This is a genomic window from Vibrio sp. D401a (genome assembly GCF_030248515.1).
GTDB classification, from domain to species: Bacteria; Pseudomonadota; Gammaproteobacteria; order Enterobacterales; family Vibrionaceae; genus Vibrio; species Vibrio rotiferianus.
Genome location: NZ_JAHGAI010000047.1, coordinates 1 through 57,671 on the forward strand (window position 1 = coordinate 1; position 57,671 = coordinate 57,671).

The window sequence follows — 57,671 nt, forward strand, 5'->3', positions numbered from 1 at the left end:
GAACTCAGAAGTGAAACGAAGTAGCGTCGATGGTAGTGTGGGGCTTCCCCATGTGAGAGTAGAACATCGCCAGGTTCTTATTTAGACTTCAAAGTCTGACCAATGCGGAGCGGTAGTTCAGTTGGTTAGAATACCGGCCTGTCACGCCGGGGGTCGCGGGTTCGAGTCCCGTCCGCTCCGCCATTTATTCAGATGAAGCCCTAGCAGAAATGCTGGGGCTTTTTCGTATATGCACAAACTTGGTCTTCGACCAACGAGCCCCTTTTGTGTGCGGTCTAATTGAGTGGAAGCCAAGTTCTCCACCATTTATCTAAAAAGTCAGTCTTCGAACTGGCTTTCTTCGTTTTAAAGCAAAGCGAGGAGATGAGTCCTGCAAAAGTTTTGCCCGTTAACCGCAATCTCGGTCGTCTGCCACTTATTTAGGCAAAGCCTTAAGTTGTCTCTCGAAGTTATCCCTGTACACGTAAAGCTTCTCATCAACTGGGCAGACTTAGTTAGTGAGGCTATTTGTGTAAATCTAGCCGCTTCCTTCACTTCATCAGCTTAGCTTTGAATCGCTACCTTCGATAGGTAATGTACGATGTCTTTGATAACTTGTAATAAAAGTAGATACTCTTGTATTAATCTTATTGATTCTAATTAACCGCTACTGCACGTTTTTGGCTCAACTTGATATTTTCAAGTGGTGTTTAAAGCTCATATGTAATAAATCGAATTAAGCATAGGTTTTTCTTATGTAGACATAAAAAAGGCAGCCTATTGGCTGCCATAAAATCTGATGGGACAAGTGGTCACTCTTTAGATATTTCAGAATCTTTTGTTTTATTCGATTCTTCTTCAAGTAGTCGCTCTGCCGCCTTTGCTTTCTCTATCATAGGCGTGATTGTCGAACCTTGGACGAGAATAGAGAATACAACAACCGAGTAGGTCATAACTAATATGATCTCTTTTACATCAATTAGCTTGTCCGGAATCACCCAAAAACCAGATGGTATAGACAATGCCATTGCGAGTGCCAATCCACCCCTTAAGCCTCCCCAAGTAAGAATCTTGATAGACCAAGGATTATATTTTCGGTATCGCTTAAATCCGATATAGGAGATAAATACACTTAGGTATCGAGCTGCAAGTACTAATGGTACGGATATCGCCATCATGATCCAGTCTTCTTTATGGAACTCAAATAGCAGCATTGACATACCTATTAGTAGGAATAACACTCCATTTAAGAATTCATCGACAAGTTCCCAGAAGTGGTCTAGGTGATCTTCACTCTCTTTAGAAAAACCAATAAAGCGAGTCCAGTTACCAATCATGATGCCCGATACAACCATCGCAAGTGGACCTGATACATGTAGGTACTCTGCAAAAGCGTATCCAGCAGTTGGGATGCCAATGGTCAACAATAGCTCCATTGAATGATCATCAGTTGCACTGATCAAGTAGTGGAATAGTAGTCCTAGCGCAAAGCCGTAGACGATTCCTCCAATGGCTTCTTGGATAAATAGAAGAGTTACACTTCCTACGGTAGGAGCTTCCGTTCCAAAAGCAATAGTAAATAGAGTTACAAATATGACGAGGCCAAAGCCATCGTTGAATAGTGATTCCCCTTCAATTTGAGTTGAAATTCGTCTTGGAGCATCAAGTTTCTTAACAATCGCGAGCACGGCGATTGGGTCAGTAGGTGAAATAAGTGCGCCAAACAATAAACAATAAATCAGATCAAATTGGATACCGATCAGGCTGCAAAAGCCATAGAGAACAAAACCTATGAAAAAGGTCGAGAAGAGCGTTGCACCCAAGGCAAGAACCGTAATCTCCCATTTTTGATCTTTGAGATTTGGTAGCTTAATCCCCAAGCCTCCTGCAAAGAGGAGGAACCCCAATATCCCCTTGAGTAAAAAGTCTTCGAAGTTGATTTTCGTAACAGTCTCAGTAGCTATCTCTGTGAGATGAAACCAGTCATTTTGACCTGCTATCAAAATAAGGAGAGAAAGTACCATTGAACCGGCGGTAATAGCGATGGTAGTTTGCATTTTTCCTATCTTGCTGTTTACAAAGGCAATAATCATTGCTGCAGCAGATAAGAAGCATAAGGTATGGTAAACCGACATAGAGCTCTCTATTTGTAACAATTTATGAATGGAATTTTCGGACGATGTTGAGCAAATAGCAAACATTTTTTCGTGATATTACGGTAAGCAAGAATGGAGACAAAATAATCAGCAATTCGTATTTTAGACGTCTAGACTCCTTTAATTTGTGTGATAGGATGGAGAGATAACTAAAGGAATGAGGCTGTACTGTGGGAAGTAATGTAAGACAACAGATTGAAGCTCAATTAAAGCAACGTATCTTGCTGATCGATGGTGGTATGGGCACCATGATTCAGGGATATAAACTTGAAGAGCAAGACTATCGAGGAGAGCGCTTTGCGGATTGGCATTGTGATCTAAAAGGCAACAACGATGTGTTGGTGCTCACTCAGCCTCAATTGATTAAGGAAATTCACAGCGCTTACTTAGAAGCTGGCGCTGACATTCTTGAGACCAACACCTTTAACGCGACGACGATTGCGATGGCTGACTATGAGATGGAAAGCCTGAGTGAGGAAATCAACTTTGCCGCTGCAAAGCTTGCGCGTGAAGCCGCTGATGAGTGGACGGCAAAAACGCCAGAGCGCCCACGTTATGTTGCGGGTGTGCTTGGTCCAACAAACCGTACTTGTTCTATCTCCCCTGATGTAAACGATCCGGGCTATCGTAACGTCAGCTTCGATGAGCTTGTTGAAGCTTATTCAGAATCAACTCGAGCGCTGATAAAAGGTGGCTCTGATCTTGTTCTGATCGAGACTATCTTCGATACACTTAATGCTAAAGCTTGTGCCTTCGCGGTTGATAGCGTCTTCGAAGAACTAGGTATCGAGTTGCCAGTTATGATCTCTGGTACCATTACCGATGCTTCTGGACGCACCCTCTCAGGTCAAACTACGGAAGCCTTCTATAACTCTCTTCGTCATGTTAACCCGATTTCATTTGGTTTGAACTGTGCGCTTGGTCCTGACGAACTGCGCCCGTACGTAGAAGAGCTTTCTCGTATTTCTGAATCTTTTGTTTCTACTCACCCAAACGCGGGTCTACCGAACGCTTTTGGCGAGTATGACCTTTCGCCAGAAGATATGGCGGAACACGTTAAAGAGTGGGCAGAGAGCGGTTTCCTCAACCTAATTGGTGGTTGTTGTGGTACCACGCCAGAGCATATTCGCCATATGGCAATGGCAGTTGAAGGTGTGAAACCTCGTGATTTGCCTGAGCTTACGGTTGCATGTCGTTTATCCGGTCTTGAGCCTCTTACGATTGAAAAAGAGACGTTGTTTATCAACGTGGGTGAGCGTACTAACGTAACTGGTTCTGCTCGATTTAAACGTCTGATCAAAGAAGAACTCTATGATGAAGCGTTAGAGGTCGCCCGACAACAAGTTGAGAACGGCGCTCAGATCATCGACATCAACATGGATGAAGGCATGTTGGATGCAGAAGCCTGTATGGTTCGCTTCCTAAACCTATGCGCATCTGAGCCTGAGATCTCCAAAGTGCCTATCATGGTCGACTCTTCTAAATGGGAGGTTATCGAGGCGGGTCTGAAGTGTATTCAGGGCAAGGGCATCGTAAACTCCATCTCTTTGAAAGAAGGTAAAGAGAAGTTTGTTGAGCAAGCAAAACTGATTCGTCGATACGGTGCCGCAGTTATCGTTATGGCGTTTGACGAAGTTGGTCAGGCAGAAACACGTGAACGTAAGCTAGAAATCTGTACTAACGCTTACCGTATCTTGGTTGATGAAGTCGGCTTCCCACCAGAAGACATCATCTTTGACCCGAACATCTTTGCAGTTGCGACGGGTATCGAAGAGCACAACAACTACGCCGTGGATTTCATCGAAGCGGTTGCAGACATCAAGCGCGACTTACCTCACGCGATGATCTCTGGTGGTGTGTCTAACGTTTCCTTCTCATTCCGCGGTAATAACTACGTTCGTGAAGCGATTCATGCGGTGTTCCTATACCACTGTTTTAAAAACGGTATGGACATGGGCATCGTGAACGCGGGTCAGTTAGAAATTTACGATAACGTTCCTGATAAGTTACGTGAAGCAGTAGAAGATGTGGTTCTTAACCGCCGTGATGATTCGACCGAGCGACTACTTGATATCGCGGCAGAATACGCCGGCAAGGGGGTCGGCAAAGAAGAAGATGCTTCTGCACTAGAGTGGCGTACTTGGGCGGTAGAAAAACGTCTAGAGCATGCGCTGGTTAAAGGCATTACTGAGTTCATCGTTGAAGATACCGAAGAAGCTCGCCTTAATGCCTCTAAGCCACTTGAAGTCATTGAAGGTCCATTGATGGACGGCATGAACGTGGTTGGTGACTTATTTGGTGAAGGTAAGATGTTCCTTCCGCAGGTAGTGAAATCAGCGCGTGTTATGAAGCAGGCGGTAGCGCACTTAGAGCCTTTCATTAATAAAGAGAAGGAAGCCGGTTCTTCCAACGGTAAGATTTTGTTGGCTACGGTAAAAGGTGACGTTCACGATATCGGTAAAAACATTGTTGGCGTGGTTCTACAATGTAACAACTATGAGATCATCGATCTTGGCGTAATGGTGCCATGTGAGAAGATCCTCAAGGTAGCCAAAGAAGAAAACGTCGACATCATTGGTCTTTCTGGTTTGATTACTCCGTCTCTCGATGAAATGGTCCATGTCGCCAAAGAAATGGAGCGTCTTGATTTCGATCTTCCGCTTCTGATTGGTGGTGCAACAACATCCAAAGCGCATACGGCGGTTAAGATTGAGCAGAACTACAAACACCCAGTGGTATACGTCAATAACGCTTCTCGTGCAGTTGGTGTATGTACATCACTGTTATCAGACGAGCTTCGTCCTGGCTTTGTTGAAAAACTGGATGCGGACTATGAGCGCGTGCGTGATCAGCACAATCGTAAGAAGCCGCGCACTAAGCCTGTTACTTTAGAAGAAGCACGAGCGAACAAAGTCGCGATTGATTGGGATAAGTATACGCCTCCTGCACCTGTAAAGCCGGGCATCCATATTTTTGATGACTTTGAAGTGTCTACTTTGCGTAAGTACATCGACTGGACACCTTTCTTTATGACTTGGTCACTGGTCGGTAAGTACCCAACAATCTTTGACCATGAAGAAGTGGGTGAAGAGGCGCAGCGCCTGTACAAAGACGCTAATGAGTTATTGGATCGTGTTGAGCGTGAAGGCTTACTCAAAGCGCGCGGTATGTGTGGCTTGTTCCCTGCTGCAAGCGTGGGTGATGATATTGAAGTTTACACCGACGAGTCGCGAACTGAAGTGGCGAAAGTGCTGCACAATTTGCGTCAGCAAACGGAGAAACCGAAAGGCTTCAACTACTGTCTGTCTGATTATGTTGCACCGAAAGAATCTGGTAAGCGCGATTGGGTTGGTGCTTTTGCAGTAACTGGTGGTATCGGTGAGCGTGAACTTGCTGACGAATACAAAGCACAGGGTGATGATTACAATGCCATCATGATTCAAGCGGTAGCGGACCGTCTGGCGGAGGCATTTGCTGAGTATCTACATGAGCGTGTGCGTAAAGAGATTTGGGGTTACGCTGCGGATGAAGCTCTGTCGAATGAAGAACTGATTCGTGAGAAATACCAAGGTATTCGTCCTGCTCCTGGCTATCCAGCATGTCCAGAGCATACTGAGAAAGGACCGCTTTGGGAGCTTATGAATGTTGAAGAAAACATTGGAATGTCACTGACATCGAGCTATGCGATGTACCCAGGAGCATCCGTATCGGGTTGGTACTTCTCGCACCCTGACTCTCGTTACTTTGCGATCGCTCAAATCCAAGAGGATCAGTTGCAAAGCTATGCTGATCGCAAAGGCTGGGATAGGATCGAAGCGGAAAAATGGTTAGGTCCCAACATTAACGGTTAACCAAACCATATCGAAACTAAAAAGGGCTGCTATGTGCAGCCCTTGTTTGTTAGTGAATCAAAGTGTCTTATTGCTCAAACAACTCGGTGTGCAGTTTTTGGATCGCTTGGCGAGATACGGACTCGTGAACAAGGAAGCACAAGTTATGTGGGCTTGCTCCGTAACAGATCATACGTAGGTTGAAGTCTTCTAGCGTGCCAAATACTTGTTTAGCGTAGCCTTTGCTTTCACTCATGTTATTACCAATCAGAGCGACGAGACATAGGTCGTGTTCCACCTCTACCTTACATAGCTCTTCAAGCTCTTCACGCGCGGCTTGTGGCAATTGAGGAGCGCCGCCAGATGTGTCTGTTTGATCAAGAGTGAGTGACACACTGATTTCAGATGTGGTGATCAGATCAACAGAGATTTTGTGCTTCGCTAGGATCTCAAATACTTTCGCTAAGAAGCCGTACGCGTGGAACATGTTAGCACTGCGTAATGTCACCATGGTTTGGTTGCAGCGCAGAGCAAGTGCTCGGAATAAAGGTGAGCTCTCTACTTGGTGGCGAATCCATGTACCGCCTTTTTCTGGCTCTTTAGATGACCCAACAAATACCGGAATGTTGTGACGAAGAGCTGGAACCAATGTTGAAGGGTGCAGGATTTTTGCGCCAAAGTTTGCCATCTCTGATGCTTCGCTAAAGCTAATCTCTGGGATTGGCGCTGCTTTTGAGGCGATACGTGGATCAGTGGTGTAGATGCCCGGAACGTCAGTCCAAATCTCTAGACCTGCTGCTTTCACACCTTCTGCAATGAGTGCTGCACTGTAGTCACTGCCGCCACGGCCAAGCGTAGTGGTATTACCTTCTTCATCTGAACCAATAAAACCTTGGGTGATAACCACGTATTCTTGGCAAAGTGGGACTAACTTTTCTTGTGCTAATTGTGAAATGGACTCGACATTAGGTTCAGCTCGACCAAAGTTTCCATCGGTTTTTAGCACGTCGCGAATATCAAAACGAACTGCGTTCACACCACGCTCTCGCATTAGTTGCGCAAGGATATGAGTCGACATTAATTCTCCACAAGCGACTAAATGATCGGTCAGTTTAGTGCTTGCTTGGATTGAAGCGGCCTCTGCCAAACTGGTGACGGTATCAAGAATCGAATAAACCTCTGCCGCAGCTTCGGTTGCGTCCTCAAGTTGCGACAGAATCGATTCGTGGATGCCTGCTAGTTTCTGAAGTACTTCCGCACGATGTTCTTGGTCTTGAACACCATTTGCCAGTTCGACCAATAAGTTAGTGACTCCTGAGCAAGCGCTGCTGACGACAAGACGAGTATTTGGGTTGTTTTCTATGATAGTGGAGCAACGGCTCATTGCCTCAAAGTTGGCAACACTGGTTCCACCGAATTTTGCTACGTTAAATGCGCTCACTGCGTTCTCCCACGACTTCCTGAAAAAATAACAACAATTAATTGGTTGCCCAATACATCCAATGTTTGGTGAGGAAAGGAACAGAGCAAATAGAGAGGTAGTTAGAATGTAATTTGAAAATTTACCCTCAGAAGCTCTTCATCATACGGCGCTGATGACAGTTGATGGGACTCAACCCAAGTCAACCGACAAGTCAAATCCTGCAACTTTGACTTACCTCGGCACTACTCCCCCTGAGTGATTGGTATTGGAATTGCGGCTCCACAAATCACCTGCCTGGGCAGTGCTCCTCTTCTGCATAAAGCTTAAACATTGAACGGTTTTGCTGTCACATTGTCAACCAATATCTCAACCATTATGAAAGTTTTTATTAACGAATTTGTGACAGTGGTTTGACCTCTATACTTAGGGCTAATTGCCGATAGAGGAAAAATCTATTAGGGTGAAAACTCCGATGCCTGAGCCAGCATTTTACATAGAACTTTTATAACGCTCAGGATGAATGACTGCAATCAAGGAGCTGACATGCCGATCCAAAGCTTTATTCCCCCACATCGTATTTTAATGGGACCTGGTCCATCTGATATTTCACCTCAAGTTTTACAAGCGCTTAGCCGTCCAACGGTTGGTCACCTAGACCCACTTTTCATTGCCATGATGGACGAGCTAAAACAACTGCTTAAATACGCTTTCCAAACGGAAAATGAATTTACCATTGCAGTCTCTGCGCCGGGCAGTGCAGGCATGGAAACGTGCTTTGTCAACTTGATTGAAAAGGGCGACAAAGTCATCGTCTGCCGCAATGGTGTTTTCGGTGAGCGTATGCGTGAAAACGTGGTTCGTGCTGGTGGGGAAGCGGTTGTCGTCGATGATGAGTGGGGAACGCCCGTATCGGTCGATAAAGTTGAAGAAGCGTTAAAGCAGCACCCTGATGCTAAGATTCTTGCTTTTGTTCATGCAGAAACATCGACGGGCGCGGTAAGTGACGCCCAAGCTCTGGGTCTACTCGCGAAGCAATACGGTTTGCTATCGATTGTCGATGCTGTAACCTCACTTGGTGGTGTGCCCCTTAAAGTTGATGAGTGGCAGTTAGATGCTGTGTATTCGGGCAGCCAAAAATGTTTGTCGTGTGTTCCAGGCTTATCACCAGTCACCCTTTCTCCAGCTGCTATTGAGAAGATTCAATCCAGGACGACACCGGTTCAAAGCTGGTTCTTGGATCAAAGCTTAGTGCTGGGTTACTGGAGCGGAGAAGGCAAGCGCAGTTATCACCACACAGCGCCGGTGAACAGTTTGTATGCTCTGCATGAAGCTCTACTTATCCTTAAAAATGAAGGCTTAGAAAATGCATGGGCGCGTCACCAGTTAATGCATGAGAAGCTTAAAGCGGGTCTGCAAAAACTAGGTTTTGAATTCGTGGTAGAAGAAGAACATCGTCTACCACAGCTTAATGCGATTTATGTCCCGGAAGGAATTGATGAAGCAAAAGTGCGGAATCACTTACTTGAAACCTACAACCTAGAGATTGGTGCAGGTCTTGGTGCATTGGCGGGTAAAGCATGGCGAATTGGACTTATGGGCTATGGTGCTCGACCTGAAAATATTGCTTTGTGTTTGCGAGCGTTAGAAGAGTCTCTGACTGAATAAACCGCCTCAGTCATGAGCTAAAGAAAAGCGAAGGTCATTCCTTCGCTTTTTTTGCATTTATTGCTCAGCACCGGAAGCCGGTGTTGGTGAAGCAGAGATGGCTTGAGAAGGTGGCTGATAGTTGACGCCACTGAAATCAATTTTAGGGAACAGGAACTGTGCCTCTGCACGAATTTGTTCTGCCTTGCTTGTGTCATCCAACCCTTGATATGCCAGTATCAAGTTGTTGTAAAACGCTGGGCGTGGCTTGTCTTTAATGATTTCCAAAGACCAATCAATGTAAGGCTGAATCAAGGTTGGATCTTGCTTGTATAAACCGATGTTTAAGAAAGTGCTGTATACATCCCAATCGAAACGATCTTTCCAAACCACGGGGTTCGTCACCTGATTTAAGATATCCGGATTGGTCGGGCGAGTGGTTTCAAACTTGGTTAATACATAGTTGGTATGCAGCGCACTTAACATATAAAAGCTGATAGCAGCGGGTATAACTATACTACAGACTCTCAGCAGGCTTTTTGTAACTTTACTAAAATGAACTTTTCTATATCGAGAGACTCTCTGATCAACCCAATAAAGTAAAATAACAAAGATTATCCAATGGATGAAGGAATGATAAAACGGATACTCTAGCTGTGAGTGCATCAAAATAGGGATAAACAAAGCAAGAATAGCCAGGCGAGTTCCCCTTTTTGCATGGTAAATACGAAAAAGCACCAAGCCAGCAGCCAGTGTAATGCCAATAATTGGCAGCAATCCCCCTTCTACCCCCCAATATAGCAACTCATTATGTGGGTGATCCAAAGCTGGTAAACCGCTAGGGTAGTTTTCATTTAATGCATGCTGTCTAGCTGTATACAGAATGTATGAGGATTCAAAGTTACCGTAACCATAGCCAGTAAACGGCTTCTCGATCAGCATATCCAGCCCTTGTTTATAGAGCGTACTTCTTATGTCATCGGAAGCTGTTGCTTTTTGACTGAGGCTGTTACTACTCTCATTTTTAACGATGGCTAATGTGGTGCCAATCATAAGGCCAATCAGGATTGAAAATAGCCAGCAAACTAGTCGTTTTTTAGTGGTAAAACGGAATAGATATGGAATTAGCAAGAGCAAAACAAAAATGCAACTCAGCCACCCTGTTCTAGATGCGAGTACGATAACTAACGGTATAGTCAAAATAGGGACTAAGTACAAAATAATAATATCACTGAGCTTACGTTCATACTTATAAGGTTGTCTTGCTAAAAGGTAACCTGCAATCGCTAACCCTGTTACTAGGAAGCTAGCCATTACATTTGGTTGTTGGAAAATACCATATGGTCTATTGGCAACTGTGTCATATCCAAAGATATTACCGGGTTGCAATACTACAAACTGGATGAAACCAAACAGTGACTCAATGATCACCGCGAGTACGACGAACCACAAGAGTCTCTGCTTGTGCTTGTTGCTGAATTTAAATTGTTGTAGCAAAACGAACAATATCAACCCAGTCCATAGACCGATAAGCTGATTGGCAGAGTGTTCAATATTCGCATTGGGGAAAAGCACAGGTATGGAAATGATCACACCGCTAAATAGCAGGCCAATGGTTAATTTTGAGTATCTTACTTCTCTATTTGTTGCTAAATGATATAAGCCTATTCCAAGGCTGATACTCAAACCAATCCAAGTTGTGGCGTTAAAAGAGAGGGCAAGCCCTGATCCGCCAGGGTTTGGCATAAATATATGCATCGCAAGTAGAAAAACAACAGTGAGAGAAATAAGAAACTTGCGATTTAGAGGCGCTTTCACTCTATTTGGAGAAAGTTTTGTGCCACTTACATGTATTGTTGCCATGAAATTACGCCATTACTATTAAAAAAGACCAGCGAAGGCTGGTCTTTTACTTTACCTGTTTTTTTTACTTCAACATAGGCTTAAGGAAGCGAGCGGTGTGTGAACCTTCGATCTGAGACACATCTTCAGGCGTTCCTTGTGCGATGATCTCACCACCACCCTGTCCTCCTTCGGGACCTAAGTCGATAATCCAGTCTGCCGTCTTAATAACATCGAGGTTATGTTCGATGACGACAACAGTATTTCCGTGGTCTCGCAGACGGTGCAGTACAGTTAGTAGCTGCTGGATATCGTGGAAGTGCAGACCGGTTGTCGGTTCATCCAAAATGTATAAGGTTTTGCCTGTGTCACGCTTAGACAGCTCTCGAGCCAGTTTCACACGCTGAGCTTCACCGCCTGACAGCGTAGTTGCTGCTTGACCTAAGCGAATGTAAGACAGTCCAACATCCATCAGAGTTTGCAGCTTACGAGCAATCGCTGGTACTGGGTCGAAGAAAGTACGCGCATCTTCTACCGTCATTTCCAGTACTTCATCAATGGTCTTGCCTTTGTAACGTACTTCAAGTGTTTCGCGGTTGTAGCGTTTACCTTTACATACATCACAAGAAACGTAGACGTCAGGTAGGAAGTGCATTTCTACTTTGATTACGCCATCACCCTGACAGGCTTCACAGCGACCACCGCGTACGTTAAAGCTAAAGCGCCCCGGTTTGTAACCACGAGATCGCGACTCTTGCGTGCCCGCAAACAGTTCACGGATCGGAGTAAAGATTCCAGTGTAAGTGGCTGGGTTTGAACGTGGTGTACGACCGATAGGGCTTTGGTCAATGTCGATAACTTTATCGAAGTGCTCTAACCCTTTGATTGCTTTATATGGTGAAGGGTGCGCTGTTGTTGCACCATTCAACTGGGTATGAGCAATCTTAAAGAAGGTATCGTTAATCAGCGTTGATTTACCTGAGCCGGATACACCGGTAATACAACTGAACAAGCCAACAGGAACGGAAAGGTCAACATTCTTTAAGTTGTTACCTGTCGCGCCAAGTAGTTCAACGGTTTTCTTCGGATCGCGTGGCGTACGTTCTTTTGGTACTGCAATCTCTTTCGCGCCACTGAGGTACTGACCAGTCAGTGAGTTTGGATTGGCGATGATCTCGTCCATCGTACCTTCAGCGACCACGTTACCACCGTGTACACCTGCACCTGGACCGATATCGATCACGTGATCAGCACAACGAATCGCATCTTCATCGTGCTCAACCACTAACACTGTGTTACCCAAATCTCTTAGGTGGGTCAGGGTTTTCAATAGGCGTTCGTTATCACGCTGGTGGAGACCAATCGATGGTTCATCTAGAACGTACATGACACCCACTAAACCAGCACCAATTTGGCTCGCTAAACGAATACGTTGAGCTTCACCACCCGATAGGGTTTCTGCGCTGCGTGATAAGTTGAGGTAGTTTAATCCTACGTTAACCAAGAATTGCAGGCGATCGTTGATCTCTTTCATCACTTTTTCAGCGATTTGGGCACGTTGACCTTCTAGCTTCAAAGAATGGAAGAATTCCAATGCGTCGGCGATGCTGAGTTCTACAATCTCCGGTAGTGTCGTATCGGCAATAAAGACGTTACGAGCTTCTAGGCGCAGACGAGTACCGCCACAGCTAGAGCAAGACTTCGTAGAGATGTATTTCGCAAGCTCTTCACGTACCGAATTAGATTCGGTATCGCGGTAACGGCGTTCAAGTGTATTCAGGATCCCTTCAAAAGGATGGCGCTTAACGCGAATGTCACCACGATCGTTAATGTACTTGAACTCAACTTCAGTACGCCCCGATCCTTTAAGAATGATGTCTTGGGTTTTCTTTGGTAGAGAATTAAACGGTGCGTGAAGATCGAAGCCGTAATGATCCGCCAGCGCTGTCAGCATTTGAAAGTAGTAATAGTTCTTTTGATCCCAGCCACGAATTGCCCCTTGCGCCAAGCTAAGCGTTTCATCTTGAATGACTCGGCTTGGATCAAAATACTGCTGCACACCCAAACCATCACAAGTACCACACGCGCCAGCAGGGTTGTTGAACGAGAACAAACGAGGTTCAAGTTCTTGCATGCTGTAGCCACAAATAGGGCAAGCAAAGTTAGCTGAGAAGATCACCTCTTCGCCGTCGCCGTCCATTGGAGCAACAACTGCAATACCACCAGACAGCTCTAGTGTGGTTTCGAATGATTCAGCCAAACGTTGCTGCAAATCTGGGCGAACTTTAAAGCGGTCCACAACGACTTCAATAGTGTGTTTCTTATGCAGTTCTAGCGGTGGTGGATCAGAAAGATCACAAGTTTCACCATCGATACGTGCGCGGATGAAACCTTGAGCTGCTAGGTTCTCTAGCGTTTTAACATGCTCACCTTTACGCTCTTTCACGATAGGAGCAAGTAGCATCATTTTGCTGCCTTCTGGCAACTCTAAAACTTTATCGACCATTTGGCTGACGGTTTGTGCTGCTAGAGGTGTGTGGTGTGTTGGACAACGAGGTTCACCAACGCGTGCGTAAAGCAGACGTAGGTAGTCGTACACCTCAGTAATGGTACCAACGGTAGAGCGTGGGTTGTGTGATGTTGATTTCTGCTCAATCGAGATCGCAGGAGACAAACCCTCGATGTGGTCAACATCCGGTTTTTCCATGAGAGACAAAAATTGGCGTGCGTAAGCTGATAGCGACTCTACGTAACGTCTCTGACCTTCAGCGTATAAAGTATCGAATGCGAGAGAGGATTTACCAGAACCGCTCAAACCAGTAATGACAATCAGTTTATCACGGGGGATAGTGAGGTTGATGTCTTTGAGGTTATGGGTGCGGGCACCACGAACTTCTATTTTATCCATCGTTTTTGCTCTATGTATAACCAAGTGACGCAAGTATTACATAGTGTGAGAAATGTGCAAAGAAAATACTGGACAAAAAAACAGTAAAAGAAAGCCCAGCATTTTTGCTGGGCTTTAGAATCAGTAAGTTTGAGCTGTTTATACTTCTTTCTTCGTTGCGTGTTTACCTAGCTCAGACTTCTTTTCGTCTTTTAGGTACAGGTTTTCGAAGCAGTAGTTTGTGGCTTCGATGTAACCTTCTACGCTACCACAGTCGAAACGTTGACCTTTAAATTTGTACGCCAATACACAACCTGCTTTCGCTTGCTTAAGCAATGCATCAGTGATTTGGATCTCGCCACCTTTACCAGGTTCAGTATTTTCAATCAGTTCGAAAATATCTGGAGTCAGGATATAGCGACCGATGATTGCTAGGTTGCTTGGCGCTGTACCTTGCTCTGGCTTTTCTACCATGTCGTTTACGCGATAGATATCGTCTTTAATCATCTCACCAGAGATAACACCGTATTTGTGAGTTTCTTCTTCGGGAACCTCTTGAACAGCAACGATTGAGCAACGGAATTGCTTAAACAGTGCGACCATTTGAGCTAAAACGCCTTCTTTTTCGTTTACACAAAGATCATCAGCTAGAACTACTGCAAATGGGTTGTCTCCAACTAGTTCGCGGCCTGTTAGGATTGCATGGCCTAAACCTTTCATTTCACGTTGGCGGATGTAGGTAAAGTTAGCTGAATCAATGATTTCACGGATATCAACCAATAGCTCTTCTTTGTTGGTTCCACTGATCTGATGTTCCAGTTCGTAGTTTTTATCAAAGTGGTCCATGATAGAGTGCTTGCCACGACCTGTTACAATACACATGCCGTTCATACCCGCTTGGATCGCCTCTTCTACACCGTATTCAATCAGTGGCTTGTTCACGACAGGCATCATTTCTTTTGGCATAGACTTAGTTGCGGGAAGAAAGCGGGTCCCATAACCCGCTGCTGGGAACAAGCATTTTTTTATCATATATGATCCTTTGTTATTCGATTATCTAGCCTGTAGATATTGGAGTACTTTACCATGCTCGATGTGTAATTATTATGAATAAAGTACGAAAACAGGGATTTATGACAGCAAATTCTGATCTGCCCATGCTATCGCTTGAACCCGATTTTTGACGGATAACTTTTTAAAAATTTGGTATAGGTGCGACTTTATTGTGAATTCACTGACAAATAACTCTTCTGCCATCTGGCAATTGGAGGCTCCTGCTTGCAAACAGCGTAAAACTTGTAACTCGCGAATGGTGAGGTCAACGGTTGCTGGAGTGGTATGGGAGCTGACGACATTGCGATAGTAGTGCAAAAGTTGGCTCGTGACATTCCTAGGCAACCAGTTTTGGCCGTTTATGATTTCTTTGAATCCGTCTGCGATATTTTCAGCACTATCTTCTTTATAGAACAGTCCTTTTAGCTGGCCGAACGAGAGTAACTCGTCCGTTGTTAGGCGTTTTGGGACGTTAAATATGATTGTTTCAAAGTTCTTCCATACTAATGGAAGATTCTTAATCGAAAGAATCAAGTCTTTGTGTTCTTCAAAATCAATGAGTAAGATCTTATTGCGGTGCTTAGGGTTGGCTTCCATAAGGTCATCAATACCAATGAGAGGAATATCCATATCAGCATATTTCTTCAGCTGTGTTAGCTGAGAACTTTCATCTTGTTTTAAGCTGATAAGAAAGAGTTTTCTCGCATAAGCAGATTTTCTCATGAGCAGGTTACTCCAGTTAATGTGATTGGAATAACGGTGACATCAAATCTGCAAATGAACTAGTGGCTTTGAAGAGAATTGCGTTTAGTTTCAAAGCCTAAAGAAACGAATGATGTAATGTGATTCACATTTGCTACTCCTTAATCAAGAAAAGAGATTTTAGTTCCAGATATTTGGTGAATGACTGACAATCTAATTGGGCTTTAATCAAGTCAGCAAAGCGTGTTATTCTAATGCGCTTAATTTTTAATACATCCAGAGTGAAACGGAGCACATCATGGCCAGCCGTGGAATTAACAAAGTTATTTTGGTGGGGAATCTTGGTAACGACCCTGAAATTCGTTACATGCCTAACGGTGGTGCGGTAGCAAACATCACGATTGCAACTTCAGAGTCATGGCGTGACAAAGCGACTGGTGAACAGCGTGAAAAAACAGAGTGGCATCGTGTGGCTTTGTTTGGGAAATTGGCTGAAGTAGCTGGTGAGTACCTGCGCAAAGGCTCTCAGGTTTACGTTGAAGGTCAACTTCAAACACGTAAATGGCAAGACCAAAATGGTCAAGACCGCTACACGACAGAAGTTGTTGTTCAAGGATTCAACGGCGTTATGCAAATGCTTGGCGGCCGTGCTCAAGGTGGCGCACCGATGGGTGGTGGTCAGCAACAGCAGCAACAACAAGGTGGTTGGGGTCAACCTCAGCAACCTGCTCAGCAGCAGTACAATGCTCCACAGCAGCAACCTCAACAACAGGCTCCGCAGCAACCACAGCAGCAGTACAATGAGCCGCCTATGGATTTTGATGACGATATTCCGTTCTAAGCAATACGTCTAGTAAAGAGCCGCGAATATCGCGGCTTTTTTATTGCTTGGAAGAGCGTCTGCATCAGATCGCATTTTTAGCTCTTCAATGCGTAGTAAAATGGTGATTTTGCTATAGCGTCTCACAATCAGATTAATCCGATTGTTTAGTGTTTTGTTATCAAGTATAAGTAATTCAATAAGGTATATGGTGAATAGAAAAGGAATTTGGTATTCATGAGGTATACCCCTACTCTAAAGCTAAGCACACGACTGGTGGCTTTTGTCACTATGATCGTAATATGCGCAATGTTTATCTTGTTTGTTGGAGGCACCCTCTCTTTCAAACGACTCGGACAAGAGTATCTCAATCACTATTTAGAAGGGATTGTCGAGGTCGTTGACAAAGAGATGGAAGATCCTGATGCGGCTTATTCTATGCAGCGCTGGATGCCGAAGATGCTGCAGGCAAGTAACATCGTTGAAATGACTCTATTCGCGAATGATGCAGTTGTGTATCGTTTCAAAGACACATCACATCATGTCGACCCTTCGATCTTGTTTGAACAAGATTATCGATTAGCTCATAACCAAAACTACGTCATTCATTTTAAAGTGGTTCCTCCTTATTTAGGTTATGGCTACTCCATGCAAGCGCTATGGTCTATCACTTTAGCTGTCGTATTGATCATCTTTTGCTTGCTGCGTGGTGTAGCATGGCTGAAAGAGCAGCTAGCTGGTTCAGAGATGCTGGAAGAGCGTGGTCGTATGATCCTAGCAGGACGAGTGGAGCAATATGCTAAAGGTGATGAACGAGAGTGGCCGTATACTGCTAGCGAAGCCTTAGATGTCTTGATTGAGGAACTACAAGATGCTCGCCAAGAAAGAAGTCGATTCGATACCTTCATTCGTACGCAGACGTTTCTTGATAAGTTAACAGGTACTGCAAACCGTGTCCTTTTTGACAGCAAACTTGAATCGGCATTGCTTGAAAGTGGTTCAAGAGGGGCCGTCCTATTGCTGCGTATTCAAGATTGGAAATCGGTTCAAGAAGAGCTAGATAAGCAGTCTAGCGATGACTTCATTGTTGAAGTAGGGAGTTTAATCTCTAATCTGGTTCAGCGTTTTCCTGATGTGGTTTTTTCTCGTTATTATGAGGCTGACTTTGCTTTGTTTTTGCCGCATCAGTCTGCCAAAGATGTCGCCAATCTTGCATCTCAATGTATTCGTCAACTCGAAAAGTTAGTACCTCCAGCGCCTTTAGACATTGATAACTGGTGCCATATTGGCATCACGATGTACAAGGAAGGTGAGCGTCATAGCCAAATTATCGATGAAGCGGAGACAGCTTTACGTAGCGCTCAATTACAAAATAACAATAACTGGAGTCGGTTCAAGAAATTGAGTCATTATGAGGACGTTCGAGGTAGTGTCAGGTGGCGTACTCTTTTTGATGCAGCATTAACGCCTGAAAATGTGATACTCTACGCACAATCTGCTTTTTCAATAAGTGATTCGTCGCATAAAAAAGTGCTTCACGAAGAGGTAACATGCCGTATTCAGGATCCAGAGAATGGGATTGTGAAGGCCTCTCGATTTATCTCTGCTGTCCGGCAGGTTGGTTACGAGGCACAAATGGACCGTGCTGTCGTGACTCAGTTTTTGCAGCATTATAAGCAACAAAGCCACGGTGATACCCATTTTACCATCAATTTAAATGTTCCCCCTTTTGGGCAGCGAGAACACTTTAAGTGGTTACGGGATGAACTACTACAGTTGTCAACAGAGAGCCGAAAGTGTCTCATTTTTGAGTTTGTTGAGGCGCAATTTGTAAGACACTTAGATTTTATGCGGCCAGTCGCTAAAATGCTGTCTGGTTTGGGGTGTCGCCTAATCGTTGGGCAAGCGGGGCGTACGATTGTGAGCACGCATTACCTAAAAGAGGTGGACATCCATTATCTCAAGCTGCACCGCAGTTTGGTGACAAAAATAGACCAAAGACATGAAAACCAACTGTTTATTCGTAGCATGCTAGGAGCCGCTGAAAATAGTCGTACGAGGATTATTGCAGTTGGAGTTGAAAGCAAACAAGAGCTAGATGCTCTAGTTGAACTAGGTATATATGGAGTTCAAGGACGTTATTTCGCATCTGAAGTTCGTTTATTTCCAATAATTGATGCCAAGAAAGAAGTTCAATCTGATGCTCAGATTAAGCCTGGGCGCAGAAATCGCTGGCGAAAAAATAATAGATAAGAATGAAAAGACTACACGGATTACTCAATAGAATTACTGGTTCTTCTGCTGGTGGAAGAGCCTGCTTTATGGTGATACAGCCTGATGCTGTTTATTTATCCGCGTCAGCAAAAAGTGCTAGCCCAGCCAGATTTGATATCTCTGATGGAAATTGGGAGAAATCGTGCGAACAGGCTTTAAGTGTTGCTGCTAGCTCTTATGACTCACTGACAGTTGTCTTGTCACACAATTTCTATCAGATCTATCAGATTGATAAGCCATCTATGCCTCGCCAAGAGTGGCCGTCAGCCTTGCCATTCTTATTAAAGGAGTTGATATCAGAACGAGCGATTGACATCGTTGCCGACGCTGTGGAGTTACCCAACTCGACGAAAGTTCAAACTTATGTGTTGCCAAGAAAGATATTAGATAAATTGATGTTGCTTTCTGAACGTTATCAGTTGTCACTTAACACCATCGTTCCTGAAGATGAAGTGTGGGGAAGAGCGTCAGGGGAATTGGGTAATTTTCTACTGCTGCAACGTTCATGTAAGGGGCACTTTAGAATCAGCGCCTTTGTTGAACATACAATGATGTTTAACCGTACCATAAGAAGTGTAACATCACCGTTGACAGGGGTGCCATCGACTGATTTACAGATGGATAGTTTGTCACTAGAGCTTCAACGCTCCATTGACTATTTATCTTCACAGGTTCGCAATGTGCAGCTACATCAGCTCAAAGTATGTTGTGATGAAGAGGATGAAAACGAACTATCGCAGTCTCTAAATTACCGAATTAGCACCAAAGTATCAGCCTTAATTGGAGAAGCGCATGAGCTATCAGGCCATGTATTAGCGGATACGGCATCACTTGTCTCTGAGTGGCGAGTTAACTTATTTCCTAGCTACCTGAAGCCTAAAAAGAGGCTGCTTACTCTTAAAAATGTTGCGATATCTTGGGCAGCAGCGGCGTTAGTTATTGTGCTGTCATATGGCTATGTCAGTTGGCAATATCAAGGAGTTGATGACCAAATAAATATCGCCAAAAGTAAGGGTGACATTCTTAAATCAGAACTAGACCGTTATAACGCTCAATTGAGAAAGCTTAAGCCTGATGCTAACAAGTTAGCTGCGCAAGCTCGTCTCGAAAAAGAGGTTCAAGCTAAGCGAGATTCACTAACTGCTGTAGGCAAGTATGATGATTCACAGCGCATTGGCTATTCAGGTGTTATGACTTCTCTTGCGAAGTTAAGTAATAACAACATCTCTATTTCAGGTATTCATATTGCCCAAGAGCAACTTGATATAAAAGGTCTCGCAAGGACACCTCGAGCTGTACCTGATTGGGTGGGGCAATTCAAGAATGAGATTAGCTTGGTAGGGCGTACCTTTGATGATGTTGCGATTGGTCGTACCGAGAAAGGGGTAGTGACATTTGAGTTGAGTACTCGCAAGGAGACACAAGAATGAATGATGTTTGGTCTTCATTAGAAGAGCGCTTTGACGAATTAAGCGCACGAGAGAAAGGGCTAATTGCTGCTTGTGGATTCGTGACGATAGTTATGTTGCTGTTTACTATGGTATTAGAGCCGAAGTTAGATAGTGTAAATAGCAGCAATAGGCAACTAAATACCCAAAAGCAGAGTAATCAACAGATTGAAATTGAAACGTTACGTGTTCAAGCTCAATTGAAGAAAGATCCCAATGCTGAAGTTGATCAAGCTATTGCACAATTACTATCAGAGAGTCAGCACTTATCAATGCAACTGTCGCAAATCATTGAGCACTTGATTACACCTTCTCAAATGGCAGAGCTGCTACAAAGTGTTTTAGAGCAGCAATCAGGGGTGCATTTGATCAGCTTGAATACATTGAAAGCAGAGCCAATTACGCCTGATAAAGAGGCGTCGCAGTACTCGGGGTATTACGTGCACCCTGTACGCCTAGAGTTGAGCGGTGACTACTTTTCTATTGCCAGTTATCTAAAGAAACTTGAACAACTTCCGGTGAGTTATTATTGGCGCAACTTCACTTACCAAGTGGAGGATTACCCAAAGGCTAATTTGGTGTTGGAAGTATACACTTTGGGCTCTCAAGAGGAGTTTATCGGTGGATAAAAAAATAGTTCTAGCGATGATTATCGGTTCTATTAGTGCGCCGAGCATTTGTGCCGTTGAACAAGATCCTACGGCTCCTCTAGGTTGGGAGAAGCCAACTCAAGCTAATTCAACAGTAAAACGGAAGTATCGATTACCAACACTAAACAGTATTGTGTGTAAGCCAGATATGCCATGTATTGCCATTATTAATAATAAGATAGTAGAGCAAGGGCATTCTTTAAATGGTTATCGTGTTGCCAGTATTAATAGTGAATATGTGACTTTAAAGCGTGGTGACCGAGATTGGAAACTCGAGCTTTTTCGTTTAAATGTAAAACAATAAAAATCAGAGCCTAAACAGATATGCGTAAATTAGTGATAGCAGTTGTGGTTGCTTCGTTGGCAGGATGCTCTATGGGCCATAGAGACCCGGTAGAAGTAAAGCAAGCTCTTAACGAGTCAATCAACGAGTCAAATAGCAGACAGCTTGATGAAATCCCTTCTTCCGTTGAAGCTGATTTGATGCCAGATCTTGAATCGAGTGCTTCTGGTTCTGAAGGCATGGTAAAACGCTTTCGAATTCAAGCTAATGCAGTGGAAGCCAGAAGCTTCTTTGCTTCTCTCGTAAAGGGGACGGAGTATAGCGTAGCTATTCACCCGGCAGTAAGAGGAAAAATTACTGTTAACTTAACGGATGTGACGCTTGATGAAGTGCTGAATGTCGTGCAAAACATGTATGGCTATGATGTGGTCAAATCTGGCAAGGTTTTACAGGTGTATCCCGCGGGTATGCGAACGGTGACGATTCCTGTCGACTATTTGCAGTTTAAGCGCTCAGGCCGCTCATTGACGAGTATAGTTACTGGTTCTGTAGCATCTGCAGGGACATCTAGCTCTGGTAGCAATTCCGACGAATCTAGTTCCAATTCTGATTCAAGCAGTGATAGCTCGACTGTTGCGAATGGCGGTACGCGCATTGAAACGTTGACGGAAAGTGATTTCTGGCCGGCATTACAGCAAGCTGTTGCAAGTCTCATAGGTTCCGGAAATGGTCAGAGTGTCGTTGTTACGCCTCAAGCGAGTGTCATTACAGTACGAGCTTTTCCTGATGATATCCGAGAAGTGAGAGAGTTCCTCGGTGTTTCTCAACAACGCATGCAGCGCCAAGTTATTCTAGAAGCAAAGATTCTAGAAGTGACTTTGAGTGACGGTTATCAACAAGGTATCAACTGGTCAAATATATCAGCTTCGATTGGAGGATCTGGCAGCATTTCTGTTGGACGCCCATATCCTGATGGAACCCTTCCTGGAACTGGTGTTCCAATCCCAACTTTACCTGGGTTAGATGCTATTGGCACGCTTCTCGGTGGTCAAACAAATATCACCATCTCAGATGGTAATTTCGATGCAGTTCTGAGCTTTATGTCTACACAAGGGGATTTGAATGTACTTTCTAGTCCGAGAATTACAGCCGCTAACAACCAGAAGTCGGTGATAAAAGTAGGTTCAGATGAGTACTTTGTGACTCAATTATCAAGCAATGCAGGAAACGGTGAGAACTCTAATGCGGTTCCTGAAGTGGAGTTAACGCCTTTTTTCTCTGGTATTTCTTTAGACGTAACGCCTCAAATTGATGATAAAGGAAGTGTATTCCTGCATGTTCACCCAGCGGTTATCGAAGTTCAGGAAGAATTGAAAACGCTCAATTTAGGTGGTGAGTTCCAAAATGTGCAACTGCCGTTGGCGAAAAGTTCAGTCCGTGAGTCTGATTCCGTCATCAGAGCGAAAAGTGGTGATGTCGTGGTAATTGGCGGTTTGATGAAGCAACAAAACGTGAATCAAACATCAAAGGTCCCATTCTTGGGTGATATACCAGCACTGGGACACTTATTTAGAAATACGTCAGACGTTACCCAAAAAACGGAGCTCGTTATTCTGCTAAAACCAACGGTTGTTGGCGTTAACTCATGGCAGAAAGAACTAGAGCGCTCGCGTGACTTGCTGCAAGAGTGGTTCCCTGATTCGCAGTAATGCAGTCAACACTTAAACTAGTGGGTTGATAAGTGTATGTATCTATCGCATTTTGGTTTTCGCTTACAACCATTTTCACTAACCCCTAATACAGAACTGTTTTTGGGGTTAGCTCCTCATTATGAATCCATTCAAACCATCATCGCAGCGATTGATATGGGAGAAGGGGTCATAAAAGTGGTTGGGGAAGTGGGAACAGGCAAAACCATGGTTTGTCGAAAGCTGATTGAGCAAATTGAAGATGATGTCGAGCTGATTTACTTGCCAAACCCTGCGCTTACAGGGGCTCAATTGCAACTAGCGGTGGCTAGAGAGCTTGGAATTAAAAATGCTGATCCGCTAAATGTTGTGGAGCTTATTCAAGAACGATTGATCTGTATTCGCTCAGTAGGAAAAAGAACCGTTTTAATTGTTGATGAAGCTCAAGCACTGTCTTTTGAAGCATTAGAAACTCTGCGCCTATTTGGGAATCTAGAGACCGAGAAAGACAAACTACTCCAGTTGGTTTTGTTTGGTCAGCCTGAGCTTGAGGAGCGCCTGTTAAGTCACAATTTGCGGCAGTTCCGACAACGCATCACATTCAATTGTGAATTACGTACTCTCAACTTAGATGAAGGCGTGGCCTATATGGACAACCGACTTAATAAAGCGGGAAATGGGGCGCACATTTTTAGTATTGAGCAGAAAAAAGCAATATGGCGTTCTGCTTCTGGGGTTCCTAGGCTAATTAATCAGATTTGCCATAAATCATTACTCACGGCGTTTAATGACCGCTGTACATTAATTAAGAATCAACACGTTTACGCGGCAATGCATGACACCCTTGATGCCTGTAAACCAAAGTTTAAGACCCCGATATTCTGGGGATGGAGCCGATCTTGAGTGCAATTAACAAAGCTTTATCTGAACTCGCAGAGAAGGAGCATAAACCTGAGCTATCAAGAGCGGAAGTTCCGGTTGTTGCTAACAGAAAGCCCTGGCTATGGTTAATCGCGGGCTTTTCCATGAGTTTGGCTATCGGAGGGTGGGCCGTCTCTCAAGCGCCTACGCCGGACAACGTTAATGAAGTGGCATTAGCAGGAGCAGATATTGCAGCTAAAAAGGTGTCAAATGTAGAGGCCAGCTCTCCAACAACCAAAACAACGCCCCAATTCCAGCATGTTGTAGCTACAAAAAACATTGAAGTGGCTCATGTTCGTTCTAATCAATCAGAGCAGATAGCGACCGAAGAAATTTATTCTCCTCAACCTCTTGCTTCTACGCCTAAAAAAGTGGTGGCAGAAGATAATCAATCAATAGCAGAACCAGCGACGCTGCACAGTGAGCCGCTAGAAGTCGTTGATGAAGCGAGCTCGATGCATATTGAGCAGGTGGAACTAAGCCATCAACAACTCGCTACTAAAGCTATGAATCGTGCTGGTAAAGCGATGGATTCAAATGATATGCAAGAAGCCATGGCCGCTTATGCAGAAGCGCTGCGGTATGAGCCATCGAATATTGAAGCGAGACAAAAACTAGCGGCATTATATTTTGGTAAAAGTGATACCAGAAAGGCGTACGAGATCCTTCAGGCTGGTATTAAGTTAGACAACGATAACCAGCCACTAAGGCTTGCATTATCCAAGTTGTTAGTGAAAGCAAACCAGCCTGAAGCGGCATTGAGTCCATTAGTGTTTATGCCAGATAACCCAACTCGAGATTATTTGGCAATGCGAGCTGCTTTGGCTCAAAAGCAGAAGCAAACGGAATTCGCGTTAGAAAGTTATCAGCTTTTAACGCAAAGAGAGCCTGAGAATGCCCGTTGGTGGCTTGGGTTAGCCATTCAGCAAGAACGTAAAGTCCAAATCAAAGCAGCGGTCTACTCCTACCAGCAAGCATTAGGAAAAGTGGGCGTATCTAATCAATCACAAGCATTTATTAGAGATAGACTGAGTATCTTGAAGCAGCTGGAGGGAGCAGAATGAAAATTCAATTAAGGAAGCGTCTTGGTGACCTGCTTGTTGAAGAAGGCATTGTAACAGAAGAGCAAGTACAGCAAGCTCTTGCCAGCCAACATGATACAGGGCAAAAGTTAGGTGATGCCCTGATTGCTTTGGGGTTTATTTCTGAAAAGCAAATGTTGAACTTCCTTTCCCAGCAGCTGGGTTTACCGCTCATTGATTTAAGTCGTGCACCTATTGATGCCGATGCGGTGCAACTTTTACCGGAAGTTCATGCTCGTCGTCTACGTGCCATGGTGGTTGCACAAAACGGTGATACGTTAAGAGTTGCCATGAGCGATCCTGCGGATCTGTTCACTCAAGAATCGTTAATGAACTTGCTCGGTGAATACGCTTTAGAGTTTATTATTGCTTCTGAGCGACAATTGGTGGAAAGCTTTGACCGCTATTATCGCCGAACTAAGGAAATCGCCTCTTTCGCCGAACAGCTTCAAGCCGAGCATCAGGATGTTGATGTGTTTGATTATGGTATTGAAGAGACGGAAAGTGAAGAAGTTACGGTTGTTAAGTTGGTTAACTCAATGTTTGAAGATGCCGTGCAGGTGGGTGCATCTGATATTCATATTGAGCCAGATGATAAAGTGCTTCGTCTCCGTCAGCGTGTTGATGGTGTTTTGCATGAAACCATCCTAAATGAAGTCAATGTCGCATCAGCCTTAGTTTTACGCCTTAAATTGATGGCACACCTAGATATTTCTGAAAAGCGTTTGCCGCAAGATGGTCGCTTTAACATTAAGGTTCGAGGTCAATCCATCGATATTCGTATGTCGACGCTGCCAACGCAATATGGCGAATCTGTGGTAATGCGTTTGCTTAACCAGTCTTCAGGTCTACGAAAACTAGAAGATTCGGGCTTACCTGCTGATTTACTTGCTCGTTTGCGCCGTCAGTTGTCTCGCCCGCATGGCATGATCTTAGTGACTGGCCCAACGGGTTCGGGTAAAACGACAACGCTATACGGTGCATTAAGTGAGTTAAACGAACCGGGTAAGAAGATCATTACTGCAGAAGACCCTGTGGAATACCGCTTACCACGTATTACACAAGTACAGATCAATAGTAAAATTGATCTTACTTTCTCACGAGTACTACGTACTTTCCTTCGTCAAGATCCAGACATCATCTTAGTTGGTGAGATGCGAGACCAAGAAACGGTAGAGATTGGTTTGCGTGCAGCGTTAACAGGCCACTTAGTTTTGAGCACGCTGCATACCAATGATGCAGTAGACAGTGCTTTACGAATGATAGATATGGGGGCACCTGGCTATCTTGTTGCAAGTGCAGTTCGTGCGGTTGTTGCTCAACGATTGGTTCGCCGAGTCTGCCCTGATTGTAAGACTGAAGATGTTGTCGACGAGTCTCGGCAACAGTGGTTGTCAGGACGTTTCCCTAATCAGTTAAATGCTGTTTTTCATAAAGGAAAAGGCTGTCAGAACTGTAACTTAACCGGCTATCGAGGTCGAATCGGCGTGTTTGAAATGTTGGAATTAGAACACGAGATGATGGATAAGTTACGTGCGAATGATGCGGTAGGTTTTGCACAAGCGGCGCGTCAATCCGCATCCTATAAGCCCCTATTAGCTTCCGCTATGGAGCTGGCTTTGAAAGGTATTGTTAGCCTTGATGAAGTGATGGCGCTTGGTGAAGGCGATTCATCTGGTAAAGCAGATGCAATCTTAATGTAGGTGATTAGATGCCAACATTCAGTTATCAAGGTCGAACACTGACCGGATCCGCGACCAAAGGTAAGATTGATGCCGTTAATGAAGAGGCAGCTGCGGAAGCATTAATGAATAAAGGGGTTATTCCTCTAAATATTCAGTTAAGAAAGGCATCTAATGCTAGTAGCTTTAGTTTATCTAAATTGCTTGTACCTGCGATCCCTCTTGAAGTCATTATTCTGTTCTGTCGCCAGTTATTCAGTTTAACTAAAGCTGGGGTTCCACTGCTTCGCTCTATGCGTGGTCTATTACAAAACTGTGAAAATCAACAATTAAAAGATGCGCTTGAAGATGTTGTCTCTGAGCTTAGTAATGGTCGCGGATTATCAGCCGCAATGCAGCCGCACAGCAAAGTGTTCAGCCCTTTGTTTGTCTCCATGATCAATGTGGGTGAAAACACCGGTCGTTTAGACCAAGCCTTATTGCAGCTCGCCAATTACTACGAACAAGAGTTAGAGACTCGTAAGCGTATTAAAGCGGCAATGCGCTACCCGACGTTTGTCATTGTCTTCATTACTATTGCGATGTTTATTTTGAACATTTTTGTTATCCCGGAGTTTGCGGGCATGTTCACTCGCTTCGGTGTTGAGCTGCCACTCCCAACTCGTGTACTGATCGCAACGTCTAATTTCTTTGTTCACTATTGGGGACTGCTGCTCGTTCTGATGATAGGAGCTTTCTTGCTCTTTCGTGCTTGGATCGCTACCGCAGATGGGCGAGAAAAATTTGATAAGTTTCGACTGAGAGTCCCAATTGTCGGTGATATCGTCAATCGTGCTCAGCTTTCTCGTTTTTCTCGAACTTTTTCACTGATGCTTAAGTCAGGTGTGCCGCTGAACCAATCATTGGCTTTGGCCGGTGAGGCGCTGGGCAATAAGTTCCTAGAGAATCGAATTATTGAGATGAAATCCTCCATTGAAGCGGGGAGCACCATTTCTGTGACGGCAGTGAATAGTAAAATCTTTACACCGCTGGTTATTCAGATGATTGCTGTCGGTGAAGAAACGGGTCGAATTGATGAATTATTGCTCGAAGTCGCAGACTTTTATGATCGAGAAGTAGATTATGACCTCAAGACCTTAACAGCACGAATAGAACCACTACTTTTGGTTATTGTGGCGGGTATGGTTATGGTTTTAGCTCTAGGTATCTTCTTGCCTATGTGGGGCATGTTAGACATTATTAAAGGTTAAGGTGTGATTGAAAACCAATCCGGTGCAAGGCTTATTCTTTGGGGAGTATTTGTCGTTGTCGTATTGGTAACATTACCTGCAAGCATCGCTCCTTTGCAGAAAGAATTAGATGGTACTGGGGCGAGTCTAGCCAAAAATTGGATGCTAAATAGTGTTAATCGTTATCGAAGCATTTGGTTAATGAAAGGAGAGCCTGACTCCATTGAGGTTGATGGTGCAATGCTGCGAATGACGGAAGCGGGATTAGTGTTACCGCTGGATGATAATGAACAACTGGATTGTGACGGTTGGCTGACGGTGCATTACCCTCAACGTAAGATAATGACTGCCAATTTGTTGGAGATTAGTAGGATAGCCAAAGGTGATGGGTATGTTTGCTTGTATAGGTATTCAAATAATCAATTAGTATTAGTGACCTTCAATACAAATAGCTTGCAAATTGATGTCGAAAACTCGGCAAAGTGATTTTTTTGACACTTTAGTGCTATAAATGAGACGCTAATTCGGTATAATAACTTCGTATTAAAAATTGGAAATTTGTAAACTAATTATCCAGTTAGACAGTGCAAGTTTATTATTTCAGATTTCGCTTAACTAGTGAGTAATTTTCTAATCTTCTGCACTAACTAGGCAATAACACAAATGGTCGCGTGACCTTAACGTTGCAGTCACTCTGCATGTTTACATAAAAGAGAGAGAAACAATGAAAAGACAAGGTGGTTTTACCCTTATCGAACTTGTGGTGGTAATTGTGATCCTAGGTATCCTAGCGGTAACGGCTGCTCCACGCTTCCTAAACTTACAAGATGATGCTCGTAAAGCTTCGCTTCAAGGCCTTAAAGGAGCGATTGATGGTGCAGCAGGGATCACTTATGGCAAAGCGGCTGTTGATGGCAAGGAAACTATCGATGCAGCTTCGGCATCTCCTAAGCCAGATGTTGAAGGGATTAAAATAACTTTTGGCTACCCAACGGCTGAGGGCCTAAAAACAGCGGTAGTTGGTTTGGCTGATGACTGGAAAGAGTTCTCACTTACGAACGCAAGCACTGCATTTACATTCTCTGGCCGAGATACTACGGGATGGAAACTGGATGTAGATGCTCCAACAGATACCTCTAAAACATCTGGTTGTTATGTTGCGTATATTGAAGCAACAGATAAAACAGCAGCTACAGCAGCTAAAACGGTAATTGCTGACGATAAGTGCTAGTTTTGTTGAAAGGGCCAGCTAGGCTGGCCTTTATCTCTTTATTGTGATTAATCTTGGAATGGTACATATGCATAAATCATCAGGTCTTAGTGCAATAGAGTCTTTAGTTGTACTGATTATCTTAGGTGTGGTTGGTTATGTGGTATTGCCAAGATTTATCAGCTTTGAGCCAGAAACCTACGAAGCGAAGTGGGAGCAAACCAAGCAAACAGCAGAGCATGTATCTGAAACGCTGAGTAATAAACAGACTTATGATCGTATTGAAGAAGAAATGGGCAGAAGTAAAAACTAATTCTCACAATTAACAATGTGCTCACAAATTAATATAAAAGTGTGATCTTTACCCAATATCCCTCCCTTTTTTTGCTTATAATTTAATCGCTTGTCGTGAAGTAAGGTTGCCCCTATGAAAGCTCGCCATATTTCATCGGGATTCACTCTTATTGAGTTGGTCATGGTGATCGTTATTCTATCTGTTGTATCGTTGTATGCGGCCAGTCGCTATCTAAGCGCGGGTATTCCTGCTGCAGCGGTACAGGATCAGGCAATTGCGGTTATTCGTCAGGTACAAGTCAATCGCATGCAATCCAACCTTAGCGATACTACTATCGTTGACAAAAATGACTTTATCTTAAACGTAACGAATAAGTGCATTGGTTCAAAAGCATCATGTTCGTCTCAAACTGCATCAAGAAGTGACTGGTTTATGCCAGATGGGGTTTCATTCTCTCCTAATCTAGAGCTTGAATTTAATTTATTGGGAAATCCAAGTGGTGCGACACCTACGATTCAAATTACAGAGAATGGTAGTGGTAAAACATGTTCGATACATATTAATTCGCAAGGTTATGTAGAAAAGAGAACTTGCTCATGAAAAGATTTCCAAAAGAGCAATTGGGTATGACTCTGATTGAGATGATCATCGCGATTGTTTTGTTGGGGATCGCTATGACCATTTTTTCTTCTGCCCTCATCCCTCCAATAAAAGAGGCTTCTAGCTCACATTATCAATCTCGCGCGGTCGCTCTGGGGCAAAGTATGATGTCTCAAATACTATCGCGTAATTTTGACCACAATAGTGATATCAATGGCGGTTGGCTACGCTGTGGTGAAGAAGGTGCGCCGGATTGCTCAGAACTCAAAGCTGACACAGATGATGGTGAATCAACCCCTGCCACATTTAATGATGTCGATGATTATATCGGTTGTTGGTTTACTAGCGAAACAAAAGTAGATTGCCCAGCCGGCATGCCTCAATACGCTTTGCAAGATGTAATCGGTTTGAGTGCCAATGACACATACAAAAACTTTCGTGTACAGGTTTCTGTGACTGAAAAAACAAAGGATGTGAACGGCGAAGCTATCCCGAAAATGAGGCGTGTTGAATTACAAATCTTTGCGAGTAACGCACAAGTTATGTCTCTATTTGGCTACAGAGGTAATTACTAATGCGAGCTGAGAGTAAAGGTTTTACGCTTATTGAAATGGTGGTCACTATCGTTATCGGTAGTATTATCATGCTAGGGATTGCAGGGTATGTGCAAGTCGGTGTCAAAGGTTTTGTCGATGCAAACTCACGGCAACGCATTCAAACCCAAGCTCAATTTGTCTTGGAAAAACTCTCGCGCGAAATTCGACATGCAGTTCCAAATAGTTTCCGTATCACTAATTCTGGTGGTTCGGAGTGTTTGGAGTTTGTTCCGACTTATAACTCGGGGTATTACTTTGAGAAGCCTGGAACTTCAAATTTGCTATTTGTTACTGGCGAGCAAGTTGCGGGTGGAACGATAAAAAGCGCTGAAAATTTAAGGTTCGTTATTAATCCAACGCGCTATGAAGACTTGTTTAATCCCCCCACTGGTACCGTATCTTGGAACAGTTTTTCTATTGATAGTGATCTATCAATACACAGCGACGATGATGACGGTAACGCGCAGTTTTATAGTTTCGCTCTGCCTTTGCCATTAGCGAGTCAATCCATTGCTGCTCGTATTTATTTGTATAAACCAGATTCTGCGATTCGGTACTGTATTGTACAGCCTGTCTTACCGAATGACAGTGGCCTGCTAACAAGAAATGGTGTGCCAGTTGAAGATATTGATGCTTCGAAGAGTGCCTTTAATTATACCAACACTAGCCTACAGATTGGCGGCATTGTTTATCTAAAATTTGCCTTTGAACAAAATGGAGAGGAGAGTGTTTATCAACAAGATGTGCAGGTACTCAATGTCCCATAAAAATAAACACCAAAAGGGCAACGTTTTTATTGTTAGCTTATTCGTTATTGTTGTTATGGGTTATATGGCGACGTCGATCACCAAGATAAATTGGTCAAATCAAACCCTCGTTACGAAAGAGTTCCTTGGTACGCAGGCATGGTTTCTTGCTCAATCGGCAACAGAGTGGGCTTTAACAGAAATATATCCTTTGGGGGAAGCCGATCCCTCAGTAGGGAGTAACTGCCGCGATGACGTTGATGGCCAGTTCACTGAAATTGTAAAAGAAATCAATTTTGGAAAATGTACTTTGGTTCGTCTTGAATGCAACGGGGGCGATAAAAAACTTGATAATCAAGTGTTCTATCGAGTTGAGGCGGCAGTGCGATGTGGTAATGGAATTAACTTAGTTGAACGCAGACAAGAGATATGGATTAAGGATTAACGCAATGAAAAAAAGAATAATACTTGGTGCTGTAGCCTACTCTTTGTTATGTGCTCAAGGGCTTGCTGCTGTAACGTATGATCTAACCCCTACCATTGATTGGGTCAGGGAAAAAGGGAGGTGGCAACGTCAATGGGTACCTGTTTATAGTCCATGCCCAACAAATGGTTATTATTCCAATGGCCTCTCTGTTTACGTGTGTCCTAGCAATGTAAATCTCTATTACGGTGATAATATTGTTACTGGGGGAAGCACCTCGCAATTAGTGTTAAGTCGATACGCTTCTTTAGGTGGTAGAAACACTATCGGTAGCCCTAGCCACAACTTATCGTTAAATCTGAATCGTAATTCTTTTAGCGCTCACAACCTGTATGTGTATGGCCATGTTGATAATGGTGGTTATATCCAACTAACAGATTCAACAATATTTGGTTCACTGAGAAGTGTTAACAATGGTCTCCAGTTAAGCAATGTCGATATTCGACAAAATGCTTTAGCTTACAGCCAACTTACAATTAATCACGGTAACGTTGATGGTTACGTCGATAGTGATAATGGTGGAATCTCGCTTTACAACGTAAATGTGGGCGCACATATCGAAGCCAAGAACCAAATTCAAATAACGAACACTTCCGTTGGAGGTCACATATCTTCGTCTCACGGTGGGGCGGAACTTTCAGCATCAGGTCCAACTAAACTTGTCGATGGCTACATCAACGCTAAGAATGCAGTGAAAGTCACAAACTATAAGGTTAACCAGTCTGTTTCCGCGAATGGCTACATTGAGCTCAATAGAACTGATGTGACAGGAAATGTGACTTCCCAAAGTAATGGAAATCCAGCCATTGCTATTTCCAATAGTTCATCGATTTCAGGTGATGTGTTTACTAAAGGCTACGTCAGCGTTTCTCATTCTAGTGTAGATGGAAATATTGATAATACGCAGGGTAGCAACCAAAGTATGGCCATTGTCAGCAGTCAAGTTGGAGGCAACGTTACCGCGAAAGGCTATGTAGATATTCAGTATTCTCAAGTTTCTGGCGTTGTATCGAGCTCCAACGAAGGTGGTCAGGTCAAGAACTCAAAAATCAAAGGTAATGTTGATGTTAAGAAATATCTTCATGTGATTGAAAGTTCTTATGTGTGTGGTGTCGCTTCCAGTAGGAACGAAGGTGCAAACATTAGTAATTCATATGTTGGCGATGACGTCTCTACCAAGAAATACTTACACGTGACTAACTCTTCTGTCTTTGGTACCGCGAGTGTAAAGAATGAGGGAATGGCGTTATCGTCGGCTAAAATTCTTGCGGACGCCAAAGCGATTGGTTTCCCTACTAACAAATACGTAAGTATTGCTAGTAACTCAACGCTTTGCGGAACCGCAAACTCTTCATACTCTTATAACGGTAAATTGGTTGGTTATTGCGGTCTAAATGATACGAGTTGTGATGCATCTCAAACTCGAGGTACATGTCCGGTTGACGTAGGTGAGAGCTCTCAATACAAAGATTTCTACGACTATTGTGGAATTACGCCTCCAGGCCCTGACCCAGAGCCTGTTCAATGTGAATTGTTGCCACCTGAAAACTTTGACTCAGGCTCTCTTACAAACTGGTCTGTGATGGGCTTTAAGAATAGTACTAAACCGAGCATTACTGGTGGTAAGTTTAGATTATCAAGTAACCAATACAATCAAGCAACAGCATCAGCCTACAACTACATTTTTCCATCTGATGACAACATCATGCAGGTGGAGTTTAATCATTATGCTCACTCAAATACCACACGACCTGGTGCAGATGGGGTTGGTATCGTTTTTTCTGACGCAAATGTCCCTCCAGCGACAGGTGCATTTGGTGGACCTTTAGGTTTTGGTGTTAAACCCGGTATAGAAGGTTTTGCCGGCGGTTGGTTAGCATTTGGTATCGATGAGTACGGTAACTTCTCGAATGAAGGCAGTTATTATGAAAATGACTATGGCCGTCCAGGTCGTCGCCAACAATCTATTGCTATTCGCGGTGCTGGTTATAAGAAGACAATTCAGTACAACAGTCAGTCCCTAGAAGGCTGGTTTGGTGGCTATAAATTTATTAAAAACAATACAGATGTCGGTGCACTTGATGTCTTCGGAACAAATTACAATGGTCGAGATAGAGATGAGATCCACCGTTATAGAATGACTGTAGACTCTCGCAACACCGTTAAAAACCGAGCGAGCGGAGTTTGGGTTTCTATTGAGCGTCAAATTGATGGTGGTCGCTGGGAAACGTTAATCAAATCATTCAATGTTATGAATGGTTATGGGCAGTCTATTGCTCCAGAAAACTTCCGTATTTCTGTGACTGCATCGACGGGATCATATACCAATATCCATGAAATTGATGACTTCCAGGTTTGTGCAGATAAATACAAGAAGTTAACGGATGGTATCCATCACTTTGAATTTGACTATTCAGGATCCGGTAGTACGTGCCAGCCTTCGAAAGTCACGCTAAAAGCATGTATGAATGAAAGGTGTACTCAAACCTATCCAGAAGATGCTGCCGCAAGTGAAGGCGAGTTAGAGCCATTGACAGTTACTTTACTGCCATCATCCACCAATAGCGTCGCTAATTGGGTAAATGGAGAGCAAGAAAAGCTCACGAACATCACTTTCAACAATTCAGTTGATCTTCTATTACAGGGATATAAAGCCGGTACGGTTACGATGGGAGTTGCGAATAGTTCGGTACCTCAGTTTGGTTTTGAAGGAGCGCGCTGTCGTATCAATAACGGTGATGAACTGTCCGTCGAGAACTGTAATGTGTTGTTTTCTCAAAACGTACTCGGAGTAAACATAGGGGATGTGGTTTCAGCTAGACAATCTGCCGGTACGGATCATCTTTCATTCTGCTCATCACATGTAAAAACTGGGGGTGAAAGCCGAGATGTTACTATGAAAGTGACGCACGAGATTGCACCAGTCGATAAAACGAAATCTGTTGAGGTATGGTACAAAAAGGCGGGTGACAGCAATGCTAAATGGAGTGGTCATGTCACATTGCAACCTCAAGTTCCTAAGCCTTTGTCCGATGTCTACTTTGATTCAAATGGTAAAGCTTACCTCAAAGTTAACTATAAAGAGGTTGGTAAAGTCCGTATCGATGCGAAAGTTAACGATGTGAAGGATTCTGCAGGGTTTGCATCATTTGTAAGTTTCCCTGCTAAGTTAGGTTTGAGCGTAAGCGATAATGGCGCATGTTCCCCAAATTGCACAAGCTACATTCCAGCAGGTCAAGAGTTCACAATGCAGGTAACAGCATATCAATCAAACGGAGACGTTGCCCGAAATTACCAAGAGTCGAATATTAGTATTGACCACGTAGTGACTTATCCAGACCCGACAACGAGTGTGAACAAGGGGAATGTTGTGAATGGTACGCTGCTAACAGAAAAGCTACCCGAAGACGCTAAATGGGTTAGTGGCTCAGTGTCTTTCAAGCAGGCTGTTGATGAAGTAGGTTCATTTGACTTTACCGCTACCGCACCTGTGGGCGGGGAAGGCGAAGCATTCTCTACCTATCTGGGAAGTAGCACGTATAAGATTGCTGATGCAACGCTCAATGTTGGACGTTTCTATCCTGGTAAATTCAATGTTTACAGTAATGATCAAACGCCTTCGTACAATAACGTATGGGATTATCCAAATGGCCAAGCATTTGCTTATATGGGACAGCCTTTTGGGTTAAAACAGTTCTACGTTGAGGCATTGTCGAAAGGAGGCGGCGCTTTACGTAACTATGCGTATTTTGGTGAAGGTTACCACGCGAAATTCAACTTGTACGAAAATAACTCGGCAAATGTTAGTAGGTTTAGTGCGCCGGCCGCGTACACTGGTAGCTGGTTGAATGGCAGTAAAGGTCCCTATATTTCAGGGCAAAGTGTCGGGAAATATAGCGCGAGTGGGCTTGTGTGGAGCAAGGTGGTATCTAAACCGGATGGCCCTTTTAACTACTTAGAGAACTCGTCAGATACCTCTACCTCTACCTCTATTTCTATTGACCTTTCCTCATCATCAGTAGATAAGGCTGGTGTGACTATTGGTACTAAGGAGCTATTTGTCCAGCCGGATTTACGCTTTGGCCGAGTTAATTTGGCTGATGTTGGCGGTAAGCAGGGTGACAACAGCAAACCAGATTCACTTAAATTGCAGGTACCTCTAACCGTAGAATATTGGAAAGGTGGTCGATTTGTGACGAACAGTTCTGATAGTCAAACCACTATTTATGGTGCGAGAGAGAAATTCGAGCATAAATGGAAGGGTAATGAGCCTGACTCTAAGTATGTAGATGTGAACTTGGCCGATGGCGGTGTAGTTACCAATGGTACTTCTAGAAGTATTACTGCAGTTGAAAGTGAGTCGAATCGTCAACAGACGGAACTGTGGTTAGATCTTACTGCTGGTTCGAATAATTTCCCTTGGCTCAAATATGACTGGGATAATGATGGTTCTGAAGAAAATCCATCTACCATTGTTACTTTTGGTATCAACCGAGGTAACGACAGGGTGATTTATCGAGGAGAACCGGGTCTGACCGGAGGGAATTAAGGCTCGTTTATTTGCTCTAGGTAAGGAATCTGCAAGAAATTGAGGGTTTCAGCCCATGTTTGTACTCCAATGCCTTGCTGTGTCAGCGAGGCATTGGTACATTTAGGACAATTTTTGTCTTCTAAATTTTTGCAGGATGAGCGAAGAGTATGTTTAAAAAACTTCGTGGCATGTTTTCTAACGACCTATCTATCGATTTAGGTACTGCCAACACTCTAATTTACGTAAAAGGACAGGGTATTGTCCTAGATGAACCTTCTGTAGTTGCTATTCGTCAAGATCGTGTAGGTTCTGCAAAAAGCGTTGCTGCTGTCGGTCATGCAGCAAAACAAATGCTTGGTCGTACGCCGGGTAATATCTCAGCTATCCGTCCAATGAAAGACGGCGTAATCGCTGATTTCTACGTAACAGAAAAAATGCTTCAGCACTTCATCAAGCAAGTGCATGATAACAGCATCCTTAAACCAAGCCCACGCGTACTGGTTTGTGTTCCTTGTGGTTCTACGCAAGTTGAGCGTCGTGCTATCCGTGAGTCAGCGCTAGGTGCAGGCGCGCGTGAAGTTTACCTAATTGACGAGCCAATGGCAGCGGCAATTGGTGCTGGCCTGCGCGTATCTGAGCCAACAGGCTCAATGGTGGTCGATATCGGTGGTGGTACAACTGAAGTTGCAGTTATTTCGTTAAACGGTGTGGTTTACTCTTCTTCTGTGCGTATCGGTGGTGACCGCTTTGATGAGGCTGTGATCAACTACGTGCGTCGTAACTACGGTAGCTTGATCGGTGAAGCAACGGCCGAAAAGATCAAACACGAAATCGGTTCTGCATACCCTGGTGATGAAGTTCAAGAGATTGAAGTGCGCGGTCGTAACCTTGCAGAAGGTGTGCCACGCAGCTTTAGCCTGAACTCAAACGAAATCCTAGAAGCGCTACAAGAACCACTATCTGGCATCGTATCAGCAGTGATGGTTGCACTAGAACAGTGTCCACCAGAACTAGCATCGGACATCTCAGAGAACGGTATGGTTCTTACGGGTGGTGGTGCATTACTGAAAGATCTTGATCGTCTCCTAATGGAAGAAACGGGTATCCCAGTGGTTATCGCCGAAGATCCACTAACGTGTGTTGCTCGTGGTGGCGGTAAAGCACTAGAAATGATCGACATGCACGGTGGCGATCTTTTCTCTGAAGAATAAGTAAGAGTGTGAAGCCCTTCTATACAGGGCTTCATTTTCTTGTTCACGGCTCTTATTAATCCACTCATACTACAAGCTTATTTTCTGACTGGAATCAAACGATTATTCACCTACTCTGCTCAGCAATAAGGTTGCCAAACAAAGGCCAATGATGATAGTAGCGATCAGGTCAAAGACAAGATGAAACCGATTTTTGGCAGAGGCCCCTCTCTGCAGTCCCGTCTTTTTTTTGCTGTCATAGTTTCTGCTAGTTTAATGCTTGCTGACAGTCGTCTAGACACATTCTCAAATGTCCGTTACTTACTTAATAGTATGGTGGCGCCTATTCAATATGCTGCTAACTTGCCTCGTACCATGTTTGATGGGGCGTTTGAGCGCATGAATACCCGCCAAACGTTGCTTGAAAACAGCCGCAGTCTTAAGCGCGAGGTGCTACGTCTTAAGAGTGAGCTTATCTTGCTTGACCAATACAAAGAAGAAAACCAACGTTTGCGTAAGTTGCTAGGGTCTTCATTTGTCCGTGACGAGAAGAAAATGGTTACCGAAGTTATGGCGGTAGATACTTCACCATATCGTCATCAAGTGGTGATTGATAAAGGCAAGATCGACGGCGTATATGTTGGCCAACCAGTGATCAATGAAAAAGGTATTGTCGGTCAAGTGACGTTTGTTGCTGCGCACAATGCTCGCGTGCTATTACTCACTGATGCAAAGAACGCCATCCCAGTACAGGTGATTCGTAACGATATACGAGTCATTGCGTCAGGAAATGGTGAGATTGATGAAATTCAACTAGAGCATATTCCTACTAGTACCGATATCCAAGTGGGCGACTTATTGGTTACTTCTGGCCTAGGCGGTATTTACCCTGAAGGTTACCCCGTTGCGAATGTGACAGTCGTCGATCACGATACTCGACAAGAGTTCGCTTCTATTAAAGCGGAGCCTGTGGTTGAGTTTGACCGCTTAAGATACTTGCTGCTGATTTGGCCGAATGAAGACAGACAACACAAAGTTTTGCAGTCTAATGCAGAAGAAGACACAGAACATGAGGTAAGCAATGGCCAATAGTGCATTTCGAAGCCGTCTCGTCATTGGTGTTAGCTTTTTTGTCGCTTTAACATTGCAGACGATCCCTTGGCCGGGGGTATTAGACTTACTAAGACCTTCTTGGCTGTTTCTCGTGACCTGTTATTGGGTACTGGCACTACCTAACCGTGTCAATGTCGGCTCAGCTTTGGTGTTGGGTTTATTGTGGGATATTTTGATAGGCTCTACGCTTGGTATTCGCGGCATGATGATGTCGATAGTGATATACCTAGTTGCGCTGAACTTTCTCGTTATTCGCAATATGGCACTGTGGCAGCAGTCAATATTAATTGCTGCTTTGACTGTGCTTTTAGAAGTATTGATATTCTGCGGGGAATATTTGAATCAAGACGTAGTATTTAATCCATTATCTCTGTGGACGGCTGCAATTAACTGTATACTCTGGCCATGGATGTTTTTATTGATGCGACGGATTCGTCGTTTATGGCACGTAAGGTAGCGTTTTGATTAAAGGCTTGTCTCTGGTTCTCGCTTCGGGATCCCCGAGGAGAAAAGAACTGCTTGCTCAGTTAGGTTATGAATTTGATATTGTACTTCCTGATATAGAGGAAGCAAAACAAGACCATGAGCAGGCAAAAGACTACGTGTTGCGTCTCTCTACGGAAAAGGCCCAAGCAGGCTTAGCATTAGCTAAGCCTGATTCGATTGTATTGGGTTCAGATACTGTGGTGGTGTGCGATAACCAAGTGTTAGAGAAGCCCAAGAGTTATGCTGATTCTAAGCGAATGCTAGATCTCCTATCTGGACGCCAACATCAAGTCATGACAGCAGTCAGTGTCGTGTCTTCCGAACAACAACGTTCAGTGGTTGTCATCACTGATGTATGGTTTAAGAACCTGACCGAAGAAGAAATACAACAATATTGGCAGTCAGGGGAACCATGCGATAAAGCTGGCAGTTACGGTATTCAAGGCCTCGGGGGACGATTTGTCACTCGTATAGAAGGAAGTTATCACGCCGTAGTGGGCTTACCTCTTTTTGAAACTGACCAGCTACTCCAAGAATTTTTATAATTGTTTTTGAGGTGTGCACATGAGTGCAGAGTTGCTGCTTAACGTGACCCCGAGTGAAACTCGCGTGGCCATGATTGAAGGTGGAGTGCTACAAGAAGTTCATATAGAACGAGAATCCCGTCGTGGTATCGTTGGCAATATCTATAAAGGCAAAGTAAGCCGAGTATTACCTGGTATGCAAGCGGCGTTTGTTGATATTGGCTTAGATAAGGCGGCATTCCTACACGCGTCAGATATCGTTCCTCATACTGAATGTGTGGCTGAGAACGAAAAACAACAATTTCAGGTTCGAGATATTTCTGAATTGGTTCGCCAGGGACAGGATATTGTTGTTCAGGTAGTGAAAGATCCACTTGGTACCAAAGGTGCCCGCCTGACAACGGATATTACCCTTCCTTCTCGTTACTTAGTCTTTATGCCTGGTGCCAGCCATGTTGGCGTTTCTCAACGCATTGAAAGCGAAAGTGAGCGTGAGCGTTTAAAGAAAGTCGTGAATCATTACTGTGATGAGCACGGCGGCTTTATCATTCGTACTGCAGCAGAAGGTGCTGATGAGAAGGAGCTGTCGCAAGACGCTGCATTCTTGAAGCGCTTGTGGCAAAAAGTGATGGAGCGTCGTTCAAAATACAAAACTCGTTCTACCTTGTACGGTGAGCTAGGTTTAGCGCAACGTATCCTGCGTGATTTTGTCGGCACTGAGCTTGATAAAGTCATGGTCGATTCTCGCCTTGAGTACGAGAATCTAAAAGAGTTTACCTCGGAGTATGTGCCGGAGTTAACGGATAAGCTTGAGCTTTACGAAGGTGATAAGCCTATCTTCGATATGTATGATACCGAGAACGAAATCCAACGTTCTTTGGAGCGCAAAGTTGAACTCAAGTCTGGTGGTTACCTGATTATTGACCAAACGGAAGCCATGACCACGGTCGACATCAATACCGGTGCATTTGTTGGCCGTCGTAACCTTGAAGAAACAATCTTTAATACTAACGTTGAAGCGACTCAAGCTATCGCCCGTCAACTGCGTCTGCGTAACCTAGGCGGTATTATCATTATCGATTTTATCGATATGGCATCAGAAGAGCACCGTAAGCGAGTACTAACCTCGCTTGAAACTGCGTTATCGAAAGACCGAGTGAAAACCAACATTAATGGCTTTACTCAGCTTGGTTTGGTTGAGATGACGCGTAAGCGCACGCGTGAAAGTATTGAACATATCCTTTGTTCAGGTTGTCCTACTTGTGAAGGGCGTGGCAGCGTTAAAACTGTCGAAACAGTTTGCTACGAGATCCTACGTGAAATCACACGAGTTAATCGTGCTTACGACGCCGATAACTTTGTTGTGTATGCTTCACCATCAGTTGCAGAAACGCTACTTGGTGATGAGTCTCATGCCTTAGCTGAGTTAGAAGTCTTTATTGGTAAGCAAGTGCGCATTCAAGCTGAGCCTCTTTATATTCAAGAGCAGTTTGATGTTGTGATGATGTAATTGGAATATTTGTGAATTCTGGTTTTAACCGTTTCGGACGCGTTATTGCGTGGGGTGTAGTGACAATTTTGGTATCGTTGGCCATTCTTGTCACCACGTTACGTATAGCGCTGCCACAACTTAATCACTTTCAAGATGAAATCAAAACCTGGGTCAAGCAAGGCACAGGTTTTGACTTTTCTATCGCTAGCGTGAGTGGCGCATGGCGAAACAGCCACCCTTCAATCGCCCTGCAAGGTCTTCAGGCGAATCTACCAAACAACCAAGATGCAAGCTTCGCTGTTGATGAGATTCAAATTGAGTTTGACCTTATCCAGTCACTCTTGTCACTTAAGCCAGTTGTCGCTGACTTAACTATTCGAGATTTAGCGTTAGATATCCGAAATATTGACTTTCTATCAATAGAAGAGCGTCCAACGGCACCCGCAAAACCTGAGTTAAGAAGTAATGAGTCGACTCTTATTGATAAGTTAGATTCGTTACTATTACGCCAATTTGAAGATTTTACTATTACCAAATCTCAAGTTTGGTATAAGTCCATTTCAGGTGAAACCCGTCGTTTAGATATCGAACAACTCCGCTGGAGTAACCAAGGTAAGCATCACCTAGCCGAAGGTACAGTGAGCATTGCCGATGCGAGTCTCAATTCATTGTTAGTGCGCGCTAACTTCACAGATCACGGGTCGTTGCGTGATGTCTCCGGCGAGTTTTATGTGAGTGCTCAAGAGGTTTCTGTGACACCTTGGCTAACGACCTACATGCAAAATGAATCTGGCGTGGAGTCGGGTAAAGTCAGCCTCAACACTTGGCTCACACTAAGACATAGCCAACCGAGTTACGCTTATGTCGATCTGCAGCCGTCTGAGCTGGTGTGGAATGAGAAAGGTCGCCACGAATTGCTCCTAGAGTCGGGTATTTTCAAGCTTTCACCAGATAAAAAAGGTTGGAAAGTAAATGGTCACTCACTAAAAGTCCGCACGGATGACAGGCCATGGCCTGAATTGGATGTGGCTTTTGATTGGCAGCCAGATGGTTGGTTACTCAACCTTTCTCAATTGGATATTGAAGCGCTAACACCTTTGGTGAAATTGGCGCCAAAGTCTGAATCTACTACCGATTTTCTCGATAAGCTCGCGCCAAAGGGGCGAGTGGAAGACATTCGTCTAGCAATGAATGGTGGTTTAGATACGCTGCGTTACTCTGCTGAAGTGGATGAGCTAGGTTTAACCCAATGGGAACTGCTTCCGGGTTTCAATCATGTGCAAGGTAAGGTGGCGGGTAACCTAGATCAAGCAAAAGCAAAAGTCACGGTGATAGATGATGTTTTCCCGTACGGTGATGTGTTTCAAGCGCCGTTGAATATTAAGCAAGGTGAAGTGGACATCATTTGGCAGCAAGATGAAGAGGGCTGGCGTCTTTGGTCGGACAAAGTTACCGCAGCGACACCGGATCTACAAGTGCTGGGCGCATTCCGTCTCGACTTCCCGAAAGAGCAAAGTCCATTCCTATCGTTTTATGCCGAAGCTGACCTCTACAACGCAGGTGAAACTTGGCGTTACCTGCCGACGTTAGCGCTTGGACAAGATCTGACAGACTATCTCTCTACTGCGATTCAAGGTGGTAAGGTCAATACCGCAAAACTACTTTGGTATGGCGAACTGGGTGATTTTCCATACAAAGAGCACAATGGCATGTTCCAAGCTTGGGTTGGGCTAAAGGATGCAAATTTCAGTTTTGATACTGCGTGGCCAACCATTACCAACTTACAACTGGATCTGCTATTTGAAAATGATGCGATGTATTTGGATTCCAAATCGGCGACATTGAATGGTGTTAAAGCCAAACGTATCACAGGGCGCATTCCCGAATTGGCCGAAGGTGGTCACATCGAAATTGAAGCCAAAGCAAGCGCGTCAGGGAATGAAGTTCGCGATTACATGATGGCAACCCCATTGGTTGACTCTGTTGGGGCTGCATTGACGGCATTGCAAGTGAGTGGTCCGGTTTATTCAGAGTTTCAGTTAAATATTCCATTTGATATGGAAAAAGATGCGCGAGCTTGGGGGTACGCGGATCTTAAAAATAATCGTGTTGATATTGATGCGCCACCAATGCGACTAGAAAGTGCGACAGGGCGAATCAAGTTTGATAACGATGTTGTGACGACATCGGGCTTATCTGCCAAGTTGTTAAACCAACCCATCTCTCTCGATTTTCGTGGGAAGAATGCTGAGCAAGGCTATAACGTGACCATTAACACCTTGGGGGATTGGGAAGTCGACCCGCTAAAACCCTACTTAGGTGAACGTTGGCTAAATTTAGTTTCTGGTCATGCGCCTTGGCAGATGGATGTTGAGCTTCAACTCAATGATGTTGGTTTTACTTACCAAGTGGATGTCATTGCGAAACTGAACCAATTAGCAAGCGAATACCCATATCCATTAGCTAAGGCGACTGGAGAAGCAGGCACAGCAAAGTTACAAGCTTCAGGTAATCAAGAAGTGATTTCTGCTCGCTTGCAATTACCAAGTGCGAAATATCAAACTGAAATCGATATTACTGGTAACGTTCCTGAGCTTACTGCGACCAATCTTGTGATCGGGAATGGCGGTTTTAGAATGAATCCAATTGTTGGTCACCATGCTTCAATTCGCTTGGATGAGCTGAGTATCGATCGCTGGGCTGAACTGATGCATGTTCCTGTAAGCGACCAGCCATCTGTGCTCTCTGAGATGGCGACGCCAGCTATTCCTAAACCAACTAATATTGATTTAGACGTGCAAACCCTTCAACTGGCCGGCATAGAGTTTCACGATGTCGATCTAACTGCACGTAAGAAGAACTTAAGCTGGCTATTAGATGTTAATAGCCAAGAGGTAAAAGGCAAAGCTAACTACCTCAAGCCTTACGATTTATCGGTTTCACTGGAACACTTGCACCTTTATATTCCTGGTTTTGATGAGATGACAAAAGAGCGCAATTCATTGTTTGCCAGTGAAGACCAAGCGGCTCCGCTTATCTCAAACTTTGATCGTAAGTTTCATGCGGAGATGCCAAACTTAACGCTGAATATCGACGATTTTTGGTTGCAAGGTTACAAAGTGGGTAAGGTCAACGTAGAACTTGAGCGTCGTGATAACCGCCTTGAATGGAAAAATGTCACCTTCAGCAGTGGCCAGAATAGAGTCGATATGAATGGTTGGTGGGAGCTAAGCAAAGAGCGCAGCCATTCGAATCTCACCATGAAGGTTCAAGGTGAAAACAACAGTGACTTAATGGAGCGTTTTGGTATTACTTCTGGCATACAACAGGCTCCATTCGGAATTGATGCACAATTAGATTGGGATGGTGCTCCGTGGGCAATGAAAACGCAGAGCTTGCAAGGAGAGGTTTCTAGTGAGTTTGGCAAAGGCGTGATCACTGAAGTCAGCGGTGCTGCGCGATTGTTAGGTCTGTTTAGTCTCGATTCTATCATTCGTAAGATGCAGCTCGACTTTACCGATGTATTCGACAAAGGCATGGCTTTTAACTCAATTACGGGCACCGGTAAAATCCAAGACGGTGTGTTTATCACCAACGATATTGTGATGGATGCCTTGGCTGGTGAAATGCAGATCCGCGGTATTGCTGATATGAACACTCGTTTGGTTGATGCGGAAGTGAAGTTCACTCCAGACATTACATCAGGTATTCCAATGCTGACAGCATTTGCAGTCGCCCCTCAAACAGCGCTGTATGTACTGGCAATTTCGACGGTGATTTCTCCTGTAGTAGAGGTCTTCACGCAAGTAAACTATGAAGTGAAAGGTCCACTGGATTCACCTACTGTAAAAGAGATTTCACGAAGCAAAGGCGAATACAAGTTGCCAGAAAAGCTGCGCGAACAAGCGAAATAATCGCGCAGTTACTCTTCTTACGTACAAGGAATAGAGAACATGGAACGTGTTGGCATCATTCAAATGACATCCGGCCCAGATATCGAGGAGAATCTGGACTTCATTGCCAAGCAGTGTGCATTGGCTGCCGAGCAAGGTGTTAAGCTGGTTGTGACGCCAGAGAACGCCACACAGTTTGCCAACCGAGAGGCGTATCACCAGAATGCAGAAGCCTTGGGTGACGGTCCGATTCAACAGTGTTTATCTGATATCGCACAGCACAACCAACTGACTTTAATCGTGGGTAGCATGCCGATTCGTACTGAGCAAGGTGTTACCACTACAACGTTGGTTTTCTCACCGCAAAGCGGGTGCATTGCTCACTACGATAAGCTGCATATGTTTGATGTGGATGTCGCCGATGGACATGGCAGCTATCGTGAGTCGGATACCTTTAGTGCTGGTAATCGTATCGTGACGGTAGAGACCAATATTGGTACGGTAGGCTTAAGTATTTGCTACGACGTACGCTTTCCTGAATTGTTTAAAGCGTTACGCTTCGCAGGGGCTCAAATTATAGCTGTGCCCGCTGCCTTTACCGCTGTTACGGGAGAAGCGCATTGGGAAATACTGCTAAGAGCACGAGCGATAGAAACCCAATGCTGGATTCTTGCCTGTGGGCAAACAGGAACGCACCCTTGTGGTCGCCAAACTTGGGGGCACTCCATGGTGATAGACCCTTGGGGAAGCGTTCACCAACAATTGAATGACCAAGTAGGATTGCTGGTGGCGGAGATAGATTTGTCACACAACCAGCAAGTAAGGCAGAATATGCCGCTGACTCAACACAGTCGCTTTCAAAATGAATTGAAACGGAAATAAAAGAGCTAACTATGAGCATAAACCAAATAGAACAGGCACTCCTTGCCCCAAACGGTCTGACAGAGCAAGACATCGCTGACACACTAGCGAGCATTGCGACGCGCCAGATCGATTATGCGGACATTTACTTTCAGTCCAGCTGGCACGAGTCTCTGGTTCTAGAAGACAGCATCATTAAAGATGGCTCTTTCAATATTGACTGTGGTGTCGGTGTACGAGCAGTCACAGGCGAGAAAACCGGTTTCGCCTATTCAGACCAAATTCAACTAGAAGGTTTGAAGCAAAGTGCGATTGCCGCGCGTGGTATTGCGCAGCAAGGTCAAAACGGCAAAGTACACGCGTTCAAGCGTTCTGATAACCAAGCTTACTACGATGCGGTAAACCCACTAGCAAGCTGGGAAAAGCAACAAAAAACCGAACTGTTGTTGTCTCTGGACGCGTACATCCGTACCAAAGAGCCAATGATCAAAGAAGTATCTATCAGCATCAGTGGTGTGCATGAGCAAATGCTAGTGGCAGCAACCGACGGTACTTATGCTGGCGATATTCGTCCGCTTGTCCGTCTATCAATCAGCGTTCTTGCTGAAAAAGGTGATCGCCGTGAACGCGGCAGTGCTGGTGGCGGTGGTCGTTTCGGTTACGACTTCTTCTTGTCTGAAACAGACGGCGTGAAACAGGCCTTCCAATTTGCTGATGAAGCGATTCGTATGGCGCTGGTGAACCTAGAAGCGGAAGCCGCTCCTGCAGGCATGATGCCTGTAGTACTTGGCTCTGGCTGGCCGGGCGTATTGCTGCACGAAGCGGTAGGCCACGGTTTAGAAGGTGACTTCAACCGTAAAGAGTCGTCAGTGTTCTCTGGCAAAATGGGTGAGCAAGTGACGTCTCCACTCTGTACGATCGTGGATGATGGCACACTGAAAGATCTGCGTGGTTCATTGAATGTGGATGATGAGGGCGTGAACGGTCAATACAACACGCTTATCGAAAATGGTGTGCTAAAAGGCTACATGCAAGATAAGTTGAACGCACGCCTAATGGGTGTAAATCCAACAGGTAACGGTCGCCGCGAATCATATGCGCACCTACCAATGCCACGTATGACTAATACTTACATGCTACCGGGTGAGCACACGCCAGAAGAGATCATCTCTACGGTGAAGAGAGGTCTATACGCACCAAACTTTGGTGGCGGTCAGGTGGACATCACTTCTGGTAAGTTCGTGTTCTCTGCATCGGAAGCGTACTTGATTGAAGATGGTAAAATCACTCGCCCAGTGAAAGGCGCAACGCTGATTGGCTCTGGTATTGAAGCGATGCAGCAAGTCTCTATGGTGGGTAACGACCTGAGCATCGACAGAGGTGTTGGCGTGTGTGGTAAGGCGGGTCAAAGCGTGCCGGTTGGCGTTGGTCAGCCAACATTGAAGCTAGATTCCATTACCGTTGGTGGTACTGAGTAAGCATTAGCTACCAATTAGCTATGACGTTAAAGATCGTCATTCCCTACCGCGACGAAGGAGCGATGATAGGGAATCTCGACTTTTAGCCCAGAGCATCAAACGTTAAGCTATTAAAGAATAAAAGAGCGCTCACTGAGCGCTCTTTTTGTTTTTAAGGGAAGGAAAATAGTTATTATAAGTTTTCTTCGGCAAACTCTGCCAAGCGACTGCGCACCACACCGTTGAGGTGAATGTTGGCGCTGCCTTCAAAGTTCTTGAAGCGTTCAACCATATACGTCAAACCAGATGTGACTGGTGTGAGGTAATGGGAGTCAATTTGTGCCAAGTTACCCGAACACACAATCTTCGTCCCTTCACCACAACGGGTGATGATGGTTTTGATTTGTGAAGCGGTTAAGTTCTGACACTCATCGAGCAGGACAAATGCATTCTGGATCGAGCGACCACGCATAAAGTTAATCGACTTAAACTGAATGTTGGCTTTATCACAGATGTACTTCATCGAACCTTCGGTGCAGTGGTCGTTCTTATGCAGAGCTTCCAAAGTATCGGTCACCGCTGCCAACCACGGCATCATTTTCTCTTCTTCCGAGCCTGGCAAGAAACCAATCGACTCACCAATGTCTGGCGTGTTGCGCGTTACGATGATCTTATCGAACATGCCTTTTTCAATGGTTTGTTCCAGTGCAGCTGCCATGGCAAGGAGCGTTTTACCACTACCAGCGGCACCAGTCAGAATCACCAAATCAATGTCTGGATCGAGTAGGGCATCCATTGCCATGCCTTGATAGATATTTTTCGGTGTAATGTCCCAAGCACGTCGATGCATCATGCGCTCACGACTGAGATCGAGTAGCGTGACTTTATCTTCATTGATGGTTTCTACTCGTCCTACAAAATCACTCTCCTCATCAATCACGTATTGATTAATAAAGGTCGGCTCGAACGGCTCGCGACTGAGTTTGTGGAATGTTTTTCCGCCCAGCGCATAGCTATCAACTTCATCAACACCACTCCAAAAATCGCCTTCACGTTGTTGGAAGCCTTTGGTGAGGTATTGGATATCATCAATCAGTTGATCCGTGCGATAGTCTTCAACGAAACGTACGCCAGCACCTTTGGCTCGCAAACGCATGTTGATGTCTTTGGTTACGAGCACAACTTCTCGTGGTGCACGTTTATTTTGCAGATAAAGCACCGCATTGAGGATGCGGTTGTCACCGGCTTTGTCGGCGAAGGCTTTGACGGTTTCCTGCAATTCGAAGTCCGCCAAAATAGAGATGGTGCCTTGGGAAGAGGTGTCTTTAGCAACCGGAATACCTTCAGAGATTTCATCCGGTGTTGCGTCTTTAAACAGATCTTCCAAGGCGCGAATAGCAACGCGTGCATCCCTTGCTACATCGCGTTTACTGTCTTTGATTCGGTCGAGTTCTTCCAACACGGTCATTGGAATGACGACATCGTGTTCTTGGAAAGAGAAGATGGCGAAGGGTTCATGAAGAAGAATGTTAGTATCGAGTACAAACAGTTTCCGATCGGTATCGCCCATAGCGTCTCCTTGCCGCAGTGCGGCTTTGCTGGCTAAAAGTTAAGAAGGAAAGTTCTTCCTAACTCTAATTGCTTGCAATAGAGGTTGTCGGGCAATGTCGGTTAGTGCGCAACCGAGTAGCAAGACAACTTACTAGCAAACCCGTGTTGATCCTAATCGTGTACTTAATGCGCTCAAATCATGTTCAATGATTCTTAGCGCCCCTTAATAGAAGTATACGTAATATTTACTTCTTACAACTCAATAATTGTCATGAGTTTTTTACAATTTGATTGCATTCCTAATTCAGGAAAAAAAGTTTGCCCTTACAGCCGTTTCGACGTGACCTAAATCACAGCTTCAAGTAAGATTAGCGACCTTTTTCTGGGCATAGGCTATGAGAGAATTATTATGCTTAGCTGGCTTAAAAATGTTCAGCAATAGTGGCATGACAAGCTCGATTGGCATAGCAGAAGCCAGAATCAGATCTAAACTATTACCCATGCCTTCGGGTGTGAGTAGACCAACAAGAAATACGAATCAAGAACTAATAACGAGGTAGTCAATTCATGACATTTGCTTTGGGGCAGCGCTGGATTAGCGATACGGAAAGCGATTTAGGTTTAGGTACCGTAGTAGCAATGGATGCTCGTACTGTGACATTGATGTTTGCAGCATCAGAGGAAAACCGAGTTTACGCACGTAACGATGCACCAGTTACCCGAGTAACGTTCAACGTCGGTGATGTCATCGATTGCCAAGAAGGTTGGTCATTAAAAGTTGAAGAAGTACTGGAAGATGAAGGTCTATACACCTATTTCGGTACTCGTGAAGACACGCAAGAGACGGCGATCGTGTTGCGTGAAATCTTCCTAAGCAACCACATTCGTTTTAACAAGCCGCAAGACAAGTTGTACGCAGGTCAAATCGACCGCATGGACAACTTTGTACTTCGCTACCGTGCGCTACAAAACCAATTTGAACAACACAAGAGCCCAATGCGTGGTCTGTGTGGCATGCGCGCAGGTTTGATCCCTCATCAGCTTTACATCGCGCACGAAGTCGGTCGTCGTCATGCGCCTCGCGTATTGCTAGCGGATGAAGTGGGCCTTGGTAAAACCATCGAAGCAGGCATGATCATCCACCAGCAAGTGCTGGCTGGTCGTGCCGAGCGTATTCTTATCGTGGTACCAGAGACACTGCAACACCAGTGGCTCGTTGAGATGATGCGTCGTTTCAACCTGCACTTCTCTATCTTTGATGAAGAGCGTTGTATTGAAGCGTTCGCAGAAGCAGAAAACCCATTCGATACGCAGCAATACGTATTGTGTTCTCTGGATTTCCTACGTAAGAGCCGCAAGCGTTTTGAGCAAGCGCTAGAAGGCGAGTGGGATCTATTGGTTGTCGATGAAGCGCACCACCTAGAGTGGAGCCAAGACAAACCAAGCCGCGAATACCAAGTGGTAGAAGGCTTGGCAGAACGTACTGCGGGTGTACTACTACTGACAGCGACACCAGAACAACTTGGTCGTGAAAGCCACTTCGCTCGTCTACGTCTGCTAGATCCAGATCGTTTCTACGATTACGACGCATTTGTTGAAGAAGAAGAGCAATACGCACCTGTTGCGGATGCTATCACGTCGTTATTCTCTGGTGAGAAGCTGCCTGACGAAGCGAAAAACCAAATTACTGAACTGCTTTCTGAGCAAGACGTTGAGCCACTATTCCGCATTATTGAAAGCGACAGTGATGAAGAAGCGAAAGCGTCAGCGCGCCAAGAGCTGATCGACAACCTAATGGATCGTCACGGTACTGGTCGCGTTCTGTTCCGTAACACGCGTGCAGCGATCAAAGGCTTCCCGAAGCGTAACGTACATCTAATGCCAATGGACATTCCGCAGCAGTACACCACGTCAATGCGTGTATCAGGCATGATCGGTGGCAAGATGACACCAGAAGCACGCGCGGTGAAGAACCTTTACCCAGAAGAAATCTTCCAAGAGTTTGAAGGTGAAGATTCAAGCTGGTGGCAGTTTGACTCACGTGTGAACTGGCTACTTGAGAAAGTAAAAGAGAAGCGCAGCGACAAAGTGCTGGTTATTGCTTCTCGTGCAAGTACGGCACTACAACTTGAGCAAGCATTGCGTGAGCGTGAAGGTATTCGTGCAACTGTATTCCACGAAGGTATGTCGATCCTTGAGCGTGACAAAGCAGCGGCTTACTTCGCGCAAGAAGAGGGTGGCGCGCAGGTTCTTATCTGTAGTGAAATCGGCTCAGAAGGTCGTAACTTCCAGTTTGCTAACCAACTTGTGATGTTCGATTTGCCGTTCAACCCAGACTTGCTAGAGCAACGTATTGGTCGTTTGGACCGTATCGGTCAGAAGCGTGATATCGACATTCATGTACCTTACCTGAAAGGCACATCGCAAGCGATTCTGGCGCGTTGGTTCGATGAAGGTCTGAACGCGTTTGCTGAAACCTGTCCAACAGGTCGTGCGGTTTACGATAAGTACTCTGATGCGCTGATTGAAATGCTGGCATCTGGTGATGTTTCAAACCTTGATGAAGTGATTGAAGAATCAGCGAAGATGAACAAAGAGCTGAAATCACAACTTGAGCAAGGTCGTGACCGCCTACTAGAGATGCACTCAAATGGCGGTGATAAAGCACAGCAAATCGTTGAGAAAATCGCATCGACAGATGGCGATACAAACCTAGTGACATTCGCGTTGTCTCTGTTCGACACCATTGGCTTGAACCAAGACGACAAAGGCGAGAACGCACTTGTGGTAACGCCATCTGAACACATGATGGTGCCAAGTTACCCAGGCTTGCCATATGAAGGCGCGACAATCACGTTTGACCGTGATACTGCGCTGTCTCGTGAAGACATGCACTTCATCAGTTGGGAACACCCAATGATTCAAGGTGGTATCGATTTGCTGATGAGCGAAGGCGTGGGTACCTCTGCGGTTTCTCTACTGAAGAATAAAGCGCTACCAGTGGGCACTATCCTACTTGAACTGGTATACGCGGTGGATGCACAAGCACCAAAACGCAGCGGCATTGCTCGTTTCCTACCGAAGACGCCAATTCGCATGATGATGGATGCTCGTGGTAACGATCTGTCTTCTCAGGTTGAGTTTGAAGGTTTCAACCGTCAGCTTAGCCCGGTAAACCGTCACCTAGGCAGCAAGCTAGTGACATCAGTACAGAAAGACATTCACAGCCTAATCGAAGCGGGTGACGCATTGGTTGAGCAAAAAGTGGAAGAAGTTCGTAAGCAAGCGCATCAAGATATGCAGCAAAGCTTGAATGCCGAGCTTGAGCGTCTACAAGCACTGAAAGCGGTAAACCCGAACATCCGTGATGAAGAAATTGAAGCGATTGAAGAGCAAATCAAAGAGCTAACAGGTTACATCAACCAAGCTCAGGTTCAGCTAGATTCGCTACGTCTGATTGTGGTCAGCCACAACTAATCAGCGTTCATACAAACGAAAAAAGGTCTTCAATTGAAGACCTTTTTCTTTATCTGAGCTTTGTTTATCCCACGAGCTAAGTTAGTCGCTCGCAGCTAATTACATCAACCACTTCCACCAAATAAACAGTGCTAAGAAGCCGAATAAGTAAATCAAACCAGCAATCGACAACCACTTCAATTTACGACCCAATGCCAATGGCTTAGGTAAGTCCGTTTTACTCACTAGAATGTAGTTCAATAGCGCGAAAAACGGTGTCGTCATAAATGCCAGCACCATGGCAAAGTCCAACATTGGCAGCAGTGCCGAAGCCCAGAACACAACAATACCTAAAGCTAGTAGCGATACGATCAGCATGATCGCAGACGTCGCTTTTGGATCGGTTTCTGGCTGTGAACGCAGTAGGCGCTGAGAGTCTGAAATGACACGTGAATAACCATCAATCACCGTAATCGTACTACCGAAGATACAGAAGAACGCAATCACTGCAATTAAGTAACGTGACCACTCACCAATGGTCGAAGCGTACAATCCAACAAGCTGGTGGGAGAAGCCTACGCCGGAGCTCTTAAGCTCGATGCCTGAGCCGTGCAACATCAACGCGCCTAGCGATACAAACACCAAAGCCAGTACCGCTGTGCCAATGTAGCCGACATTGAAATCAAACAGGGCAGATTTTGCCGTAACTTCTTGTTGGCTAGTTTGGCGTTTTAACCACGCAGACGTCAAACAAGAGATCTCGATTGGAGCAGGCATCCAGCCCATGGTCACAACGATAAAGCCGATTGCTGCAATTGACCACGGAGAAGGGGATTCAAAGTTCGCAACAGGCTCTACAGGGTTACCAAATGCAATCGCCACCGCCAGCAAAGTCGCAATGGTCAATACGGTCATGATGGCTTTAGAGAGTGTATCTAGCGCTTTGTAATGACCAGCAAATAGGATCACCAAGCACGTGACCAATACGATGATGCTGAGCGATGCCATCGACAATGAAAATGGAATGAAGTAGCCCAACAAGCTAGCACTGAACATCAACAGGGCTGCTGTATTGATTACCGCTGAAACAGCACTAAGAAACAAGAACAACCACAAGTATGGGCGACCAAGCTTTGCATAGCCTTCAACCAGAGTTTTACCTGTGCCCATGGTGTATTGCACGCCTGCTCGGAAGAATGGGTATTTAAAAAGGTTTACCAGCAGGATGAGCGCCGCGAGTTGCCAGCCGTAGATCGCCCCAGCTTTGGTGGATGCAACAAGGTGAGAGCCACCGACGGCGGCAGAGGCCATAAGAATACCAGGGCCAAGGGAGCGGAAGAATTGCGAGACTTTGGATTGGGGTTGATCGGATACTGCGGATTCCATTTATTATTGTCCTTTTTGTGTCAACTATGCTTATAAATAACATTACCGCTCAGCTTGTCAATTTATATTTACGAAGTGATTTTTTTAATTTTTCTCTTCGTTATTGACTTGGCTATTTTTGTTATTTCTAAAAGTTATATCGATGGTAAAAAGAGGCAGGATTTAAGCGATTTTTCTGCATGCATCTTTGCATCTCTTGGGTATAATCAGCGCGTTTTTATTCTGTAGAGATCCTGCCCATGGCAATGCTTGAGTACAATCCACCAACCGACCCTTGGATTGATGTCGTTTTTGAAGATGAGCAAATTTTGGCGGTAAACAAGCCATCTGGTTTGCTTTCTGTGCCGGGGCGTCTTGCTGAGCATCATGACAGCATGTGGAGTCGCTTAACCGAGCAATACCCTGACATTCAAGTTGTGCATCGTTTAGATATGTGCACTTCTGGCTTGATGGTGCTCGCTAAAAACAAACGTGCAGAAAGTGCGTTAAAAAAGCAGTTTCAATACCGATTGACGCATAAGATTTACTACGCGCGCGTTTGGGGTCATATAGAGCAAGAAGAGGGTGAGATTGACCTGCCGCTGATTTGTGATTGGCCTAATCGTCCGTTGCAGAAAGTGTGTTTTGAAGATGGCAAACCTTCTAAGACGCTGTTCCAAGTAGCGAAGCGAGAAGAACATCCTGATGGTTCAAAGACGACGATTGTACGTTTGTTGCCGATCACTGGTCGATCACACCAATTGCGAGTTCATATGCAGGCATTAGGTCACCCGATTGTGGGCGATGAGTTTTACGCAACCGAAGAAGCGAAAGCCTTCTCTGAACGCCTAGAACTGCATGCCGCTGAGTTGAGCTTTTACCATCCGAAATGCCATTGGCTGCGCAGCATTTTTGTTCCTTGTGATTTCTACCCGGAAGCGGAAGCGATGATCTTTGACTATTTCGACCCAGCGCGTAAATTACCAGATTACAAAACACTGCCTCGCCCATAAATTCATCTTTAGGCAGTGAACAAGGAGTTGTTATGTCACTGCCTAAAGTGGTCTTCCTCGACCGCGCGACCATCCCCACTCAAATTCAAATACCTCGTCCAAGCTTTGCCCATGATTGGGTGGAATACGATCTGACTTCTCCAGAGCAAGTGATTGAGCGTCTCACTGATGCGGATATCGTTATCAGTAACAAAGTGGTGCTCGACCAAACCGTTCTATCTCAGCTTCCTAATCTCAAGATGATTGCTGTGGCGGCCACGGGGTTCAACAACGTCGATATCAACTATTGCGCTGAGCGCAATGTTGCGGTCGCGAACGTGCGTGGCTATGCGACTCGGTCTGTACCAGAGCACGTTATCGCAATGCTGTTTGCCTTGCGTCGTAACTTGTTTGGTTATCATCAAGATATTGCGGCAGGCGAGTGGCAACGCAACAAGCAGTTCTGTTTCTTTACGCATCCGATTGGAGACGTTGCAGGTAGCACCTTAGGTGTGGTTGGCAGCGGCGCATTAGGTCAGGCAACGGCACGATTGGCAAAAGCATTGGGTATGAATGTGTTGTTTGCCGAGCGTAAAGGCGCAACAGAGTGCCGAGAAGGCTATGTTTCTTTTGCTGATGTTCTTGAGCAAGCGGACGCCATCACATTGCATTGCCCTTTGAATGATGAGACGCAAAACTTGATTGGCGCGGCGGAGCTTAAGCAGATGAAGCCTACGTCAATTTTGATTAATACTGGACGTGGTGGCTTGGTGGATGAGCAAGCTTTGGTGGACGGCTTAAAGCAAGGTGAGATTGCTGGTGCTGGGGTTGATGTCTTTACCCAAGAGCCCGCCAATGAGAATAATCCGCTGATTGCCAATATGCACTTGCCGAACCTATTGCTGACGCCACACATTGCCTGGGGTAGTGACTCATCGATTCAGCGTTTGGCTGAGATTCTGATTGAAAATATTAACGCCTTTGAGCGCGGTGAAAGTCTCAATCGCTTGGCGTAATAGCAGAAAATCGGCATGAAAAAAGCAGACACAAAGGTCTGCTTTTTACGTTCTTAAGCGTTGAATTACATTTCTTCTTCAAACGCTTTAAGAATTTGGAAGATTTCACGGTAAGATTTTGCTGGTTTACCGGCTTTCTTCTCTTTCGCTGCTTGGCGAGCAAGTTGACGTAGACGTTGACGATCCGCTTCTGGGTACAGTTCCATTACGTCATCAATCGCTTTATCGCCTTCTTCCACAACGCGATCACGCAGTGCTTCTAGCTTGTGCAGAGCGGCTGTCGCTTGTGAGTGCTTGTTGCGGATTTTATCCAGCGCCGCTTGGATTGGTTCTGGATCTTCGTAACGCATTAGCTTACCAATACGTTGTAGCTGACGACGACGCGCTTCGTTTTTAAAGCGTTGTGCATCAGCGACCGCTTCTCGTAGGTCTTCGCTCAATGGAAACTTATCTAGAACAGCTGGCTTTAGGCCTACAAGCTCTTCACCTAGCTTTTGCAGCTCTTCCATGTCTCGCTTCATCTCGGATTTACTTACCCAGATGATCTCTTCTTCTGGTTCCCATGGCGCTTTTTGATTCTTACGTGCCATTTCAGTTGCCTGTGTTTTGATTAATATTATGACTATTTTAACAAGAATCGTGGGGAGAAAGCGAAATTCTTGTTATTCTATTGTACATCGAATACATGATGTGAAAGACAATGGATATTAAACAGCAGGTTGCTGAGCAACGTACCGAGCTAGAACAAGCCGTTTCACGTGCACTAGAAATCGCTGCGGCGAAGTCTGATGCCGCTGAAGTCGCAATCACCAAGAGCACAGGTTTGAGTGTTTCCACTCGCATGGGTGACGTGGAAAACGTTGAATTCAATAGCGATGGCGCACTGGGTATCACCGTCTACCGTGGTCAACGCAAAGGCAGTGCTTCCACATCTGACTTGAGTGAAGCTGCTATCGAACAAACGGTCTTAGCAGCACTAGACATTGCTCAATACACATCAGAAGACCCATTCGCAGGTCCTGCTCCAAAAGAATACATGGTGAAAGAGGTACCAGACTTAGACCTTTTCCACCCAGATGCGCCCGATCCAGACTACGCAGCGCAAGTCGCGATTGCCGCTGAAAAAGAAGCGTTGAACTACAGCGATGCGATTAAGCAAAGCGATGGTGCAAGCTACGATAGCCACTATGGCGTAAAAGTGTATGGTAATAGCCACGGCTTGTTAGCCAGCTATGCATCCAGCCGTCATAGCACCAGCTGTTGTGTAATTGGTGTGGGTCAAAACGGTGAGATGGAACGTGATTACAGCTACACCGTTGCGCGTCATCGTGATGATCTTTGGACACCAGAAACTGTTGGTCGCAACGCTGCAGAGAAAACCATCAGCCGCCTTGATGCGCAAAAGCTTAAGACAGGCAAATACCCGGTGATGTTTGCTGCAGATGTAGCGACAGGCTTGATTGGTCACCTAGTGATGGCAATCAGTGGTGGTAACCTATACCGTAAGTCTTCTTTCCTATTGGATCATCTTGGTAAGCAAGTATTACCTGAGTGGTTCAACATTTCTGAGCGTCCACACGTACTACGTGGATTGGCTTCCAGCCCATTTGATAGTGAAGGTGTATACACGCAAGATCGTGAAATCATCACCGATGGTGTTTTAGCAACTTACTTGCTAACCAGCTATGCCGCTCGCAAGATGAAGATGGACCCAACGGGTCACGCTGGCGGAATCCACAACTGGTACGTGAAGTCGACAGGTCAAAACTTCGAGCAAATGTTGAAAGAGTTGGGCACCGGTCTACTGGTAACAGAGACCATGGGTCAAGGCGTGAACGTTGTGACTGGCGATTACTCTCGTGGTGCTGCAGGTTTCTGGGTAGAAAACGGTGAAATCCAATACCCAGTGTCTGAAATTACTATCGCGGGTAACTTGAAAGACATGTTCAATCAGATTGTGGCTGTGGGTAGTGATGTAGAAACACGCTCACAAATCCAAACAGGTTCTATCTTGTTGGATACCATGAAGGTTGCCGGTGAGTAAGCTCACTAACCGCTAGATACGAAAAAGCCTGATGTGTTCATCAGGCTTTTTTATTGTTTGTTACCTACTGGTCATTACTGAGGCTAAATCATCAAGGTCGCGAGACCGAGGAAAACTGAAAGACCAATCACGTCGGTCACTGTCGTCAGCGCCATACCACCAGCCAGTGCTGGGTC

At 44.9% G+C, this 57,671-nt stretch carries 42 protein-coding genes, 1 tRNA gene and 1 riboswitch (1 of these 44 running past the window's edge); of the genes, 33 read left to right on the forward strand and 10 right to left on the reverse strand.

The genetic code is table 11. From position 1 onward, the window contains the following. The first annotated feature begins 106 nt into the window (after positions 1-106). Positions 107-183: transfer RNA gene (locus tag KIV41_RS20320), tRNA-Asp, on the forward strand. A gap of 608 nt (positions 184-791) precedes the next feature. Here the strand turns inward: KIV41_RS20320 and KIV41_RS20325 are convergent. Next, positions 792-2,114, reverse strand: coding sequence for a sodium:proton antiporter (locus tag KIV41_RS20325; RefSeq protein WP_252041230.1), 1,323 nt, complete (start codon positions 2,112-2,114; stop codon positions 792-794). A 191-nt stretch (positions 2,115-2,305) separates the two neighbouring features. On the opposite strand from KIV41_RS20325, the gene metH reads away from it, so the two are divergent. Further along, positions 2,306-5,986, forward strand: coding sequence for a methionine synthase (gene metH, locus KIV41_RS20330; protein ID WP_285337577.1), 3,681 nt, complete (start codon positions 2,306-2,308; stop codon positions 5,984-5,986). A 67-nt stretch (positions 5,987-6,053) separates the two neighbouring features. On the opposite strand, the gene lysC is transcribed toward metH, so the two are convergent. Then, a complete protein-coding gene (gene lysC / locus KIV41_RS20335) occupies positions 6,054-7,406 on the reverse strand; it encodes a lysine-sensitive aspartokinase 3 (protein WP_285337578.1) in 1,353 nt (450 codons plus the stop codon). 123 nt (positions 7,407-7,529) lie between these two features. Beyond that, positions 7,530-7,708, reverse strand: a riboswitch (Lysine riboswitch). A 223-nt stretch (positions 7,709-7,931) separates the two neighbouring features. On the opposite strand from lysC, the gene KIV41_RS20340 reads away from it, so the two are divergent. Next, positions 7,932-9,053 (forward strand): alanine--glyoxylate aminotransferase family protein, encoded by a 1,122-nt coding sequence (locus tag KIV41_RS20340; protein ID WP_045394756.1) that lies wholly within the window; start codon positions 7,932-7,934, stop codon positions 9,051-9,053. A gap of 57 nt (positions 9,054-9,110) precedes the next feature. On the opposite strand, the gene KIV41_RS20345 is transcribed toward KIV41_RS20340, so the two are convergent. From KIV41_RS20345 to KIV41_RS20360, 4 genes are all read right to left on the reverse strand, one after another. Continuing rightward, a complete protein-coding gene (locus KIV41_RS20345) occupies positions 9,111-10,895 on the reverse strand; it encodes a PglL family O-oligosaccharyltransferase (RefSeq protein ID WP_252041226.1) in 1,785 nt (594 codons plus the stop codon). 64 nt (positions 10,896-10,959) lie between these two features. After that, a complete protein-coding gene (gene uvrA, locus KIV41_RS20350; protein ID WP_252041225.1) occupies positions 10,960-13,782 on the reverse strand; it encodes an excinuclease ABC subunit UvrA in 2,823 nt (940 codons plus the stop codon). A 138-nt stretch (positions 13,783-13,920) separates the two neighbouring features. Then, positions 13,921-14,793, reverse strand: coding sequence for a UTP--glucose-1-phosphate uridylyltransferase GalU (galU, locus tag KIV41_RS20355; protein WP_045391526.1), 873 nt, complete (start codon positions 14,791-14,793; stop codon positions 13,921-13,923). Positions 14,794-14,892: 99 nt separating this feature from the next. Then, positions 14,893-15,537, reverse strand: coding sequence for a LuxR C-terminal-related transcriptional regulator (locus tag KIV41_RS20360; RefSeq protein WP_285337579.1), 645 nt, complete (start codon positions 15,535-15,537; stop codon positions 14,893-14,895). Positions 15,538-15,814: 277 nt separating this feature from the next. Here KIV41_RS20360 and KIV41_RS20365 point away from each other — a divergent pair, with 277 nt between their 5' ends. The 26 genes from KIV41_RS20365 to tldD all read left to right on the forward strand — a co-directional run bounded on the left by KIV41_RS20365 (position 15,815) and on the right by tldD (position 47,092). After that, positions 15,815-16,357: a single-stranded DNA-binding protein gene (locus KIV41_RS20365; protein WP_010450507.1), complete on the forward strand. Its 543-nt coding sequence runs from the start codon at positions 15,815-15,817 to the stop codon at positions 16,355-16,357. A gap of 216 nt (positions 16,358-16,573) precedes the next feature. Continuing rightward, complete coding sequence (gene csrD / locus KIV41_RS20370; RefSeq protein WP_252041224.1) at positions 16,574-18,589, forward strand: RNase E specificity factor CsrD; 2,016 nt, start codon at positions 16,574-16,576, stop codon at positions 18,587-18,589. Positions 18,590-18,591: 2 nt separating this feature from the next. After that, positions 18,592-20,040 (forward strand): PilN domain-containing protein, encoded by a 1,449-nt coding sequence (locus KIV41_RS20375; RefSeq protein WP_252041223.1) that lies wholly within the window; start codon positions 18,592-18,594, stop codon positions 20,038-20,040. Next, complete coding sequence (gene gspM, locus KIV41_RS20380; protein WP_285337580.1) at positions 20,037-20,687, forward strand: type II secretion system protein GspM; 651 nt, start codon at positions 20,037-20,039, stop codon at positions 20,685-20,687. The genes KIV41_RS20375 and gspM overlap by 4 nt, the downstream gene beginning before the upstream one ends. After that, on the forward strand, positions 20,680-21,012 hold the full coding sequence (locus tag KIV41_RS20385) for a hypothetical protein (RefSeq protein ID WP_045391541.1): 333 nt from the start codon (positions 20,680-20,682) through the stop codon (positions 21,010-21,012). Before gspM ends, KIV41_RS20385 begins: the two co-directional genes overlap by 8 nt. Before the next feature lie 20 nt (positions 21,013-21,032). After that, positions 21,033-22,700, forward strand: coding sequence for a pilus (MSHA type) biogenesis protein MshL (gene mshL, locus KIV41_RS20390; protein WP_082038786.1), 1,668 nt, complete (start codon positions 21,033-21,035; stop codon positions 22,698-22,700). A 36-nt stretch (positions 22,701-22,736) separates the two neighbouring features. Further along, entirely contained in the window at positions 22,737-23,582 is an 846-nt protein-coding gene (locus tag KIV41_RS20395) for an ExeA family protein (RefSeq protein WP_285337581.1), read from the forward strand. Further along, positions 23,567-24,664, forward strand: coding sequence for a lipopolysaccharide assembly protein LapB (locus KIV41_RS20400; RefSeq protein WP_285337582.1), 1,098 nt, complete (start codon positions 23,567-23,569; stop codon positions 24,662-24,664). The genes KIV41_RS20395 and KIV41_RS20400 overlap by 16 nt, the downstream gene beginning before the upstream one ends. Beyond that, positions 24,661-26,385 carry a GspE/PulE family protein gene (locus tag KIV41_RS20405; protein WP_285337583.1) on the forward strand — a complete coding sequence of 575 codons (1,725 nt, stop codon included), beginning with the start codon at positions 24,661-24,663 and terminating at the stop codon, positions 26,383-26,385. The genes KIV41_RS20400 and KIV41_RS20405 overlap by 4 nt, the downstream gene beginning before the upstream one ends. Before the next feature lie 8 nt (positions 26,386-26,393). Next, a complete protein-coding gene (locus tag KIV41_RS20410) occupies positions 26,394-27,614 on the forward strand; it encodes a type II secretion system F family protein (protein ID WP_285337584.1) in 1,221 nt (406 codons plus the stop codon). Positions 27,615-27,617: 3 nt separating this feature from the next. After that, on the forward strand, positions 27,618-28,079 hold the full coding sequence (locus KIV41_RS20415; RefSeq protein ID WP_285337585.1) for an MSHA biogenesis protein MshF: 462 nt from the start codon (positions 27,618-27,620) through the stop codon (positions 28,077-28,079). Positions 28,080-28,317: 238 nt separating this feature from the next. Further along, entirely contained in the window at positions 28,318-28,824 is a 507-nt protein-coding gene (locus KIV41_RS20420; RefSeq protein WP_285337586.1) for a type II secretion system protein, read from the forward strand. 67 nt (positions 28,825-28,891) lie between these two features. Then, positions 28,892-29,116, forward strand: coding sequence for a type II secretion system protein (locus KIV41_RS20425; protein WP_285337587.1), 225 nt, complete (start codon positions 28,892-28,894; stop codon positions 29,114-29,116). Positions 29,117-29,230: 114 nt separating this feature from the next. Further along, the gene (locus KIV41_RS20430; protein WP_285337588.1) at positions 29,231-29,698 is read left to right on the forward strand and encodes a type II secretion system protein; all 468 of its coding nucleotides are present in this window, start codon (positions 29,231-29,233) and stop codon (positions 29,696-29,698) included. Then, complete coding sequence (locus tag KIV41_RS20435; protein ID WP_252041216.1) at positions 29,695-30,273, forward strand: prepilin-type N-terminal cleavage/methylation domain-containing protein; 579 nt, start codon at positions 29,695-29,697, stop codon at positions 30,271-30,273. Before KIV41_RS20430 ends, KIV41_RS20435 begins: the two co-directional genes overlap by 4 nt. After that, positions 30,273-31,061, forward strand: a complete 789-nt coding sequence (locus KIV41_RS20440) for a PilW family protein (protein WP_285337589.1) — start codon at positions 30,273-30,275, stop codon at positions 31,059-31,061. Before KIV41_RS20435 ends, KIV41_RS20440 begins: the two co-directional genes overlap by 1 nt. Beyond that, positions 31,051-31,485, forward strand: coding sequence for an MSHA biogenesis protein MshP (locus tag KIV41_RS20445; RefSeq protein WP_171358566.1), 435 nt, complete (start codon positions 31,051-31,053; stop codon positions 31,483-31,485). The genes KIV41_RS20440 and KIV41_RS20445 overlap by 11 nt, the downstream gene beginning before the upstream one ends. Before the next feature lie 4 nt (positions 31,486-31,489). Further along, positions 31,490-36,073, forward strand: a complete 4,584-nt coding sequence (locus KIV41_RS20450; RefSeq protein WP_285337590.1) for a DUF6701 domain-containing protein — start codon at positions 31,490-31,492, stop codon at positions 36,071-36,073. Between the two features lie 149 nt (positions 36,074-36,222). Continuing rightward, a complete protein-coding gene (locus KIV41_RS20455; RefSeq protein WP_005381144.1) occupies positions 36,223-37,266 on the forward strand; it encodes a rod shape-determining protein in 1,044 nt (347 codons plus the stop codon). 180 nt (positions 37,267-37,446) lie between these two features. After that, a complete protein-coding gene (gene mreC, locus KIV41_RS20460; RefSeq protein ID WP_010450476.1) occupies positions 37,447-38,337 on the forward strand; it encodes a rod shape-determining protein MreC in 891 nt (296 codons plus the stop codon). Next, complete coding sequence (gene mreD, locus KIV41_RS20465) at positions 38,327-38,815, forward strand: rod shape-determining protein MreD (protein WP_038884595.1); 489 nt, start codon at positions 38,327-38,329, stop codon at positions 38,813-38,815. Before mreC ends, mreD begins: the two co-directional genes overlap by 11 nt. 4 nt (positions 38,816-38,819) lie before the next feature. Further along, positions 38,820-39,389 carry a nucleoside triphosphate pyrophosphatase gene (locus KIV41_RS20470; protein WP_010450474.1) on the forward strand — a complete coding sequence of 190 codons (570 nt, stop codon included), beginning with the start codon at positions 38,820-38,822 and terminating at the stop codon, positions 39,387-39,389. Positions 39,390-39,408: 19 nt separating this feature from the next. After that, positions 39,409-40,878: a ribonuclease G gene (rng, locus tag KIV41_RS20475; protein ID WP_071236282.1), complete on the forward strand. Its 1,470-nt coding sequence runs from the start codon at positions 39,409-39,411 to the stop codon at positions 40,876-40,878. 11 nt (positions 40,879-40,889) lie between these two features. Further along, a complete protein-coding gene (locus tag KIV41_RS20480; RefSeq protein WP_045391580.1) occupies positions 40,890-44,774 on the forward strand; it encodes a YhdP family protein in 3,885 nt (1,294 codons plus the stop codon). A gap of 39 nt (positions 44,775-44,813) precedes the next feature. Then, entirely contained in the window at positions 44,814-45,635 is an 822-nt protein-coding gene (locus tag KIV41_RS20485) for a carbon-nitrogen hydrolase family protein (RefSeq protein WP_045391583.1), read from the forward strand. A gap of 11 nt (positions 45,636-45,646) precedes the next feature. Further along, entirely contained in the window at positions 45,647-47,092 is a 1,446-nt protein-coding gene (gene tldD, locus KIV41_RS20490; protein ID WP_252041210.1) for a metalloprotease TldD, read from the forward strand. A gap of 172 nt (positions 47,093-47,264) precedes the next feature. Here tldD and KIV41_RS20495 read toward each other — a convergent pair whose 3' ends face one another. Next, positions 47,265-48,641, reverse strand: a complete 1,377-nt coding sequence (locus KIV41_RS20495; RefSeq protein ID WP_045391589.1) for a PhoH family protein — start codon at positions 48,639-48,641, stop codon at positions 47,265-47,267. A gap of 548 nt (positions 48,642-49,189) precedes the next feature. Between KIV41_RS20495 and rapA the strand changes: the two genes are divergently transcribed. Next, a complete protein-coding gene (rapA, locus tag KIV41_RS20500; protein WP_039842652.1) occupies positions 49,190-52,099 on the forward strand; it encodes an RNA polymerase-associated protein RapA in 2,910 nt (969 codons plus the stop codon). Between the two features lie 99 nt (positions 52,100-52,198). Here the strand turns inward: rapA and KIV41_RS20505 are convergent, their stop codons facing one another. Beyond that, a complete protein-coding gene (locus KIV41_RS20505; protein WP_009707642.1) occupies positions 52,199-53,464 on the reverse strand; it encodes an NRAMP family divalent metal transporter in 1,266 nt (421 codons plus the stop codon). Positions 53,465-53,703: 239 nt separating this feature from the next. Between KIV41_RS20505 and rluA the strand changes: the two genes are divergently transcribed. Together rluA and KIV41_RS20515 are read left to right on the forward strand one after the other, a co-directional pair. Further along, positions 53,704-54,456, forward strand: coding sequence for a bifunctional tRNA pseudouridine(32) synthase/23S rRNA pseudouridine(746) synthase RluA (gene rluA / locus KIV41_RS20510; protein WP_285337591.1), 753 nt, complete (start codon positions 53,704-53,706; stop codon positions 54,454-54,456). Between the two features lie 32 nt (positions 54,457-54,488). Then, a complete protein-coding gene (locus KIV41_RS20515) occupies positions 54,489-55,451 on the forward strand; it encodes a D-2-hydroxyacid dehydrogenase (protein ID WP_252041207.1) in 963 nt (320 codons plus the stop codon). Between the two features lie 65 nt (positions 55,452-55,516). On the opposite strand, the gene yjgA is transcribed toward KIV41_RS20515, so the two are convergent. Beyond that, positions 55,517-56,041 carry a ribosome biogenesis factor YjgA gene (gene yjgA, locus KIV41_RS20520; protein ID WP_010450448.1) on the reverse strand — a complete coding sequence of 175 codons (525 nt, stop codon included), beginning with the start codon at positions 56,039-56,041 and terminating at the stop codon, positions 55,517-55,519. A gap of 110 nt (positions 56,042-56,151) precedes the next feature. On the opposite strand from yjgA, the gene pmbA reads away from it, so the two are divergent. Next, the gene (pmbA, locus tag KIV41_RS20525) at positions 56,152-57,495 is read left to right on the forward strand and encodes a metalloprotease PmbA (protein WP_010450446.1); all 1,344 of its coding nucleotides are present in this window, start codon (positions 56,152-56,154) and stop codon (positions 57,493-57,495) included. A gap of 83 nt (positions 57,496-57,578) precedes the next feature. On the opposite strand, the gene mgtE is transcribed toward pmbA, so the two are convergent. After that, positions 57,579-57,671 carry the 3' portion of a magnesium transporter gene (gene mgtE, locus KIV41_RS20530; protein WP_010450444.1) on the reverse strand. Its footprint extends 1,263 nt past the window's final position, so only the last 93 of its 1,356 coding nucleotides appear in the window; its start codon lies beyond the right edge, outside the window; the stop codon is at positions 57,579-57,581.

Coding starts and splice junctions, on each gene's coding strand:
- KIV41_RS20325 (WP_252041230.1), bottom strand. CDS start 2,114: ATGTCGGTTTACCATACCTTATGCTTCTTATCTGCTGCAGCAATGATT.
- KIV41_RS20340 (WP_045394756.1), top strand. CDS start 7,932: ATGCCGATCCAAAGCTTTATTCCCCCACATCGTATTTTAATGGGACCT.
- KIV41_RS20345 (WP_252041226.1), bottom strand. CDS start 10,895: ATGGCAACAATACATGTAAGTGGCACAAAACTTTCTCCAAATAGAGTG.
- uvrA (WP_252041225.1), bottom strand. CDS start 13,782: ATGGATAAAATAGAAGTTCGTGGTGCCCGCACCCATAACCTCAAAGAC.
- galU (WP_045391526.1), bottom strand. CDS start 14,793: ATGATAAAAAAATGCTTGTTCCCAGCAGCGGGTTATGGGACCCGCTTT.
- KIV41_RS20360 (WP_285337579.1), bottom strand. CDS start 15,537: ATGAGAAAATCTGCTTATGCGAGAAAACTCTTTCTTATCAGCTTAAAA.
- KIV41_RS20365 (WP_010450507.1), top strand. CDS start 15,815: ATGGCCAGCCGTGGAATTAACAAAGTTATTTTGGTGGGGAATCTTGGT.
- csrD (WP_252041224.1), top strand. CDS start 16,574: ATGAGGTATACCCCTACTCTAAAGCTAAGCACACGACTGGTGGCTTTT.
- KIV41_RS20375 (WP_252041223.1), top strand. CDS start 18,592: ATGAAAAGACTACACGGATTACTCAATAGAATTACTGGTTCTTCTGCT.
- gspM (WP_285337580.1), top strand. CDS start 20,037: ATGAATGATGTTTGGTCTTCATTAGAAGAGCGCTTTGACGAATTAAGC.
- mshL (WP_082038786.1), top strand. CDS start 21,033: ATGCGTAAATTAGTGATAGCAGTTGTGGTTGCTTCGTTGGCAGGATGC.
- KIV41_RS20395 (WP_285337581.1), top strand. CDS start 22,737: ATGTATCTATCGCATTTTGGTTTTCGCTTACAACCATTTTCACTAACC.
- KIV41_RS20400 (WP_285337582.1), top strand. CDS start 23,567: ATGGAGCCGATCTTGAGTGCAATTAACAAAGCTTTATCTGAACTCGCA.
- KIV41_RS20405 (WP_285337583.1), top strand. CDS start 24,661: ATGAAAATTCAATTAAGGAAGCGTCTTGGTGACCTGCTTGTTGAAGAA.
- KIV41_RS20410 (WP_285337584.1), top strand. CDS start 26,394: ATGCCAACATTCAGTTATCAAGGTCGAACACTGACCGGATCCGCGACC.
- KIV41_RS20420 (WP_285337586.1), top strand. CDS start 28,318: ATGAAAAGACAAGGTGGTTTTACCCTTATCGAACTTGTGGTGGTAATT.
- KIV41_RS20425 (WP_285337587.1), top strand. CDS start 28,892: ATGCATAAATCATCAGGTCTTAGTGCAATAGAGTCTTTAGTTGTACTG.
- KIV41_RS20430 (WP_285337588.1), top strand. CDS start 29,231: ATGAAAGCTCGCCATATTTCATCGGGATTCACTCTTATTGAGTTGGTC.
- KIV41_RS20435 (WP_252041216.1), top strand. CDS start 29,695: ATGAAAAGATTTCCAAAAGAGCAATTGGGTATGACTCTGATTGAGATG.
- KIV41_RS20440 (WP_285337589.1), top strand. CDS start 30,273: ATGCGAGCTGAGAGTAAAGGTTTTACGCTTATTGAAATGGTGGTCACT.
- KIV41_RS20445 (WP_171358566.1), top strand. CDS start 31,051: ATGTCCCATAAAAATAAACACCAAAAGGGCAACGTTTTTATTGTTAGC.
- KIV41_RS20450 (WP_285337590.1), top strand. CDS start 31,490: ATGAAAAAAAGAATAATACTTGGTGCTGTAGCCTACTCTTTGTTATGT.
- KIV41_RS20455 (WP_005381144.1), top strand. CDS start 36,223: ATGTTTAAAAAACTTCGTGGCATGTTTTCTAACGACCTATCTATCGAT.
- mreC (WP_010450476.1), top strand. CDS start 37,447: ATGAAACCGATTTTTGGCAGAGGCCCCTCTCTGCAGTCCCGTCTTTTT.
- mreD (WP_038884595.1), top strand. CDS start 38,327: ATGGCCAATAGTGCATTTCGAAGCCGTCTCGTCATTGGTGTTAGCTTT.
- rng (WP_071236282.1), top strand. CDS start 39,409: ATGAGTGCAGAGTTGCTGCTTAACGTGACCCCGAGTGAAACTCGCGTG.
- KIV41_RS20485 (WP_045391583.1), top strand. CDS start 44,814: ATGGAACGTGTTGGCATCATTCAAATGACATCCGGCCCAGATATCGAG.
- tldD (WP_252041210.1), top strand. CDS start 45,647: ATGAGCATAAACCAAATAGAACAGGCACTCCTTGCCCCAAACGGTCTG.
- KIV41_RS20495 (WP_045391589.1), bottom strand. CDS start 48,641: ATGGGCGATACCGATCGGAAACTGTTTGTACTCGATACTAACATTCTT.
- rapA (WP_039842652.1), top strand. CDS start 49,190: ATGACATTTGCTTTGGGGCAGCGCTGGATTAGCGATACGGAAAGCGAT.
- KIV41_RS20505 (WP_009707642.1), bottom strand. CDS start 53,464: ATGGAATCCGCAGTATCCGATCAACCCCAATCCAAAGTCTCGCAATTC.
- rluA (WP_285337591.1), top strand. CDS start 53,704: ATGGCAATGCTTGAGTACAATCCACCAACCGACCCTTGGATTGATGTC.
- KIV41_RS20515 (WP_252041207.1), top strand. CDS start 54,489: ATGTCACTGCCTAAAGTGGTCTTCCTCGACCGCGCGACCATCCCCACT.
- yjgA (WP_010450448.1), bottom strand. CDS start 56,041: ATGGCACGTAAGAATCAAAAAGCGCCATGGGAACCAGAAGAAGAGATC.
- pmbA (WP_010450446.1), top strand. CDS start 56,152: ATGGATATTAAACAGCAGGTTGCTGAGCAACGTACCGAGCTAGAACAA.